Origin of the sequence: Streptomyces huiliensis, assembly GCF_020037025.1 — a bacterium.
In the GTDB taxonomy this organism is placed as follows: Bacteria; Actinomycetota; Actinomycetes; order Streptomycetales; family Streptomycetaceae; genus Streptomyces; species Streptomyces huiliensis.
Genome location: NZ_JAIQLH010000065.1, coordinates 1 through 56,613 on the forward strand (window position 1 = coordinate 1; position 56,613 = coordinate 56,613).

Sequence of the window (56,613 nt, forward strand, 5' to 3'; positions counted from 1 at the left end):
GCCTCGCCGCGCTGCTGCGCGTCGCCGCCCTCGCCGCGGTGCCCTTCGGGGCCGCCGCCGCGGTCGCTGGGGCGGGCGTCCGGCTCGCCGGCGGATTCTGGGGCACCGCCGTGCTCGTGCTCGTCGCGGTCTCCGTCCTCGCGGCGGGCGTCCGGCTCCTGTGCCGCCGGCCGGGAGGCCGGTGAGGACGGCGGTCGACGCTCCGGCGGGAGCCGAGGTGCCCAAGGGCCCCCGAAACATCATGGGCATATCAATGTTTGATCGCTTACAGTGCCCTGAATGATCAACTCCCGCATGGAAACAGGGTGTTTCATGGCGATCACACGGAGATCCGTCATCAAGGGCTCGTCGGCGGCGGCCGCCGTCCCCTTCGTGGCCGGCGCCGCCGGTGAAGGGGAAGCGGCGGCCTCCCCGGCACCGGCGGCACCGGCCACCGGACCGCTGCTCCAGAGCCGGCCGCACCGGCTGGGCGCGCCCGGAGTGCTCGGCGTGCACCTGCAGTTCGGCTCGGACCCGTCCTCCGAGATGACCGTCTCCTGGATCACCCCGCAGTCGGTCCGCCGCCCCCAGGTGCGGCTCGGAACGCCCGCGGGCGGACACGGCGGCCGGACCGTCGAGGCCGAGACCCGCACCTACCGGGACGGGCTGTCGAAGGAGGAGGTGTACGTCCACCACGCGCACGTCACCGGCCTGCGCCCCTCGACCACGTACCTGTACACCGCCGGACACGACGGCGCGACGCCCGAGAGCGGCTCGTTCACCACGGCACCGCGCGGCCGCGCCGCCTTCACCTTCACCAGCTTCGGCGACCAGGCCACCCCCAACCTGCGCCGGATCATCCACCTTCCGGACGGCGTCCCCTCCCCGGTCAACCGCTTCCCCCTGCACACCAGCAGCCAGGTCGGCTCGCCCGCCTCCGCCGACATCGTCGCCGCCGTCGAACGGGTCGCCCCGCTGTTCAACCTCGTCAACGGCGACCTCTGCTACGCCGCGATAGCCGGAGCCTGGGGCACGAGCCGCGTCGCGACCTGGGCGGACTGGTTCATCAACAACAGCCGCTCCACCCGGCTGCGCCCGTGGATGCCCTGCGCGGGCAACCACGAGAACGAGAAGGACAACGGCCCCATCGGCGCCGCCGGTTACCAGACCTACTTCTCCCTGCCCGCGTCGTCCGCCTCCTCCGACGAGGAGACGCGGGGCATGTGGTACGCGTTCACCGTCGGCGCCGTCCGCTTCGTCAGCCTCGCCAATGACGACGTGGCGCTCCAGGACGGCGGCGACACCTACATCAGCGGCTACTCCGGCGGCGCCCAGCGGCGCTGGCTGGAGCGGGAGTTGAAGGCGGCGCGGGCGGACCGGGACATCGACTGGATCGTGGTCTGCATGCACCAGCCGATGATCTCCAGCCATCGCGGTGCCGGCAGCGACCTGGGCGTACGCCGGGCCTGGGGCCCGCTGTTCGACGCGTACGGCGTCGACCTGGTGCTCAGCGGCCACGAACACCACTACGAACGCTCGCACCCGGTCCGCGGCACCCTGCCCGACGAGACCCGCACCCCCGTTCCGACGGCCACCCGCACCGACCTCGTCGACACGGGCAAGGGCACCGTCCACATGGTCATCGGGGCGGGCGGCAACATCGCCACCAGCCAGGACGACCTCTTCGACACGCCCCAGGCCCGGGTCCTGGTCGCCCTCAAGGGCGACAAGACCGCCTCCGGCCACCGCGAACCGATATGGGTGGCCGAGGAGGCCCCCTGGGCGGCCGTCCAGGACCGCAAGTACAACCGCGGCTTCGCCGCGTTCGACGTCGACCCCGGCGACCGCCGTGAGGGCCTGACACGGATGCGCGTCACCTACTACACCTTCGACGGCCCCCACGGCGACCTGACCCCCGTCGACACCTTCACCCTCCGACGCCCTCGCTCGGACGCCCGCCACTGACCGACCCGGACGATCCACGGTCGCGCCGAACGCGGCCGGCCGCCTCCGCGCGCACCGTCAGGAAGGTGACCAACGCCACCACCGCGGTCGCCGCGGCCCCCGTGTACAACGCGGCGTGCAACCCGTCCACGAACGCCTGCCGGAACCAGCGGGTGAAGGCGGCGTCTCCCCGTCATCCCCGGTACCGCAGGCACGGCCGACCAGGTCCGAGCCCCCGCGTGGCCTGGTGCCCGGGCCGAGCCACACCAGGACGGGCGTGACAGACTTCCTGCTGCTGGTCGACGTCTCCCGATCCACCTGGAAAGAGCTCCGTGAACAGGTACACCTACCCCTGCCCGCTGCGCTGGTCCGACGCCGACGCCAACGGGCACATCAACAACGCGGTCTTCCTCCGGTACATGGAGGAAGCACGCACGCGCATGTTCCGGGAAGTGCTCGCCACGGACGAAGAGGGCCGTCGCCGGAACGCGTTCGTCGTGGCCCGCGCGACCATCGACTACAAAGCCCCTCTCACCTACCGGGACGAACCCGTCGACGTACACGTCCGGACCGTCAAGAGCGCCGGAGCCTCCTTCGAGCTCGCCTACGAGATCCGCGACGCCGACCGCCTGTACGCCGAGGCGGTGACCGTGATCGCCGCATACAACCTCGACACGGGCCGCCTCCGCCGGCTCTCCGCCGACGAACGTGCCTTCCTGGCGCGGTACAGCAGCCCCTGAGCGATCCGCCGGAACAGGTCCGGCGCCGCTCCGTGCAGCCGTGGAGTCCGAACTGCCGGAGGTACTGGGGCCGGACCCCGCGCGGGTAGGGGATCGGCTGCCGGGAGAGCGAGGTACGCCCCGTTCCGCAGGGCGGCGAAGTCGCCGTGACGCGGGGCGCGGTGGTGGCGGCGTCAACCGGCCTCGCCGCGTGGACCCGCCATGCACGCTGACCCGGCCTTGCCGTCCCACGACCGGGTGCCCGTCGGCGGGGAGCGGCAGAGAGGGCGGCGTTGACTCGTCGTGAGTCGCGTCTCCTTCAAGGACTGCGTGCGGGCGGGTGGATCCGTGGCGGCGGACGCGGGACTACCGGCGGGATCTTCCGGCGTCGGTGGAGCAGAAGGACAGCCGGCAGCCGGCCGAGTACGTGGGCGTGCCCGGCGGGCTTCCAGCAGCTGCTCAACGGCGCGACCGTGTAGGCGACGCCGCCTTCGTTTCCGCGACCGCCGCAGACCATAAGGCCCGGTCAGCGTGGGAAAACTGCATGCGAGACGTCGAGCTGAGGGGGAGGGGACCAATGCCTGTCGCCGTCACGGGGGCTACCGGTTTCGTCGGGCTGCGGCTGGTTCGGGAGTTGCTGCGGTGCCACCCTTCCCTGCTGCTGCTCACCCGGGCCGGTGGACAGGCCGCGGTGCCGCGGATCGCCCGGTTCCTGGAGAGCGCCGGGGCGCCGGAGCACGTGGTCCGGCAGGTGAGCGGCCGGCTGACGGAGGTCGCGGTCGACCTCCGCCGCCCGGACCTCGGGCTGCCCCCCGACGCCTTCCGGCGCCTCGCCGACGAGGTCGAACTGCTCTGGCACTGCGCGGCCGACACGTCGCTCACCCGGCCGCGGGAGGAGGCGCGGGCCACCAACACGGACGGCACCCGGCATCTTCTCGGACTGCTGGCCCAGGGGGAACGGCGACCTCCGCTGTGCCACCTCAGCACGATCGCGGTGGCGGGCGCCCAGCGTTCGGGGGTGGTTCCGGAACGGGAGCTGGCGGGCGCCCACGGCTTCCACACGGCGTACGAGCGGACGAAGTTCGAGGCTGAGGCGGCGGTCAGGGCCTGGTCTCGGGAGCACGGCCGGCCGGTGGTGATCTTCCGTCTGTGTGGGGTGGTGTCGGACGGTCCGGTCTACCCCGGAGCGCCACCGCACCCGCTGCTCACGGCCGTACGGGCGGTGCGGTCCCACCAGGCGGCCTACGGCCTGGTCACGGCGGACGACGGCAGCATCGTCCTCTACCGGGACGGGCCCCGGACCGGCACGGTGAACCTCCTGCCGGTCGAGCACGCCGTCCCGGCCATGGTGGAAGCGGCCCGGCGGACGGCATGGGACGGTACGCGCACGTACCACATCGTCAACCCGCGGAACGTGCCCTGCACCGTGGTCCTCAGGGCGCTGAGCGCCCACTGCGCGGTGTCCTTCCGGGTCCTCCCGGCGAGCCGGGACGGTGACGGCGAGCCCTACCGGCTGCAAGGGGCGTTCCGGGGACTGCTGTCGGTCGACCGCCGCTACGAGAACGCCGGCCTCGCGCGCCTGGGCGTCACCTATCCGCCGGAGCCGTACGTCGACCACCCCTACCTGCTCCGCACCCTGCGCGACTCCGACTGACGTCAACCACCCGGCGGGGGGCGGGAGAAGGCGAGCCGGACGTCCGCGGCGAGGTCCCGGGCCACGTCCTCCCAGTGCTCCCGCAGGTACATGTGGCCGCCCAGGTAGGTGTGTTCGGCGATGACGCCCGCCGTGGTGTGGTCGTACCAGGAGCGGATGTCCCCGGTGCCGACGAGGGCGTCGTGGGCGCCGAGGAAGAGGGAGATGGGACAGACCACGCGGGGTCCCTCCCGGTAGCGGTAGGTCAAGAGGAGGTTGGCGTCCTCGAGTACGGCGTTGAGGGCCAGGCGCGGGAAGTCGGCCGTCTGCCGCCACTCGTGCCGGACCGTCCGCACCAGTTCCGATGGGTACCGCATCTCGCGGAACCGCCTCCAGACGGACCGGGGTTCGACGATTGCCGAGACGCCGATCAGCCGGGGACTCGGCAGGTTCCGGGCCACGAGCGCCCTGGCCGCCTCGTACGCCATGACGCCCCCCGAGCTGTGGCCGAAGAACACCGCGGGGAGCCGGTGGTCCAGCGCCACGAACGCCTCCGTGAGGCTGTCCAGCAGGCGGGAGACGCTGGACAGGCGCCGCTCGTCCGACCGCCGGCCGCGGCCGGGCAGTTCGATCCCGACGGGCGCGAGCGTCTCCGGCAGTGCGGCGGCGAGGGGCGCCCAGAACGACGCCCCCATACCGGGTACGGGGAAGAGGAACACCGTGGCCTGGGCGTAGGGCCGGCCGGCCAGCGGGACGAACCACCGGTCCGGCCGCGATCCGCCCTCGCGGCGCCCTGCGGAAGGGCTCACCCCGGGTCCCGCTCGGGCTCGTCGGGCGTGTCGGGTGGCCGGTGTCCCAGGCGGGTGACGACGCGCCGGGCGAGTGCGGAGAGGCTGGGGGCGGCGGCCAGTTCCAGGACGGGCACCTCTGGTCCCAGGCTCCGGTGCAGGAGGCCGCCGAGTTCCGCGGCCATGAGGGAGTCGACGCCGAGCCGGTCCAGGCGGCGGTCGCGGTGGATGCGGTCGGGGGTGGTGTGCAGTACCCGGGCCAGCAGCTCGGCGAGGCTGTCTTCGATCAGGGCGAGGGCTTCCTCGGCGGTCGCGCCGGCCAGCCGGGACCGGAGGTCGGCGTGGTCACCGCTCCCCCCGTCGGCCGGCAACAGGTACCGGGTGCGGGGCGTGTCCAGAGCGGGCAGGAAGTGGCGCAGCGTCCCCCAGTCGACGCTCGCCGCGCCCACCACGTCGGCGCCCGGGTCGCCGAGCAGCGGCCGGAGGAGGGCGAGGGCGTCGTCGGCGGGCACGGAGCGCAGGCCGACGGCGGCCAGGCGCTCGGTCATCCCCGTGCGTTCGACGTAGCCGGCGCCCGAGACCGCACCCCACTGCACCGACGTCGCCGGGAGTCCGGCGCGCCGCCGGTCGCGGACCAGGGCGTCCAGCGCCAGGTTGCCCGCGCAGTACGGAGCCTGGAGGCGGTTGCCGACGGCGGCGGCGACGGAGCTGAGGACGAGGAAGTAGTCGAGGTCCCGGCCGCGGGTGAGCCGGTCCAGGACGTGGCCGACGGCGATCTTCGGGTGGAGGACGGCCCGCAGCCGCTCGTCGTCGAGTTCGGTGAGCGGGGCGTCGTCCTGGACCATGGCGGCGTGCACCACGCCGGCCAGCCGCCGTCCGGAGGCGTCGACGTCCGCCAGGACGCGGCCCATCGCCTCCGGGTCGCCCGCGTCGGCGGCGAAGACGGCGACCGCGGCGCCGAGGCCGTGGAGGGCGTCCAGCACGGCTTCCGCCTCCGGTCCGTCCGCGCCGCGCCGGCCGACGAGGACCAGCCGGCGCGCGCCGTGTGCGGCCAGGTCACGGGCGATGGCCGCGCCGAACCCGGACAGTCCTCCGACGATCAGGTGGACGCCGTCCGGGTCCGGCGCGGGGGCCGCCGGGGGACGGGGGACGGGGGCGGGGTCGTCGAAGGTGATGACCAGTTTGCCGATGTGGCGGGAGTGCTGGAGGCGGGTGAACGCCTCCGCGACCCGGGCGGCCGGGAACGGGCTGTACGGCAGGGGCCGGTGGATCCCCGCGTCCAGGGCCTCCTGGAGCTCCCGGACGGTGGCGCGGACCAGGGCCGGCGCCGCGTCCGTCCAGAGGGAGCCGAGGTCGACGCAGAAGAAGGCGACGTTGTCCTCGAACGGCGCCAGCGGCAGGGCCCGGTCGGCGAGGACGTCCCGCTTGCCCAGTTCCACGAACCGCCCACCGGGCGCGAGGAGTTCGAGGCTGCGGCGCATGGCCTCGCCGGTGAGGGAGTTGAGCACGACGTCCACGCCCCGGCCGCCGGTCCGGTCCCTGACCTCGTCGGCGAAGTGCGGGGTGCGGGAGTCCAGGGCGTGCTCCGCGCCGAGGATCCGCAGCAGGTCGCGCTTGGCGGGGGTCCCGGCGGTGGCGATGACTCGGGCCCCGAGGTGCCGGGCGAGGCGCAGGGCCGCCAGCCCGACGCCCCCCGCGCCGCCGTGCACCAGCAGGGTCTCACCGGCCCGGAGACCGGCGAGGCGGACCAGGGAGTGGTGCACCGTGGCCAGCACGACGGGCAGGGTGGCCGCCTCGGCGAACGACATGTCCGCCGGGACGCGCAGCAGGCCGTCGGCCCGGCACAGGGCGTGGGAGCCCAGGCAGCCCCGGCCCATCCCGGCGACCCGGTCCCCGACGGAGAAGTCCGTCACGTCCGGTCCGACCGCGGCGACGACTCCCGCGCACTCCAGGCCGCCGACCGGCCGGTCCGGCCACGCCCCCGGCACCAGGCCGGCCGCCGCGGCCACGTCGCGATAGTTCAGCCCGGCGGCCCGGGTGGACACGACGACCTGTCCCGGCGCCGGTGTCGGTACGGCGGCCGGCCGCCACGCCAGGCGGTAGCGCAGGCCGATGTCGTCGACGGCCAGCCGGTACGCGTCGTCCGACGAGCCGCCGGACAGCCGTACGGGGTCGGAGTGCGGGGTCAGCCGGGGGACGAACCGGCCGTGACCGGTGAGCACGACCTCGTCCTCGTCCGACGGACCGGACAACTCCCGGACCAGCTGCCCGGCCAGTCGCCGCGCGTGCTCCTCCGTACCGTCGTGGAGGAGGGCCACCCGGCGCACGGTGAGCCGCGGCTGTTCGTTGGCCAGCGTGCGGGCCGCTCCCCAGGCGGCGCTGTGGGCGGGTTCCGGCGCCGGGGAGCCCTCCCGGCGGAAGCCCTGGACGAGCCACACGTGGAGGTCCGGTCCCTCGGGGGCGTGGGCGCACGCCGTGGCGAGGGCGCGCAGCAGGCCGCAGTGCCGTACGGCCTGTTCGGTGGCAGCGTGGGCGTCGGGTGGCGGGGTGCCGTCGAGGTACAGGACGAGGTGGGCGGTGCCGGCGGCGGGCAGGGCCCGCTGCCACGCCGCCGGGTCCCCCGGGTTCCCGACGTGGGCCGTGGCGCCGGCCGCCGCGTGCCGCAGGCGGCCCGTCACCCTGGCGGCGAGCGGCGAGGGGGCGGCGGTCTCCTCGATGGCCGTGATCCACCGGGCGTCCGTCAGCCGGGGGCCGGGCGGCCCGGACATCCGGGGCGGCCTGGGGGCGCGGGCCGCGAAGAGGACGGAGGGCTCCTGGACCGAGCGCGCGTCGCCGAGGCGGACCGGCTCGGGGAAGCCGTTGGCGACCAGCAGGTCGAGCCAGGCGTCCGGGGAGATGGTCAGCGAGCCGCGGGGCCGGAGCCGGGTGTCGTCGACGTCACCGTAACCGCCCAGCAGACCGGCGACGGAAAGCAGGAGGTGGTCGTCGTGGAACTCGGAGGCCAGCAGATGGCCGCCGTCGGCCAGCAGCGTGGCGGTACGGCCCAGCGCGCGGCTGATGTCGCGGGCGGTGTGCAGGGAGTTGGCGGCCACGACGACGTCGAACGACCCCTCGGCGTAGCCCTGTTCCACGGGATCGGCGTTCAGGTCGAGGGTGCGGTAGGTGACGAAGTCGTAGGCGGCGAAGCGGGCTTGGGCGCGGGGCAGGAAGGCGGGCGAGACGTCGGTGAAGGTGTAGTGCGTCCGGTCGGCGGGGAGCACCGGCAGCAGGTCCGCGGTGGTGCCGCCCGTGCCGGCCCCGATTTCCAGGACGCGCAGGGGGCGGTCGGCCGGCTGGCGGGCCGACAGTTCGCGCAGCAGCCGGGCCGTGATCCGGTTCTGGTACCGCGGCCCCGGTGTCTCGTAGATGCGCGCGGCGAGGTGGTCGTTCTCGGAGAACAGCAGCTCCAGCGGGTCTTCCAGGCCGCGGATCACCTGGGTGAAGTGGCGGCCGCACACCCCGGCGACGAACCACACCATCGCCCACGGGGGGAGGGCTTCCATCGCCTCCCTCAGCAGCGCTTCCGGATCGGGGGGGTCGGCGGCCAGGCGCCAGGTGCCGTCACCCACGAGGTCGACGGCCCCGGCCCGCGCCGCCAGGTCGAGCATGCGGCGCAGCTGCGGGAGGTGGCGGTCGGTCACTCCGGCAGCGGCGAGGTCGTCCTCGGTGACGAGGGTCCGGCCGGGGAGGAGCTCCCGGACGGTGGCCGCAGCACGGGCCGCCGTGTAGTGGGTGTGCACGCGGTGGAACCGGGGGTAGTCCATCGTCCGCCAGTCGTCGGCGAGGGCGGCCAGGTCGCCGGCGCACGCCCGCACGATGTCACGGACCGCGAGCGGGGGTGAGCCGGCCGTGGTGGGCCCGGGCCGGGGTGCCGCGCGCAGGACCTCGCGGAGGAGCGGCGGCTTCGCCGGCCGGGCGGCGTCGAACCGGCGCAGCCGGCAGCCGTGCATCCGCACGGCGACGTGGCCCGCCTCGTCGGCGACATCAACGTCCCACACGGCTTCCAGCGAGGTGAGGGTGCGCAGCCGCCCGTACACCACCCCGGCCGGGGGCGGGGTACGCCAGCAGCGGATGGTGGCGATGGCGGTGGGCAGGAAGGGGGCCGGCTCGTCGAGGTTCCGGGCGATCAGCCGGCCGCAGGCCTGGAGGGCTCCGTCGAGCACGGTGGGATGGGCGGTGTGACCGGGGTCGGCGCCGTCCGCGAGGCGGTAGTCGGCCAGTGCCTCCCGTTCCCCGCAGGCCAGGGAGGTGAGGACGCGGAACGCCGGGCCGTAGGAGAGCCCGCTGCGCTCCGTCTCCCGGTAGAGGCCGTCGGTCGCGCACCGGTCGGTCAGCCGTCGATGGAGGTCCTTGAGGTCGAGGGCGGGCGGTTCGGGTGCGAGGAGGGGACGGACGTGGCCGCGGGTGTGCCCGGTCCAGTCGCCCGCCGCCCCGTCCGCCGATCCCTCACGGCTGTGCACGGTCACCACGCCGTCCGTGACGGCGGTGCGCAGGCGCAGGTGGAGGGCGGGGTCGTCCAGGTCGAGCGGCAGGGCGTGCGTGACGGCCAGGCGGACGACCTCGGCGGGCACCTCCAGGGCGGTCCGCCCGGCGCTCAGTGCCATGTCGACGAAGGTGGCCGCGGGCAGTACGGCGCCGCCGCCCACCCGGTGGTCGGCCAGCCACGGCAGGTGGGCCGGTTCGAGTGTGTGCCGCCAGGACGGGGCGGGGCCGGACCGGCGGACACCCAGCAGCGGATGGTCCGGTGCCGCCGCCGCGTCCTCGGCGGGCTCGGTGTCCCACCAGTGAGGCTCGCCCGACCAGTGGCGCTCCCTTTGCCACGGGTAGGCCGGCAGGTCCACGACGCGGCCGGGCCGCGGGAAGCAGCGGTCCCAGGCGAGGCGCGCGCCGGCGGCGGCCAGCCGCGCGACGGCCGTGTCCAGCGCACCGGGATCACCGTCGGAGCGGGAGAGGGTGGGGACGACCTCCGCCCGGCGGGCGCGGCCGGCGGCCGTCCGGCGGAGGTAGCCGGCCAGGACGGGGTGCGGCCCGATCTCGACGAGCGCGTCGCAGCCGTGGTCCAGGAGAGTGCCTGCGGAGTCCGCGAACCGGACCGGTTCGCGGACATTGCGCCACCAGTAGTCCGCGCCGGCCGCCGTTCCCGGCAGGACGCGGCCGGTGACCGAGGACACCAAGGGCAGGTTTCCCGGCCTGGGAGCCACGCCGGCCAAGGCCGCCTCCAGGGCGGGACTCAGGCCGTCCATCGCCGGGCTGTGGAACGCGTAGTCGAGGCCGAGGTCCCGGAAGAACACCTGCCGCTCGGCCAGTTCGCGGCCGAGCGCCGCCAGCGCCTCCGCGTCGCCCGCCACCGTCACGTCCCGGTCGCTGTTCACCCCCGCGATCACCAGGCGGCCGTGGGCCCGGGCGAGCCGCTCGGCGGCTGCCGCCTCGTCCAGGCCCACGGCGGCCATCCGTCCGGACCCCGCCGTGGCGGCCTGGCAGCGGCTGCGGGCCGCGATGACCGCGCAGGCGCCTTCCCGGTCCAGCACCCCCGCGCAGTAGGCGGCGGCGACCTCGCCCACGCTGTGCCCGGTCACGGCATGCGGCCGCACGCCCCGGGCGGCGAGGGCGGCCACCAGCCCGGCCTGCACCGCGAACAGCAGGGGCTGGGCGAACTCCGTACGGGCGAGCGGCCTCGACCCGGCGGGAGCGTCCAGTTCCTCCAGGACCGACCAGCCCAGCAGCGGCCGCAGCACCTCGTCGAGGGCGGCGACCTCGTCCCGGAAGGCCGGCTCTCCGTGCAGCAGGGCCGCGCCCGCGCCGTCCCACAGGGCGCCGTTGCCGCAGAAGGCGAACCCGATCCGGCCGTCCGCCACGGCCTCCGCCACCGCGGTGCCCGGCAGCGGCCGTCCGTCGGCGGCGGCCCGCAGCCCGGCCACCGCCTCGTCCGCGTTCGCGGCGAGCACCGCGATACGGTGCTCCCGCAGGCCCCGGCGCCGGGCGGAGGTGTAGGCCACGTCGTAGAAGCGGGGCGGCCGCGGGGCCTCCAGCAGGTCGGCCCAGTCGGCCGCTGCTCGCGCGACCGCTTCCGCGGTGCGGGCCGAGACGAGGAGGGGCACCCGGTCCCCGGACGGCGGCCCGTCCCGTTCGGGTTCCGGTTCGGGTCCGGCGGCGAGCACCACATGGGCGTTGGCCCCGCCGAACCCGAACGAGTTGACGCCCACCACCGCGCGGCCGGTCGCCCGCAACGGCCGTTCCGTGGTGGCCGGTTCGAGGTTGAGGCCCGCGAAGTCGACGGCCTCGCTGAGGGGCTCCGCGTGCAGGGTCGCCGGAATCCGCCCGTGGCGCAGGACCAGCACCGCCTTCGCCAACCCGGCGATGCCCGCCGCCGCCTCGGCATGGCCGAGCTGCGACTTCACCCCGCCGACGGGCAGCGGCCGCTCCCGGCCCGCGAACGCCTCAGCCAGCGCCTCGCACTCGACTGGGTCCCCCACCGGGGTGCCCGTCCCGTGCGTCTCCACGTAGGCCACGTCCCGGGGGGCGATGCCGCACGCGGCGTACACGTCCTTCAGCAGCCCCGCCTGGCCCTCACGGCCGGGGAAGGCCAGGCCGATGGTCCTGCCGTCGGAGTTCACCGCGCTGCCGGCCACCACCGCGTGGACCCGGTCCCCGTCCGCCAGCGCGTCCCGCAGCGGTTTGAGCACCAGCACCCCGGCGCCCTCGGCCCGTACGAAACCGTCCGCGTCGGCCGCGAACGGACGGCACCGCCCGGTGGGCGAGAGCATGGCGGCCTTCGAGAAGCCGACGTATCCGCCCGGGCCCACGATGACGTTCACCCCACCGGCCAGCGCCACCGGGCTGCGTCCACCGCGCAGGGTCTCGCACGCCTGGTGGACGGCGGTCAGCGACGAGGAGCACGCGGTGTCCACGGTGAACGACGGGCCGTGCCAGTCGAAGTGGTAGGAGACGCGGTTGGCCGCGTTGCAGCCGACCCCTCCGGTCAGGTCGTAGGGCGAGGCGGTCCGGGGCCGCATGCACCGCAGGTTCAGATACTCGTGGGAGGACAGGCCCACAACGACAGCCGCCTGCCCGCCGGCCAGCGCCGCCGGGTCGATCGCCGCGTCGTCCAGGGCCTCCACGGCACACTCCAGCACCAACCGGTGCTGCGGGTCGATCCGTGCCGCCTCCTTCGGGGAGATCCCGAAGTAGTCGGCGTCGAAGCCCGCGACGTCGTCCAGGAACCCGCCGGCGGCAGTGTATGCCTTGCCCGGCCGCCGTGGATCCGGCGCCGTGAAGCGCGCCGCGTCGAAACGGTCCTGCGGCACTTCCCCCACCGCGTCCCGCCGCTCCGTGAGGAACTCCCAGAACGAAGCCAACGAGGACACCCCGCCCGGCAGCCGCAACCCCACCCCCACCACGGCCACGGCGGCCGAGGGCGCGCCCCTGCCGAAAGTGCCGGCGAACGAGCCGACTGAGCCGGTAGTGGACGAAGGCATAGGACGCCCTCCGGACGGGACGGGAGCAATGCAGGGTCTCCTCGACGTCTTCCACTCCGGTGATGCGGCTAGCGCCGGATCCGGCTAAACCCCCTATATCAGTTACCTCTTGGAGAAGTGGGGGGCAGGGGAGACAGGGGAAGCACCCTTGCCCCCGTGCCGCCCCACGGGCACGGGCCACCCGGGCCGGGCCCCGGCACGGGCTCGAGGGGGTCCGGGGCTCCGGAATCGTCGGCGGCGGGACAGCGGCCGGCTTCCGGCGATGCCTCCGCGCGACGGGAGCGATACCGGGAAGAGTTGGGACGGGCATGAGGACGATCGCCACGGCGATGCTGGGCGCAAGAGGTCGGACAGGGTCGCGGACGGCGACAAGGAGCCGGCCGGCAAGTGGACGGCGGTCGTCGACAACTGCTTCTGCTCCGTCCGGATCGCGAAGGAGCAGAGGGACGGTCCGCCGAAGACCTGACGGGACCTGCTGGACGGCCGGTTCAAGGGCAGACTCCGGTACTCCATCCCCGGGGTCGCGGGCGACGGCACAGCCGTCCTGGAGGGCCACGGCCGGGGCGAGCAGCCTGGCCCTCACGCGTTTGCCCGGCTCAGCGCACCCTTCCCCGCGGTTTGAGCGCCACCGGCGGCAGTTCGGGCGCGGGCAGGCGGGCGCCGGCGTAGCCGTGGACCGTGCCGAAGCGGGTGCCGGTCGTCCAGTCCGTGCGGGCCTGGGCGATCTCCTCGTGCGAACGGCCCACGAAATTCCACCACATCACCAGATGCTCCTCGAACGGCTCGCCGCCCAGCAGCATGAACGCGCTGTCCGTGTCCGCCCGCAACGGCAGTTCGCGGCGTCCGCAGCCCAGGTAGAGCAGGGAACCGGGGGCGAGCCGGACGCCGTCCACCTCGGCTTCGCCCGACATCGTCAGTGCCGCGTACTCGAAGTCGGGCTCGACCGGGAGGCGTGCCGAGGCGCCGGCGGCGAGGGTGACGTCGGCACCGACGATCGGGGTGAAGGCGGTGCCGGGGGAGCGGGCGCCGTCGAGTTCGCCGAGGATGACGGTGGCGTCGAGACCGCCGCCGTGGACCCGGGGCAGCTCCGTGTGGTGCTCCCACGTGGGCGCCGTTTGCCGGTGGGCGTCTGGCAGGGCCACCCACAGCTGCGCGCCGTGCAGCAGGCGGGCGTGTTCGCGCGGCGACTCCTCCGAGTGGGCGATGGCCCGTCCGGACGTCATCAGCCCCAGTTCGCGCGGCCGCACCGTCTGCAGACTGCCGAGGCTGTCGCGGTGCAGCACCTCGCCGTCGTGCAGCCAGCTGACGGTCTGCAGCCCCATGTGCGGGTGCGGCGCCACCTGCATGCCGGGCCGGTCCGCGATGTCGTCCGGCCCGTAGTGGTCGACGAAGCACCAGGCGCCGATCATGCGCCGCCCCATGCTGGGCAGCAGCCGCCGGACCACGGTGCTCTCACCCAGCGGGACGCTCTTCGCCCGTAGCAGCTCGTGCACGGGACGCGCGGTGACGTCCTCCCGGCCGCCGCACGGAGTCGGGGCCGGCTTGAGATCGAGGTTGCTCATGTCCGCACTGTTTCATGATCTTCATGAAGAGTGGTGTGGGGAAACAGAGAGACAGTGGAGACAGTAAGGACAGGAGAACCCTTGCCATGAGCCGATCCACGCCCCACCTCCGTGTACGACGCGTCTACGACCCTCCCGAGCCCGCCGACGGCACCCGCGTCCTCGTCGACCGCCTCTGGCCGCGCGGCCTCGCCAAGGCCGACGCCCGCGTCGACCAGTGGCCCAAGGAGCTCACGCCCTCCACCGAGCTGCGCCGCTGGTACCACGGCTCCGACGGCGCTTCGTTCGACGAGTTCCGCCGCCGCTACGAAGCCGAACTCGCCGCACCCGAGGCGGCCGAGGCCCTCGACCGCCTCCGCCGGCTCGCGGCCGACGGCCCCGTCACCCTCCTGACCGCGGCCAAGGACCCGGCCCGCAGCCATACGGAGGTGCTGCGCGGGCACCTTGGCGGGTGAAGGGCGGTCAGGCGGGAGCCGCCCAGGCCGGGTGGCCCTGGAGGGAGGACCCCGACGGCCTGCTGCGGCCATCAGGACTACTCGAGCCACTTCCGGTCGAGTGCCATGTCCCGCAGCCGGTCCAGGCCGAGCGGTGGCTCGGGGCGGGTGACCGGACCGCTCTCCGCGAAGGAGTTGATCTCCCGGACCAGGACGCGGCGGCCGTCCTCGCGGAGGGTGTCGGCGGTCCAGACGACGGCGTCGCCTCCCTTCTCCGACGGAGTGCGGGTGACCTTGACCTTGGTCCCGTCCGGCAGGGTCCGGGCACGGCAGTCGTCGCCGGCGTCGGACGGGCAGGTCATGTGGCCGCCCAGCGCCTCCGTCATACCGTTCTGCACATCCGCTTCGATCATCGACTTGCCGTGACCGTCGTCGTACACGAGTTGGACGAGGGCGTCGTCGGAGTGCAGATCGGTGATCCGGCCGCCGGTCGGCAGCAGGGCGAGCAGCACCCGGGCCAGGCGCCCATCCGAGGCGGCGCGCCCCCCGGACGGGGAGGGCGTGCCGGCCGCCGGCAGGGCGTCGACGGCCTTGCGCCAGGCCGGGCTTCGCACGATCGCACCCAACTGGTCGGGGGTGAGAGCCGGGTCGGCGGCGCTCTCCGTGGCCTTCTCCTCGCCACCCCCGAACTCCTGGAGCAGCAGGGACGCGCCGTCCTTGGTGACGAGCTCGGCGTACCAGCGCCGCTGGCCAGTGTCGCCGGTGGGGTGGGTGAAGGACCGGGTGGTGTACAGCGTTCCCCCGCCGGGGAGTTCGCGTGCCTCGCACCGGTCGTACGGGCGGACCTGAACGGGCAGGCAGCCGGCCGGCCGGTCGCCCGGGTCCGGCCGCCGGATCGCGATGTCGAGAGCGGTGGCCCCGTGCGCGCCTGTGTAGGTGAGCCTGGCGGTCAGGGCCCGTCCGGCGTCGGCGTCCGCCGAGCCGGTCCCACTCGCCTCCGAGACGCTGCCGCCCTTCGGCAGCAGACTCGTGAGGGTCGCCACCATCTCCTGCCCGCTGACGCGCGTGGGGGACGGCCGCACGGTGCGAGGGGTCGCGGGACGCACGTCCTCGGCCGGCGTGACACCACCGGTCCCGCCAGTGTTCAGCAGCAGAGTGCCGCCGAGCGCGACGAGCGTCAGCGCGGCGGCCCCGGCACCGGCCTGGAGGAAGCGGGCCCGGCGCAGCCGGCGGCCCCGGGCGGTGGCGCGGTCGATCAGGTCGGGGGAGGGCGGCGGGCAGGCGTCGGCCGCGTTCTTCAGGACGGCGGTCAGTCGCCGCTCCAACGCGTCGTCGTGGTCGTCGAGGGGCATGAACAGCTCCGTTCGTACGGCTCGAACAGCGGTGACCGGGCAGCAGGCGGTGCCGGGCACCTCGGTGGATCCGCGGTGGGAAAGGGAGTGGGGGAGGGTCAGCGGGCGGCCGGCTCGGACAGCTCGTCCCCGAGCAGCTCGCGCAGCCGCCGCAGGGCCCGCAGGCTCCGCACCCGCACCGCTCCCTGCGACATCTTCATCGCCGCGGCGGTTTCCGCCACGTCGCGGTCCTCCCAGTAACGCAGCACCAGCACGGCGCGGTCCTTGGCCGGCAGCCGCGCCAGACCGTCCAGCAGCGTCAGCCGCAGCTCCACGTCGTCGGCGCGGCCGGCGGAGTCCGGGAACCAGTCGCTGGGACGCTCCCGGGAACCGCGCAGCCGCCGGTGCGAGAGGAACGTGCGCACCAGCACGGTGTGCGCGTAGGCGACGGGCGACCGCCGGCGGTCGATCCGGCGCCACGACCGGAACATCTTGGCGAGGGTCTCCTGGACGAGGTCCTCCGCGAGGTGCCAGTCACCGCCGGTCAGCAGGCATGCCGTGCGGAACAGATAGCCGCTGCGCGCGGCCGCGAACTCCAGGTAGTCGCCGGGTGCTTCCCCCACCGTGTTTCCTTCCGTGATCCGATCTCTCCCCCTGTACGCGGTGGGGGACGTCCGGCGTTACACGGAATCCCCATCGGGGCGCGGGTGACTTCCGCCGGGCGGTGAAGTCGCCTCCGCGTGCGTCCGTTCCGGCCGTGGCCGGGCGCCCGTCGGTGTCGTCAGCGGGAGTGGTCAGCGGCGGCCGGCGCCAGCAGCCGGTCCAGGGCGCGGCGGGTACGGGCCGGGGCCTCGGGGTCGGCGAGGAGCTGGAGCTCCTGGTTGAGCGCCAGGTAGCAGCCGACGAGCTCGTACGTCACCTGCTCCGGATCGGTGTCGGCGGGCAGCTCGCCGGCCGCGACGGCCTGGCGGAGCTCGGCCGCGAGGCGGCGGCGCCAGACGCGGCTGAGGCGGGCCACCGCGTCGCGCACCCGGCCGCCCCGGGCGTCGAACTCGACGGAGGCGGTGGTGAAGAGGCAGCCGCCGGGGAAGACGGCGCGCTCGTGCTCCAGGTAGCCGATCCACGCCTCGCACAGGGCGCGCAGCCGCGGCAGGCCCGGCGCGGCGTCCTCCGCCGGGTGCCAGACGGCGCGGACGAAGACCGCGGACGCGCCCTCCAGGACGGCGAGCTGGAGGGTCTCCTTGGTGCCGAAGTGGCCGAGGACGCCGGCCTTGCTCATGCCCAGGTCGGTGGCGAGACGGCCGATCGTCAGCCCCTCCAGGCCCTCCACCGAGGCGATCGCGATGCCGCGGTCGATGATGCGTCCGCGGGTGGCGCGGGCTTCGGCGGCGGACTTGCGAGGGCTCATCCGGTCATCCTAGCCATCCGGCCGGCTTTTAGCTTCCGATCGGTCGGTTGCTATATTCCGGCGTGGCGACGGCGCTCCACCCGGCCGGACCGGGGGGCGCCGCCCTTCCTGCCGACCCTTCCTGCCGATCCTTCCGACCGATCCTTCCGAGTCGTACCGAAGCAAGGAGAACCGACCGTGCCGGGATCCCGCATCACCGCCCTGGGCCGCTACCAGCCGTCCCGCGTCCTGACCAACGACGACCTGGCGGGCATGGTCGACACCAGCGACGAGTGGATCCGCCGCAGGACCGGCATCGCCACCCGGCGGATCGCCGCCGAGACGGAGTCCGTCGCCGACATGGCGGCCGCCGCCGCGGCCGACGCCCTCGCCTCGGCCGGCCTGGACCCCTCCGACATCGGCCTGGTCACGGTGGCGACCTGCTCCGCCGTCGACCGCTGCCCCTCGACCGCCGCCCAGGTCGCCGGACGGCTCGGCATCCCCGCGGCCGTCGCGTACGACCTCAACAACGGCTGCGCCGGCTTCTGCACCGCCCTCGCCACCGCCGACCACGCCGTCCGCGCCGGCGCGGCCCGCCACGCCCTGGTCAACGGCGCGGAGAAGATGTCCGACGTCACCGACTGGACGGACCGCAGCAGCTGCGTCCTGCTCGGCGACGGCGCGGGGGCGGCCGTCGTCAGCGCCGCCGAGCCGGAGGGGATAGGCCCGGTCGTCTGGGGTTCGGACCCGACGCGCGCCGACGCCGTCCGGCTCCTCGGCGACTGGCACCCGCGCTTCGCCCAGAAGGGCCAGACCGTCTTCCGCTGGGTCACCGCCGAACTCCCGGCCATCGCCCGCGAAGCGTGCCGCCGCGCCGGCCTCACCCCGTCCGACCTCGCGGGCGTGGTGACCCACCAGGCCAACCTGCGCATCATCGAGAACGTCGTCCGCCGACTCGACCTGCCCGACCACGTGGTGGTCGCCCAGGACGTCGTCGACTCCGGCAACACCTCCGCCGCGTCCGTCCCCCTCGCCCTGGCCAAGCTGGTCGAGCGCGGCGAACTCCCCGCCGGCGGGCCGGTCCTGCTGCTGGCCTTCGGCGGTGGGATGTCCTGGGCGGGCCAGGTCGTCACCTGTCCTTAGATCCGGTGTCCTCGGATCCGGCGCCGCGCGCGCCCGGCGCGGCCCGGAAACGGCGGGGACGCCGGCGGCGCCCGTACCGTAGGGTGCGGGCGCAGGCATCCCCGCTCTCACCAGGAGACCTCGATGGCCGTCCGCCGCATCGTGCCCGTCATCCGAACGGCGGCCACGCGTGAAAGCCACGACTTCTACGGCCTGTTGGGCTTCGAGGAGGTCATGGACCACGGCTGGATCTCCACCCTCGCCTCCCCGTCCGTCCCGGCGGCTCAGCTCAGCTTCACGACCGGCGACAGGACCGCTCCGGTCACCCCCGACCTGAGCGTCGAGGTGGACGACGTGGACGCCGTCCACGCGGCCCTGCGGGACAGCGGCGCGGAGATCGTCCATCCCCTCCAGGACGAGGAGTGGGGTGTACGCCGCTTCTTCGTCCGCGACCCCAACGGCCGCGTCGTCAACGTGCTGAGCCACCTGAAGCGCGGCGGCTGACGCCTGAAGCGCGGCCGACGGCCGGAGCGCGACCGACGGCGCCCGCCGCCCCTGCGGGTGCGGCGGGCGCGGGCCGGTCAGGTCACGGCCAGCCCTGCGTCACCTTGGCGGGGGCGGTGTTCCAGCTCTTGGGGATGAACGTGATCGCGTACGTCCCGCGGTCGAAGTCCGAGTACCCGGCGGACCAGTTCGGGAACTTGCTCTCGTACACGTGCATGGGACCCAGGTCGCTGTTGGGCGCGTGGTAGTGGTCGCCGTGGGTCCAGACGGTCTTGTCGGCGTCCGCTTCCGTCTGGGCGCCGAACCAGCCGTAGTCGAAGTTGACCCAGCGTTCGCCGGGGCTGGTGGGACTGCGCGGGACGTTCCTGTCCCGCGACATGTCGACCAGGCCCGTACGCGGGTCGGGACGGAAGGCCTCCGGGTCGCCGTACTTCCTCTTGTCGGCGGAGCCCCGCTGGTCCTGCCCGCTCCAGAAGTGCTTCGAGTAGATGACCGCCTTCATTTTGGACGGGTCGTGGTTGCCCCCGTTCCTTTCCTTGAAGGACGGTGTGTTCCGCAGCGCCGAGAAGAAGTTCGATCGGCTGTCCTCGTCGGCCAGAGCGTCGTTGCCGTTCCGCAGTTCCTTCTTGAGGTTGTCGAGGTAGGCCCCCTCGTCGTGCGCGTTTTCCAGGGCCTTGTTCACCACGGACGCGACGTCGCGCGCCCGCTGGAAACCCTTCGTCTCGTCGAAGCTGTCCTTCGCGATACGCCCCTCGAACTCCGCCCGCGTCTCACCGGGACGGGGGCCGGAGTTCCGCAGGGCGTTCCGGTACCTGTTCTCGTCGAAGAACGCGAACGCCACGTCGTTCGTCGGGTACGGGCCCGTGTTGGCCCAGGTGACACCGACGCAGCCGTAGGACAGCTTGTCCCGCTGCTCCTCGGTCATCTGCTGTTTCCGGCCGTCGCGGTGGCTGTAGACCTGCTGCCACTTGCGGATGTAGTTGTTGACGACGGTGGAGGCCCTGCCTCCGTAGGCCTGGTACGCGTCGGGCATCCGGTCGAGCGGCTCGGCGGGGGGTATTTCCCTGCCGCCGGAGAAGAGGGGGGCGCGTAAAGAGGGGCCGGCGCCCGGGGACGGTGCGGCCGAGGACCTGCCGGCGGCGAGAGCCCTTTCGTTCAGCGCGTTGATGTTGCCGACGTCCTCCGCCGTCAGACCGTGCGTCGCGGCGTAGGAACCCTTTTTCTCCCCGTCACCTCTGCCGGCGGCCTGGCTGACCGACGGCAGGAATCCGGTGGTACAGACGACCGCCCCCACGGCGGTCAAGGCGAGAAGTTTCGGGCGTTTGCGCATGAACGTGACACTCCCTTGTGGTGAATTCCGTGAAGCGAGGGCATGTGAGCGCGCGGCGCGACGGAGAACGGAGAATTCCGCGGCGAGCCGCCGCCGTGAAGCGGAAGGAATCGCTTCGGGCAGTGATCATGTCGCCGCGTCGACGTCCCAGCAACAACACGGTTTAGGAACCGGCCAACCTGTCCCGCAGGACACAATTCGGCCAGGTGTCCGACGCGCCCGGGCACGGCACGCACGGTGCGGCAGCGCTTCCGCGCCCTCGCGGTACGGCTCGCCGCGAAGGCGACACCGGTGTATGCCAAGGGCAAGGGGGGACCTGACACGTCGGAGCGTCCGACGACAGCGTGTTTCCGGCCCGTGTCGGACCGTGGCCGGGTCGCCTCGGCGGCGGTGGCCGCGGTACTGCCGGCAGGCGGGCGGCGATATCGGCATTACCGCTGGTCAGATGAGGTGATGGCACGCCGACGGCCTCCGCCGGTGCGGAGGCCGTGGCGGTGGCGTGCGACGAAGGGGCGTCGGCCGGCGTCCCGTGGGCCGCGAGGGTCGACCTGATCTCGCGGCTACGGGGTCATCCCCGGAAGATCCGGTGACGGTTCGTCAGGAAGCGTCCTCGGACGACGCCCCGCCCGGGCCGGAGGCGGTCGTCCGCGCGTAGTGGTCGGCGATCTCGTCGCTCGTGGTCAGCCAGACCCCGGGGTGGTCGGCGACGTACTCCAGCGCCTGGTCGAGGTACTTGGCACGGAACGGCTGGCCGGTGACGAACGGGTGCAGGGCCAGGGCCATCACCCGGCCGCTGTCCGCCGAGTCCTCGTACAGCCGGTCTAGCTGGTCCTTGACGATCCGGACGAAGTCGGGGCCGGTGAGGCCCTTGCTCACGAACAGGCCGATGTCGTTGAGCTCGACCGAGTACGGCACGCTCAGCATGCCCGGGACGTTGAGCCGGTACGGCTGGTCGTCGCTGGTCCAGTCCAGTACGTAGTCCAGGCCGAGTTCGGCGAGCAGCCGCGGGGTCTCGAACGTCTCGGTGAGCGCCGGACCCATCCAGCCGCGGGGCCGCTGCCCGGTGGTCTTCTCGATGCTGCCGATCACCTCCGTCAGGTAGGCGCGCTCCTCCTCGACGCTCATGTCGGCCTGGAAGGTGGAGTTGTTCTTGCCGTGGGCCAGCCACGCCCAGTTCCTGGCCCGCCCCGCTTCGACGATCTCGGGGTACCGCTCGCCCGCGTCGGAGTTGAGCAGGACGCTCGCGCGCATCCCGTGCCGGTCGAGGCTCTCGATCTGCCGCCAGACGCCCACCCGGGGCCCGTAGTCGCGCCAGCCGTAGTTCAGCGGGTCCGGCGCCAGGTCCCTCGTCCCCTCGAACGTGCTCGTCGACGGGCGGTCGATCCGGTAGTGCTCGATGTTGAGCCCCACGTAGAAGGCGACGCGGGCGCCGCCCGGCCAGCGGATCGGCTCGCGGCCGACGATGGGGCTGTAGTCGTAGAGCCGGTTGTCCATCAGTGCTCACCTCATGTCTGGAAGGCTGTGGTTTCGCCTGGCCCTACGCTCGAACATTCACATTGATGTGAAGGTCAACAGAGCACGTGACGTGAGGGTGGTCACAAGCGTCCGGCATCCGCCCGGGGCGCCGGGTTCAGCCGCCGGGGAAGGTGCGCATCGCGAGGTCGACGGCGCGGCCGAGGTCCTCGGAGCCGGCGCCGGAGCACGCCTGGACGGCGATGCCGTACCAGACGAGGCAGACGTAGCGGGCCAGGTCGCCGGCGTCGACGTCGGCGGGCAGGTCGCCCTCGCGGCGGGCCCGTTCGAAGCGCTCGCGCAGGGCGTCCTCGGCGGCGTGCCGCCGGGCCGCCGCCTCGGCGCGGACGGCGCCCGACTGCCCGCCGGTGGCCAGGGCGCCGTGCACCATGAGGCAGCCGGGGCCGTCCTCCCCGGTGGTGGCCGCGATGGTGCCGCGCAGCAGGGTCTCGGCGGTGGAGCGGGCGGTGGGCTGCCGGAAGGCCTCCCGTACGTGGACGGCCGTCTCCATGTAGCGGTCGAGCACCTTGCCGAAGAGCGCCTCCTTGTTGCCGTAGGCGGCGTACAGGCTGGGCCGGCTGATGCCCATCGCCTCGGTGAGGTCGGACAGCGCGGTGCCCTCGTACCCCTGCCGCCAGAACACGCGCAGGGCGCGGTCGAGCCGTTCGTCGAGGTCGAAAGCGCGTGGGCGTCCGGTCGTCATGGGCTGCCTCCTCCGAAGTTCTGTACTGATCGGTATGGTAGCGTCCTCGTTCAGTACCGATCGGTACAGAACTAGGGAGGGTCTTCCATGTCCACCACGAACACGGCGTCCGCCACGCAGGCCGGGAACACCACGCTGGCCGGGAACGCCACGCATGCGGGGAACACCGGGCATGCCGAGAACACCGCCGGCCCCGCCGACGGGCAGCGGCTGACCGGCAAGGTCGCGCTGGTCACCGGCGGCTCGCGAGGCATCGGAGCGACCACCGCGCGCATGCTCGCCGAGGCGGGCGCGGACGTCGCGATCTCCTACGCCGCGTCGGCCGACCGGGCCGAGGCGCTGGCCGCCCGACTGACCGCCCTCGGCGTCCGGGCCGCCGCCTACCGCGCCGACCAGGCGGACCCCGCCCAGGTCGCGCGCCTGGTCGCCACGGTCGCCGAGGACTTCGGCCGGCTGGACATCCTGGTCAACAACGCCGGGGTGATCGCCTCGGGAACGGTCGGCGACCCGGCCGCGGACACCGCCGCGCTGGACCGGCAGTACGACGTCAACGTCGGCGGCGTCGTGGCCGGCATCCGCTCCGCCGCCGCCGTGCTCGCCGACGACGGCCGCATCATCACCATCGGCTCCAACCTCGCCGCCCGCACCGCCTCCCCGGGCGTCGCCGACTACGCGGCGGGCAAGGCCGCCGTCGTCGGGTACAGCAAGGGCGCCGCACGGGACCTCGCGCCGCGCGGCATCACCGTCAACGTGGTCGCGGCCGGCTCCACGGCCACCGACATGAACCCGGAGGACGGGCCGAACTCGGACTTCCAGCGCTCCATCAACGCGCTGGGCCGCTACGCCCGCCCCGAGGAGATCGCGGCCGGCGTCCTCTTCCTCGCGAGCCCCGGCGCCTCCTTCGTCACCGGCACGGTCCTCACCATCGACGGCGGCAGCCTGGCGTGAGGCCGCGGACGGCGTGAGGCCGCGGACGGCCTGGCGGGCGCCGCCGCCGACCGCCCGCGCTCAGCGGCCGGCGGCCCCGCTCCCCTCGGCGGGGAGGAGCGGGAACAGCTGGGCCACCGCGGCCACAACAACGGCCTCGCCGGAGCCCGCCGCCGGGCCATGGCCCCGGTCGCGGTAGCGGGCGATCAACTCACGGATCGAAGCGGCGAGTTCGGACGCCTCCGCCGGGGTGAGGCGGAGCACGGCGCCGACGGACAGGTCCTGCCGCCACGCGTCCGGCGCCTGGCCCCGAGAGGCCGGCCGGCGCGGGCGGCCCTCGTCCGCGGGCTCGTCGGCGAGGGCGGCGCACTCCACGGGCTCCGCACGGCCGGGCTGTTCGGGCGTGCCCCAGCGCAGCCGCCACGGCCGCGCCCGGCCGCCCTGGTCCGGGACCTCCTCGATGAGGCCGTGCCGGGCGAGTTGCCGCAGGTGGAAGGAGCACAGACCGGAGCTGTGGCCGAGGCGGGCGGCGGCCTCGGTGGAGGTGAGGGTGCCGGTCTCGGCGAGCAGGTCCAGCAGGGCGATCCGCACGGGATGCTCGGGCAGGGACCGCGGGGCACGGCCCGGTCGGGACTCCGCGGCCGCGGTTCGACGGTTCTGATCACTCACTTTGCAAAGAGTGCTACTTTGCCAACCACTTGGCAACCCGTCAGCGGACCCGGACCGGCACCCCCGTCCCCGCGGCTGACACTCACGGAAGGCGCTGATCGTTCATGGCTCTTGGTCTCGGAGATGACACGCAGGACCGCCGGGTGCGCGTGCAGGGCGAACCCGTCGAGTCCTACCCGCGCCTCGCGCCGGAGGTGGAGCGCGGCGCGGTGCGCCGGATCACCGTGGTCGGCGAGGAGATCCTGCACCGCCCGTGCCGGGAGGTGACCGAGTTCGGCACGCCCGAGCTGGCGCGGCTGATCGACGACATGTTCGCCACCAACGAGGCGGCGAGCGGGGCGGGGATCGCGGCCAACCAAGTAGGCGTCGACCTGCGGCTGTTCGTCTGGGACATCATGGACGAGTGGGGCGTCCGGCACGTCGGGCACATAGCCAACCCGGTCCTGGACGAGGTGCCCGCCGCCGAACGGCGCCTGGTGGAGGAGTCCGAGGGCTGCCTGTCCGTCCCCGGCCCCTACCGGGTGGTGCCGCGCCCCGACCGTGCCGTCGTCCGGGGCCGCGACAAGGACGGCAATCCGCTGGTGATCGAGGGCAGGGGCTACTTCGCCCGTTGCCTCCAGCACGAGACCGACCACCTGCACGGTCACCTCTACCTGGACCGGCTGGCGCAGCGGGAACGGAAGTCGGCCCTCCGCGAGATGCGGGATTCCCAGGACGAGGTCTTCGCCCGGCGTGCCGCCGCGGCGAAGAAGCTCGGCAAGTGACGCGCCGCCCCTGACGGCTCCGACTCCGCGACGGCCCGACTCCGCCATGACGGGGCGCCGGACGCGGCCGGAACGTCACCGGCCGCGTCCGGCGCTCTCCCGTTCGGGTGACGCGTCAGCGAGAACCCGCCTGTGCTCACCGCCGACAATCACACTGTTCCGCAGCGGGATCGAAGAGACGGTCCAAATCATCCGAACGGTCCGAACGGTCCGGGACGGTCGACGAGCACGGGAGGCCCACTCGCCATGTACGGCATCGCCAAGAAGCTGTTCTCCGGGATCGGAGCCGCGGCCGCGGCGCTGGGCTGCGTCGTGGTCACGGCCCCGCCCGCGGCGGCGGCCGGCAAGTGGTGCAACCACTCCGTCTGCATCGAGACCTACGACACCGGCACCTACCTGGGCCGGGTCGAGGTGTCGGTCACCAACACCAACCAGCCGCACCGCATCAGCGCCCGCGTGTGGACGACCAACGGCTGGAGCGCCAACACCAAGGTCGAGGACGTCGAGAAGTTCCGGACCTACCGCGACCAGGCGTACCCCCAGCGCCACTTCCCGGCGGGCACCCGGCTCTGCGCGGAGGGCTTCCGCGGCGGCGACAGCGTGGGGCTGCCCTGCGTGACCCTCACCAACTGAGACCGCCGCCCCCTGCGTCACTTCCGTCAGCAGGTCACGGTCTTCTGGTAGTGGCCCGTGATGAAGTAGTGGACCATCGTCCTGCCGTTGGCGAGCGACTTGCACCCGCTGTCGTCGCCTCCCTTGATGATGATTTTGATGCGCATGGTCTTGCCGCACTTGTTCGTGGCGCTGGCCCAGGGGTCCCCCGGGATGTTGCGGCCGCGCTCGACACAGGCGGGCGCGGTGCCGCCGCGGACGCTCGCGGCGGCCCGGGAGCCGCCGTCGGCGGAGGGCGCCGCCTGGGCCGCACCCGTGACCCCGAGGGCGGTGCCCACGGCGAGGACGGCTCCGGCGCTGCCGACGGCGAGACGGCGAGAAGTGAACATGGTCGCGGATTCCTCTCGTTGGCGCCGGCCGGAGCCGGCGCGGTGTCGTCGTGACCACGCTGCACGGCGGCCGGCCGCCCCCGCCAGCCGCCGTGGGCGATTGACGTACGAGTGGGACGTCCAACCCTCCGACCTGCGAAGACGCGCCCGAGCGGGCGAGTTCGCGAGACGCCCGCCGGACCGTCGGGTCAGCCGCCGGCCGTTCCCGCCGCGACTCGTCCCCGTCAGGGGTGTACCCGCCTGATCCCGACGCAGGAGGATGTCGGTTGTTCGCGCTCATTCAATGACCTCATTCAATGACCGGGAGAACCGATGACGGGAAACACGGGCAAGCGGAGACTGACGGCCCTGCTCGGCGCCGCGGTCGGGACCGCGCTGATACTGCCGTCCTCCGCGCAGGCCGCGCCGGAGGACGAACACCCCGCCACCCGGGCGGCACTCCAGGCGTTCCAGGCGGTCGGCGGCCCGGGGGCCGGACTCCACGCCGGGGACCGGACCGGCTCCTGGAGTCTCAGCGTCGGCACCGGCACCAACGGCGCCGACCGGCCCGTCCAGCCCACCGATCACCACCGCGTGGGCAGCCAGACCAAGACCTTCACGGCCGTCGCGGTGCTGCAACTGGTGGACGAGGGCAAGGTGGCCCTCGACACGGCGATCGAGCGCTACCTGCCCGGGGTCGTCGACGGCAACGGTTACGACGGCGACACCATCACCGTCCGTCACCTCCTCCAGCACACCAGCGGGATCCCGACCAACGTCCCCAACCCCAAGGCCGAACCGGACGGCACCTACACCCTGGCCGCGCTGGTGCGCGACGGGCTCGGCCACCCCCCGGCCTTCCCGCCGGGCACTTCCTTCCAGTACAGCAACACCAACTACGCGATCCTCGGCATGCTTATCGAGAAGATCACCGGCACCCCGGTGGGCGAGGTGATCACGAAACGGATCGTCGAACCGCTCGGCCTGACCGGGACCCGCTACCCCAAGCCGGGCGACCGCTCCCTCGCCGACCCCGCGGTCCGCGGCTACCGGGGCGTCCGGGTCGGTCCGTTCTTCTCCTGGACGGACGTCACCACGACGCTGGAGCCGTCCGTCTTCCACAGCGCGGGGGCGATGACCTCCACCGAGCGGGACATGGCCGCGTTCTTCCAGGCGCTCGTCGACGGCAGGCTCCTCTCCCGGGCGAGCCTGGACGCGATGGAGGCGCCGGGCGCCCACGCCCCGTACGGCCTGGGCCTGGACCGGCTGCCCCTGCCCTGCGGCGGCGTGGCGTTCGGGCACACCGGAGGCGTGCCCGGTTACCTGTCCTTCTCCGCGGCGACCGCCGACGGCCGGCGCGTGTCGCTGATGACCAACTCCATGGCGTCGCTCAACTCCGAGACGGCGATCGCCAGGATGACCGCCGCGGCGTCCACCGCCCTGTGCGAGAACCGCTGACGCGGAGGCCGGCGGGCTTCCGGGCCGACGCGCACCGCGTCGCCCGCGGACGTCACGCGCCCCGGCCGGTGTGAGCGCCCCGGCCGGGGCCCGCGAACGTCCCGGCGGCGTTCCGGTCAGTCCCTCGCCGCCGGCGGCCTGCGCGCGAAGTGGCGGGCTGTCGGGACCAGCGCGGCGGCGGCCGGGACGAGGAAGCAGGCGGCGGCGCACGCCGCGAGGACGGGCGTGACCCCGAACGCGCCGATGGCCGGGGCGATCAGGGCGAGGCCGGCCGGCGCCAGGCCGTAGGAGACGAGGAAGTCCAGCGAGGAGACCCGTGCGAGCTTGTCCGGCGCCACCTCGCGCTGCGTCGCCGTGAACCAGGGCACGTTGAACAGCTCGATCCCGACCCCCGCGACGGCGTACGCGGCGACGACCGCGAGCGGATGCACGGGCAGCATCAGGCTCAGCGGAGCGACACCGTACGCGGCCAGGCCCGCGAACGCCGCCCAGCCCTGGGACCGCGGCCGCCACCGCGCGACGAGCAGGGCGCCGCCGAGCGCGCCGACGGTGTACGCGGTCGTGGCCGCGGCCAGCACCCACTCGCTGCCGTACCGGTCCCGGCTGATGAGGGGCAGCGCGACGCTGGTGGCGGAGTAGCCGAGCGCGATGACCGCGACGAGCGCGGCCAGCCCGGCGAGGAACCACGGGTGGCGGCGCGCCTCGCGTATCCCGTCGGCGAACTCCGTACGGAAGCCGGGACGCCCGGCCGGCACGACGGGGACGCCGCCGGCACCGGCGGCCCGGGCCGGGACCAGCGCGGCCACCAGCCACAGCAGGCCGATGCCGAGCAGCAGCGTCCGGGTGTCCAGGAACGCCGCGAGCAGCGAGGCCAGGGCCGGGCCGGCGAGCGTGGAGCTCCGTACCGCCAGGGTCATGGCGGCGTTGGCCCGTTGCCGGCCCTCGGGGGCGACGGTCTCGGCGGTCAGCGCCTGGAACGCCGGGCGGCAGGCGCCCTGTCCGGCGCCGGCGAGGACGGCGGCGGCCGTCATCAGCACGAGCGAGCGGCCGAGTCCGGCGGCGAGGAGGGGCGCGGCGGCCGCCGCCGCGAGGGCCGACCAGAGGACGACCGCGCGGCGCGAGTGCCGGTCGGCCAGGACGCCGCCGACGGCGACGGCGACGAGGAACCCGGCGGTGCGGGCGGCGAGGACCAGGCCGAGTCCGGCGGCGCCGAGGTCGCGGTGGAGGACGGCGAGTCCGAGGACGAAGGGCAGGGCCCAGGTCGCGAGGCCCGAGGCGGTGGTGCCCGCCCACAGACGCAGGAACGCGGCGTCCCGGAGGATCGAACGCGGGGGAGGGGAGGCGGGCTTGGCCTCCGTCGGCAGGGGTGTGGTCACCACGGTGTGGTCGCTCCTCGGGGGTGGGGGTGGCGGTTCCGAGAACCGCCCCGGTCTCGTTAATGAAAATGAATACCATTACAGTATGCTGCACCATACGGCGCTCCTGTCCCGTGCATGACAGCGCCGCCCCCCTTCCCTCTCCTCTCGCATCGGAGCCCCCATGCGTCATCCCGTCCGACTCGGCGCGGCCCTCGCCGGAACCCTGACCCTCGCCCTCGCCGCCACCGGCTGCGGCGCGAAAGGCACCGAAGCCGCCGCCGGGACTCCCGCCGCCGAGACGACCGTCACGAGCTGCGGCCGTCAACTCTCCTTCGCCGCACCGCCGAAACGGGCCGTCACCCTGGACCAGACCTCCACCGAGATCCTGCTGGAACTCGGCCTACAGGACCGGATGGCGGGCACGGCCAACATCAAGACCAAGATCCCCGCCCGGTACGCGGCCGCGTACGCCAAGGTCCCCGTCATCGCCCCCAAGATCGCCACCGGTGAGCAACTCCGTGCCGCCACCCCGGACTTCGTCGTCGCCGGTTCCGCGGACCTCCTCACCAAAGACCGGGCCGGCACCCGCGAGGAACTGGCCGCTCTCAAGGTCCCCGCCTTCGTCAGCGCCGTCGGCTGCCCGCGGCGGGAACGGGCCGGCGCGTCCCCCTTCGAGCTGCTCTTCTCCGACTACGAGAACCTGGGCAAGGTCTTCGGCGCCGCACCGCGCGCGGGCCGGCTCGCCGCAGACCAGCGGGCCGCGGTCGCCAAGGCGCGGAAGACCGCGGCCGAGACCGCCTGCGGCGGGGGCCGGCCCACCGTCGTCTACCTCTACTCCGTCTTCAACGGCATGCCGTACGTCGCGGGCGGGACCGGACTGCCCAGCGAGATGAGCCGGATCGTCGGTGCGAAGAACGCCTTCGACGACGTGAAGGAGGACTGGCCGGAGGTCTCCTGGGAGGAGGTCGCCAAGCGGAACCCGGACTACATCGTCATCGGCGACCTGTCCGAACGCGGCCGTCCCGGCGACAGCGCCGCCGAGAAGCGGGCCGCGCTGACCGAACACCCCGTGGTCTCCAAGCTCGCGGCGGTCCGCGACGGCAGGATCCTCGAAGTGCCCGGCATCGAACTCGACCCGTCCGTACGGTCGGTGCACGCCCTGGGGCTGCTGGCCGAGGGGCTGAAGGGCGCCGGACATGGCCGCTGACCCGGCCGCCCACCGGGCGCCGGTGGACCTGCCGCTCCCGGCGGACTTGCCGCTCCCGGTGGACCTCCTCCTCCCGGCGGCCCGCGGACACGTCGCGGCCGGGGAACCCGTCGTCGCCGGCGAGCGGTCCGCGCCCGCCCGCGCGGCCCTCTTCCTCCTCGCCGCCGCCGTCCTCGCCGGGTCGCTCGCCGCCGCCGTGCGCATCGGCACCGCCGACGTCGGCTGGGCCGGTCTCGCCCGGGTCCTCGGCGCCCGCCTCGGCCTGGACGTCACACCGCCGCCCCCGCTCGTCGACTCCCTCGTCTGGGACCTGCGGCTGCCGCGCGTCCTGATGGCCGCCCTCGTCGGCGCCTCGCTCGCCGTGTGCGGCGCGGTGCTCCAGGCCGTCACCCGCAACGCGCTCGCCGACCCCTACCTCCTCGGCGTCTCCTCGGGCGCCTCCGCCGGAGCCGTCACCGTCGTCGTCCTCGGCGTCGGCGCGAGCGCGCTCGGCGTCACCGGCGGCGCGCTCGCCGGGGCGCTGCTCGCCTTCGGACTGCTCCTGCTGCTGCTCCGGCGCACCGGGCTGGACTCCACCCGCATCGTCCTCACCGGCGTGGTCGTCGGCCAGCTGTTCACCGCGCTGACCTCGCTCGTCCTGATGGCCTCGGCGGACGCGGACACCACCCGCGCCGTCACCCACTGGCTCCTCGGCTCGATGGCGCCCGCGCGCTGGGACACCGTCGCGGCCTGCGCCGTCGTCACCCCGCTCGGACTCCTCGTCGCCTGGCTCTGCTCGAACGCCCTCGACGGGCTCGCGTTCGGCACCGACACCGCCGCGTCCCTCGGGATCGGCGTACGGCGCACACGGCTGCTGCTGCTCGTGGTCACCGCCGTGCTGACCGCGGTGGCGGTGGCCACCGTCGGCGCCATCGGCTTCGTCGGGCTGATTGTCCCGCACGGCGTCCGGTTCCTCGTCGGACCGTCGCACCGGGTGCTGCTGCCGTACGCGGCGCTCGCCGGCGCGGTGTTCCTCGTGTGGACGGACGCGGTGGCGCGCGTCGCCTTCGCGCCCCGCGAGATCCCGGTGGGCGTGATCACCGCCCTGCTGGGCGTGCCGCTCTTCCTCCTCGTCCTGCGCCGGAGGGGTGAGCTGTGAGGATCACCGCCGAAGGGCTGAGCTGGTCGGTCGCGGGTACGCCCGTCGTCCGCGGCGTCAGCCTGGACATCGCCCCCGGCGAGACCGTCGGACTGCTCGGCCCCAACGGCTCGGGCAAGTCCTCGCTGCTGCGCTGCCTGGCCGGGCTGCGCACGCCCGACGCGGGCACCGTCCGCTACGACGGCGCGTGCGTACGGGACTGGAGCGCGCGCCGGATCGCCCGGCACGTCGCCTTCGCCGAACAGGACGCGGGCGCGGACAGCGACCTCCGGGTCGCCGACGTCGTCGGCCTGGGCCGGACGCCGTTCCGGGACCGCTGGCGCGGGCCGGACGCCACCGACCGCGCGGTGGTCGCCGCCGCGCTGGAACGCGTCGGACTCACCGCACTCGCCGGCCGCTCCTGGAAGGCGCTGTCCGGCGGCGAGCGGCAACGCGCCCACCTCGCCCGCGCGCTGGCCCAGCAGCCCTACGCGCTGCTGCTCGACGAACCCACCAACCACCTCGACGTCCGGCACCAGCTGGAACTCATGGAACTGCTGACGGACACCGGGCAGACGGTCCTCGTCGCCCTGCACGACCTGTCCCTGGCTGCCCGGTACTGCGACCGGCTGCTCCTCCTGCACCACGGCCGCCTCGTCGCCGCGGGGCCGCCGGCCGCCGTCCTGACGCGCGAACGGCTCGCCGAGGTCTTCGAGGTGGACGCCGACCTCGCGACGGACGCCCTCGGGCGGCCGGCGGTCACGTACCGCGGGCCGCTGGGCGGGAGCCCCCCTCGGCACGCGGCCCTGACGGCCTTCACACCACGCCTCATCCACCACTCCACCCCTCACGAAGGAACCCCATGAACCGCACAAGCCCCACTTCCACCCCCACCCCCGCCGTCGACGCGCTCGCTGCGGCCGTCCTCGCCGGCGACCACGGACCGCTGCCCGCCGCCTCCACCGCGACCAGCGTGTTCTGGGTCCACCACGGCACCCGGCTGGCGGGCGGCGACACCACGTACCTCAACCAGTACGTCCTCGTCCGGCTCGGCGACTCCTTCGGCGGGTGCGCCTTCGAGGCGGGCGAGATCGAGCCGTCCGTCTGCCGCGACGCCTCCGGCGCGCCGCTCGACGTCCTGCTGCGCGAGGCCCCGCGCCCGCTGCGGATCGCCGCGCTCGACGCCTACCTCTCGCGGGCCCGCCCGCACCGCGCGGCGGCCGGGGCGGGGGAGGCCGAGGCCGTCGTCCTCCCCGCGGGCACCCCGGAAGTCCGTGCGAAGGCACGGGACGCGGCCGTCGCCGGGCTGCTGGACATCGCGGAAGGCGCCGAGGTCGGCCTCATCGGCGTCGTCAACCCGCTGGTCGCCGCGATACGCGCACGCGGCGGCCGACCGCTGCCCTGTGACCTCAACCTCACGACCACCCAGTGGGGCGACCCCGTCACCGACGACATGCACGAGGTGCTCGACCGCGCGGACGCCGTCGTCGCCACCGGAATGACGCTGAGCAACGGCTCGTTCGACGTCATCCTGGAACGGTGCCGCTCCCGAGGCGTCCCGCTCGTCGTCTACGCGCAGACCGGCAGCGCCGTCGCCCGCGCCTTCCTCGGCTCGGGCGTGACCGCGCTGTCCGCGGAACCGTTCCCGTACTCGCAGTTCAGCGCCGAGGAAACGGTCCTGTACCGCTACCGGACGGCGGACGGCGCGTGAGCCCCACCGGCACCGGGCACGCCCCCTGCCACCACGGCGAACTCCTCCAGGGCGTCTTCCTCGACGCCGACGGACGCCGGTGCGCCGGACTGGTCACCCTGCCCATGGCCGGCCCCGGCAGCACCGCCGAGTTCCGCCGCCGGCCCGGCACGCCGCCCGAGGCGCTCACCGTCGTCCCCGCCGGCCGCACGAAGGCCGCCGGGGCGGCCGCCCTCGCGGTCGCCGAGTGCGCGCGCCGGACCGGACGGCCGCCCGACGGCGGCGTGTTGCGGCTCACCGGCGACGTACCGGTGGGCCTGGGCATGGGCAGCTCCACCAGCGACGTCATCGCGGCCGTCCGCGCGGTCGCCGGCTCCTACGGCCTGCGGCTGCCGCCCGCGACGGTCGCCCGGCTGGCCGTCCGCGCCGAACGCGCCTGCGACCCGCTGATGCTCGACGGCCGCCCGGTCCTCTTCGCCCAGCGCGAGGGCCGGGTCCTGGAGGTCCTCGGCCCCGCCCTGCCGCCGCTGGTCGTGGTCGGCTGCGCGCTCGGCGGGGGAGCGCCCGTCGACACCCTCTCCCTGCCCGCCCCCGAGGCCGACGAACACGACGTCCGCGCCTGCGAACGGCTGCGCGCGCTGCTCCGCCGGGCGGTGGCCACCGGCGACGCCCGCCTGCTCGGCGAGGTCGCCACCGCGAGCGCGGAGCGCGGCCAACGGGTGCTCCGGCACCCCGAGTTCGACGCGCTGACGGGCGTCGCCCGGCGGTCCGGGGCGGTGGGCGTGCAGATCGCGCACAGCGGTTCCGTGGCGGGCGTGCTGTTCGACCCGGCCGCGCCGGGCGTACGCCACCGCGTACGCGCCTGCCTGCGCGCCCTGAACGCCCACCGGATCCCCGCCACCCGCACGTTCACCACTCACCCCTTCCCCACGGAGGAGATCCCGCATGGACCAGCACATCGCGGAGGCGATCGGCCGGCCCGACCTCGTACGCCTCGACGACCGGCTCGTCTGCCTGCGCTTTGAGACCATGAAGGTGGTCTCCGCCCTCGCGGCCGTCCGCCACCTGCTCGACACCGGAGCCGTACGCCGCGGCGACACCCTGCTCGACAGCTCCAGCGGCATCTACGCGTACGCCCTCGCCCTGGCCTGTCACCGGCACGGCATGCGGTGCCACATCGTCGGCTCGACGACGGTGGACCGCACGCTCCGTGTCCAACTCGCGGTCCTCGGCGCGACGCTGGAGCAGATGGAGCCGTGCAGCGACCTCAAGCTCGACCAGAAGCGCCGCGTGGAACGGATCCACGAGATCCTCGCCGAACACCCCGAGTACCACTGGATGCGCCAGTACCACGACGACATCCACTACCTCGGCTACCGCGCGGTCGCCGACCGGATCCGGGAGGCGGTCGGCGCGGACGGCCTGACCGTCGTCGGAGGCGTCGGCTCGGGCGCCTCCACCGGCGCCCTCGCCCGCCACCTCCGCGACGGACCCGACGGACCGGCCGACGTCGAACTCGTCGGCGTCCAGCCGTACGGCAGCGTCACCTTCGGCGCCGAACACGTCGCCGACCCCGAGATCATCATCGCCGGGATCGGCAGCTCCATCCCCTTCGGGAACGTCGCGCACGAGTTGTACGACACCCTGCACTGGATCTCCTTCGACGCGGCCCTGGCCGGCAGCGTCGACCTGCTGCGGCGGCACGCCGTCTTCGCCGGCCTGTCCACCGGCGCCGGCTACCTCGCCGCCCGCCACGAACGCGAGCGCTCGCCCGGCCGGACGGTCCTGTTCATCGCCGCCGACACCGGCCACCGCTACGTCGACACCGTCCACGCCCGCCACCGCGAGGCCGCCCCGATCGCCGACCTCGCCCCGCGCGAGGTCGCCGACCGGAGCGCACTGGCGCTCCCGTGGTCCCGCATGCGCTGGAACCGCGCCCCGGCGCCCGGTCATGAGGAGGCACTGGCCTGAAGGTGACGCGTGCGCCGGGCGGGGCCCGAATAATGAAGCGTGAGTGATCACCTCGGTCCCCGGACCCGGACTCGCAGTTCGCCGAGTGGACCGCGCCGTCGCGCCGCCCACACCCGACACGCGCGGGAGGACCACCGCGCCCCGTAAGCCCGTCACTCGGCGGACGCGGCCCTGCCCAGCAGGGCCGCCGTGGCCGGATGGGCGGGGCGGGCGAACAGACGTGCGGTGGGGCCGTGTTCGGCGGCGTGGCCGTCCGACAGGACGAGGAGCGTGTCCGTCCGGTCGGCGATCAGCCGGAGGTCGTGGCTCACGAGGACGAGGGCGAGGTTCCGCCGGGCGCGGAGCCCGGCGAGGAGGTCCATGACGGCTTCGGCGGTCTCCGCGTCGAGGGCGGAGGTCACCTCGTCGCACACGAGGACGTCGGGGTCGGCCGCGAGGGCGCGGGCGACGGAGGCCCGCTGCCGCTGGCCGCCGGACAGCTGGTGGGGATAGCGGGCCGCGAACTCCGCGGGCAGGCCGACCTGTTCGAGGAGATCCCGGACGCGCCCGTCCCGCCGCGCGCGCGGGACGCGGCCGTGGAGGACGAGCGGGCGGCGGAGCGCCGAGCCGACGGTGCGGCTGGGGTTGAGCGTGCCCAGCGGGTTCTGCGGGATGAGCTGGACGCGGCGGCGCTGCTCACGGGTGCGGCGGGCGGCGGTGGCGGGCAAGGGGATGCCGTCGAGCGTGACGGTGCCGCCGGTCGCGCGGTGGAGGCCGACGACGGCGCGCATCAGGGTGGTCTTGCCGGACCCGGACGCGCCGACCACGCCGAGGCTGCCGCCCGCCGGAACGGCCAGACCGACGCCGTGCAGGACCGGAATCCGGTGCCCGCGCCGGACGAAGGACGCCGTGAGCCCGTCGGCGGCCAGCAGCGGCGGCCCGTCGGCGGCCCGCGCCGGGACGGAACGAGGCTGGGGGAAAGGCCGGGGGACGTGCCGAGGACCCGCGCCGGTCCGGGGGCGCAGCTCGACGACGTCGTCGGCCAGCCGGGCGACGAGGTCCGCGTCGTGGCAGGACAGGGCGACCGCGATGCGGTGGCGTTCGGCCAGCCGGCGCAGCAGCTCGCCGATCTCGTCGCGCAGGCGCGGGTCCAGGCCGGCGGTGGGCTCGTCGAGGAGGAGGACGGCCGGGCGGCGGGCCAGCGCGCGGGCGAGGGCGACGCGCCGCTGCTGGCCGCCGGAGAGGGCACCGGGCCGCCGGCCGGCCAGGTCCCCGCCGGCGGGGAGGCGCACCTCGTCGAGGAGCGCGACGACGGCCTCAGGACCGCGCTCGACGGCCACTTCGGTGAGCAGCCGGCGTACCGTCATCCGGGGGTTGAGGCCGGAGCCGGGGTCCTGGCCGACGTAGGCGAGCCGGTGGCGCCGCAGCGCCCGCAACTCCGCGTCGGCCAGGGCGAACGGGTCGCGGCCGCAGACGTCGACCGTGCCCGCCGTCCGGCGCGCGCCCGGCGGCAGGACGCCGACGACGGCCCGCAGCAGCGTCGTCTTCCCGGAGCCGGACGGGCCGGTGAGGGCGGAGACCCGGCCCGCGCGGAGGTCGAGACGGCCGTTCTCCAGGAGCGGGCGGCCGTCCGGCGCGGCGACGGTGAGGCCGTCGACGCGCACGACGGTCCCGTCCGCCCGGACCGGCGGGTCGGCGTTCACCGCGTCATCGCCGCCTCGCGGCCGGCCGGCGGGACTGGGGGGTGTCTGATGGATCTCCGTGGGGAAGGAGCGGCGTCCGGTGCGTGCTCTCGGCGCACCGGCCGAAAGCCTACGTACGCCCAGTACGTGGGCTTTCGGCTGGCACGCCGAGAGCACGTGCCGGGCGTCGCGACGCCGCGGAGATCCATCAGACACCCCCCAGCGCCGCGGCGGCCAGGTTGACGCTCATGGCCAGCAGGCCGATGGCGAGGCTCGGGGCCAGGACGGCCCAGGGGTTGAGCAGGATGCCGCCGGCGTTCTCACGGATCATCAGGGCCCAGTCGGCCGCGGGCGGCCGCGGCCCCACCTGGAGGAACCCGGCCGTGGCGACGACGTACACGGCGGCGACGAACCGCAGCCCGAACAGGGCGAGGACGGTGGCGCGCAGATTGGGCAGCACCTCCCGCACCACGAGGTGGCCGAGGCGCTCGCCGCCGGTCACCGCCGCCTCGACGTAGCCGGACGCCACGACCGGCGCGGCGGCCGCCGCCACCAGCCGCACCGCGTACGGCACGCCCAGCACGTACGCGGCGAGGGCCGGTGCGAGGCGTCCGCCGGCCGGCCAGGACAGCGCGACCAGCAGCAGGCCGAGCACGGGCGGCAGCAGCATGAGGACGTCGGCTGCCCGGTCGACGACGCGGCCGGCCCGCGGGCGGAGGGCCGCGACCGTGCCGAGGACGGCGGCCGTCGCGGTGACGAGCGCGGCCACGGCGAGGGAGGAGGCGACGAGTTCACGGCCCCCGGCCAGCAGCCGGGACAGCACGTCGCGGCCGAGCTGGTCGCCGCCGAGCGGCGCACCGCCGCCGGCCCCCGCGTACGGGGCGGTGACCGGGACGTCGACGGGGTGCGGGGACAGCCACGGCCCGGCCGCGGCCAGGAGGACCAGGAACAGCGCCGGCAGGGCGCTCCGGAGGCGAGCCGCGGTCGGTGGCGTCACAGACGTCGGTGGCGTCACGGGCGTCCTCCCGAGGCCCGGGCCCGTACGAGGTCGGCGAGCAGGAGGACGCCGGTGACGACGGCGCCCGCGACGGCGACGACTCCGGCGATGACGGGGCCGTCGCGGTCGCTGACGGCTCCCGCCAGGACGGTGCCGAGCCCGGGGTGGTTGAAGACGGTCTCCACCACGACCGCGCCGCCCAGCAGCATGCCGGTCGAGGTGGCGAGGCCGGCGGCGATGGCGGGCAGCGCGCCGGGCAGGACGTGCCGCAGGAGGACGCGGTGGCCCGGCAGTCCGTCGAGGACGGCGGCCTCCACGTGCGGCGCCCGGGCCTCGTCGGCGAGGGCCGCCCGGACGATCCGGGTGTTCCAGCCGATCTGCGGGACCGCCAGCGCCACGACCGGCAGGACGAGCATCCGCCAGGACTCGGGCCCGCCGTCGCCACCGGCCAGGGTCACCGCCGGCAGCCACTCCAGCCACTGGGCGAACACCAGCACCAGGGCGACGGCGACGACGAACTCCGGCAGCGCGAGGACGGCCGTCGCGCCGCCGGACACCGCCCGGTCCGTCCGGCCACCCGGCCGGAGGGCCGCCCAGCCCCCCAGCGCCAGCGAGGCGAGGAACGTGACCAGCAGCGCCAGACCGCCCAGCAGGAGCGTGTCGGGGAAGGGGCGGGCCAGCAGGCCGGCGACCGGCTCGCCGCGCGCCGACGTCCCCAGGTCCCCGGTGGGCAGGCCGGCCATCCAGTCCGCGAACCGCTCGGCCACCGGCCGGTCGAGGCCCAGCAGCGCACGGCGCCCGGCGATGCCGGCGGCGCTCTCGCCGCGCTCGGCCGTCGCCGTCGCCGCGTCCCCGGGCAGCAGCTCGACGGCGGCGAAGACGACGGCCAGGAGGACGGCGAGCAGCAGGGCGCGATGGACGAGGACGGTGAGGACGGTGACGACACGGCGACCGACGGACCGCCGGAGCCGGAAAGCCGGCCCGCCGGCCGCCCCGGCGGTGTCCGTCAGCGGTTCAGCCATGCCCGCTCCAACTGCACCCGGCCGTAACCGGGCAGCGTGGGCAGGCCCCGGACGGCCGCGGCGGCGAGGTCGATGCCGTCGGCCATGCCCCACAGCAGGTAGCCCGAGGCGTCGTGCTGGATCCGCTGCACCCGGCGCAGCGACTCGGCGCGCTTGGCGGGGTCCTTGGTGGCCAGGGCCGTGCGGTAGGCGGCGTCGAAGCCGGGGTCCTTCCAGCCGCTCTCGTTCGTGGCGCTCTCGGAGACGAGGACCTTGCCGGCGAAGAAGACGACGGAGTCGTTGGTTCCCCAGTACGAGGTGTAGAGGTCGCCCTTGAGCCACGTCCTGGCCCAGAAGGCGGCGGACTCCTGCTTGGTCACCTTGATCCGCACACCCGCCTCGCGCACCTGGGTGGCGAAGAGCGTGGCCGTCTCGGCGAGGCCGGGGACGTCCTCGGTCGTGACGAGCTCGTACGTCCTCGACAGGTCGAACCCCGCCTCCTTCAGCAGCGATCCGGCCCTGGCGAGGTCGCGGACGCGCTGCGGGACGTCCTTGGCGTAGCCGGGGTCGCCGGTGCCGAGGATGTCGTTGGCGACGGAGCCGTAGCCGGACAGCACCTGCCGGACCATGGCCTCGCGGTCCACGGCCAGCCGCAGGGCCTCGCGCACCCGCGGGTCGGCGAAGGGGGAGCCGGGGGCGGTGCGCATGACGACGGGCAGCGCCAGGTCGTTGGGGCGGCGGACCACCCGGACGTCCTTGCGCTTCCCGGCGGTCCGGGCCGCGACGGCGCCGACGTTGGAGGCGAGGTCGATCTGCCCGCCGAGCAGGGCGTTCGCCATGGCCTGCGGGGACTCGAAGATCTTGACCTCGACGGCGTCGAGGGGGACCTCCCCGCCGTACCAGCCGTCGTTGCGGACGAGACGGGCGTTGCCGCCGCGGAACCACTCCAGCCGGAACGGGCCGGTCCCGGGGGCCTTGCCGATGTCTCCGTCCTTGGTTCCGTTCCTGACGACGAACGTCGTCAGGCGCAGCAGCAGCGGGAGTTCGGCGTTGGCGTAGTCGGAGACGAGGACGACGGTGCCACGGCCGTCGGCCTTGATGTTCCCGGCCCTGATGCCGGGCAGACGGGAGGCGCCGGAGGGGGTGCCGCGCAGCCGGCGCAGCGAGAAGGCGACGTCCTCGGCGGTGACGGGGGTGCCGTCGTGGAACCTCGCGCCCTCGGCGAGGGTGAGCCGCCAGGTCCTCAGGTCGTCCGAGGGCGTCCAGGAGGCGGCGAGGCGGGGGAGGGTGTTCGGTTTGGCGCCGGGGACGGTGAGGGTGTCGTAGACCAGCGAGAGGATGAGGTAGTCGCTCTCGTTGGCCTGGGTGCCGTGCGGGTCGCGGGTGATGGCGCTCGCCCGGCCGAGGGCGCCGACGCGCAGCGTGCCGCCGCGCTTCGGCCGGGCCGGGGAGCCCTCGGCGGCGCCGGGGGACGGTGTGTCGCCGGCTCCGCAGGCGGTCAGCAGCGCCGCCGCGCCGATGCCGCCACCCGTGCACAGCAGTTGCCGTCGGTTCAGTTCCACGTGTCCGTCCTTTGGTCGTCCAGGCCGAAAACTGACGGTACTTAGGTTTGCCTACCCTAAGATCCGCGCCTGCGGCAAGAGGACGTTCAGCTACCGCGCGCAATGTCCGATACATTCCGCGCGACGATCTTGACCAGGCGCTTCAATCGCGAACGGGTCGCCCACGGTGGCTACTTGGTACCTTGAGGTAAGGCTTGCCTTACCTAACCCGCACTGCTACGGTCCCGTTCGGCTGCCGCCATCACCGCGCGATTCCGGCCTCCGGTTCCCTCCGGACGGCCCGCCTCGCGTGCCCTCCCTCCGCCCCCGCCCCGGTTTCCTCCCGCACGTCCCGCAACGGACACGTCCCGCAACGGAAACGGAGCAACCCCAGCCATGACACCGGCACCCGTACCCGCCCCCGTCCGCACCCTCGACCCCGCCGCCGCCGACGAACTGACCCGGGCCGCACGGCACGTCCTCGCCGGGACCGGAACCCCGGCCGCCCGGCCGGAACCCTTGGAGCGCGTCGCCGTGACGGCGGCCCGCCTGGGCGCGACGGTCCGTCACCACTGCCGTCCGGTCGACACCCCCGACGGCCTGTACGTCCTGCGCGGCCTCCGCGTCGACGACACCGAGCTCGGACCCACGCCGCCGGACTGGGCCGCCGCGCGCGACGGCGGCGCGGTGTGGAACGTCCTGCTCCTCCTGCTCGCCACCGTGATGGGCGACCCCCTCGCCTGGACCGGCCAGCAGGACGGCCGCTTCGTCCACGACATCGTCCCCAGCCCCGGGCACGAGCGGGAGCAGACGGGCGCCGGCAGCACCGCCCTGCTCAGCCCGCACACCGAGGACGCCTTCCACCCCGGCCGCGCGCACCTGCTGATGCTCGGCTGCCTGCGCAACCCCGACCGCGTCGCCACCACCGCCGCCAGCATCCGCAAGGCACGGCTCAGCCACGAGGACGTGGCGCTGCTCTCCCGGCCGGAGTTGCCGATCCGGCCCGACGACACCTACCACGAGGCGCATGCCTTCGACGGACCACCGCCGAAGGTCCCCACCCTCTGGCGGTCCGCCGACGGCCTCACCCTCCGCTTCGACCCCGCCTACACGCCCCTCGACGACGCCGCGCCCGCCTACCGCGCCGCCTACGGCCGGCTGGCGGACGAACTCGCCCGCGTGTCCGTGGTGGTGTGCCTGGAACCCGGCGACGTGCTCGTCGTCGACAACGACCTCGTCGTCCACGGCCGGGTGCCCTTCCGGGCCCGCTACGACGGCACCGACCGCTGGCTGAAGCGGACCTCCGTCCGCGTCCCCGGCCGCCGCACGAGGCCCGCCACCGAGGCACACGAGCACGGCTACGGCCAGACCGTGATCCGGGCGCACTCCTGACCGACCCGACGGACGGAGAGACTCTCATGACCATGACCACCGGCTTCGAACTCGTGGACGACAGGTGTCTGTGCGTACTCAGCGCCGGCGACCTCGCGGGCCTCGACATCCCTCCGGCGGACGTCGTCGAGGTCGTCGAGCAGGCCTACCGCACCCTCGCCGACGGGCGGTCCGACAACCCCCGCAAACTCACCGTCAAGCCCGCCGACGGCCACTCCGTCGCGTACGCGATGCTCGGCCGCGACGGCGTACGCGACGTCGTCGCCGTCAAGACCTCCTACAAGCACGGCCTGCGCGAGGAGCGCGACCGGCAGCACTACTACACCGCGCTCACGCTCTACGACGACGCGACCGGGCTGCCCGTCGCGATGATGGACTGCGGCCGCGTCGGCGCCCTGCGCACCCCGGCCGTCTCCGCCCTGCTCGCCCGCGAACTCGCCGCGCCCGGCAGCCGCACGGCCCTCGTCATCGGCACCGGGACGCAGGGCCGGCTCGCCCTCCCGTTCCTCCTCACCACCCTGCCCGGGCTCGACCGGCTGCTGCTCTTCGGCACCCACCAGGACGGCATACGCGCCGTACACGAGCGGCTCCACACGTACTTCCCCGACCGCGAGGCCGAGACCGTCGACGACCTCCGCGCCGCCGCGGCGGCCGCCGACGTGGTCGTCGCCACCGCCGGGCCGAACACCCCGGCGCGCGTCGAGGCCGACTGGCTCCGACCGGCGGCCCTGACCGTCCTCGTCGGCCACGGCATCGCACCCTCCACCCTCCACCGGGCCGACCGGGTCATCGCCACCAGCGCCGCGCAGATGCGGGTCACCGGCACCGACATGGCCGACGGCGACGGCGTACTCCGCACCGCGGACGCCGAGTTCCCCGACGTCCTGGCCGGCCGCGCGCCCGGCCGCACCGACGCCGGCCAGAGCCTCTTCGCCTACAACAGCGGACTCGTCGTCACCGACATCGCGCTCGGACACCGCTTCGCGCAACTCGCCCTCGCCCAGGGCCGCGGAACTCGGGTGCCGCTGTGGCGGTGACACCCGGGGCACCCCCGCCGAGCCTGCCCGCCCACCCCGATCCGCGTCTCGACGCGGTCCTGCGCGGCGGCCTGCCGCACCGGCTGGCGCACGCCTTCGGCGGCCCCTTCCACCTGCTGCTGCCGGACCGCTTCGACGCCAACGCCGCCGCGTTCCACACCGCGCTGGCGGACAGCGGTGTCGAAGGCCGCGTCCACTACGCCAAGAAGGCCAACAAGGCGGCCGTCTGGATCGAACGCTGCGCGATCAACGGCACCGGCGTCGACGTGGCGTCCCTCGGCGAGCTCCGCGAGGCGCTCGGCCACGGCGTACGCGGCGAGGACATCGTCGTCACCGGCCCCGCCAAGGCCGACGACCTGCTCAGGACCGCCGTCCTGCACGGCTGCCTGCTCACCGTCGACGCCCTCGACGAACTGGACCGGGTCACCGCCCTCGCCGCGGCCACCCGCCCGGCCCGGCTGCTGCTCCGCCGGCGGCCCCCGGCCGCGCGGTACAGCCGCTTCGGCCTCGACGACACCGAACTGGCCTTCGCCCTGCGGACGTGTGCGGCCGCCGCCGGCACCGTACGGACGGAAGGCTTCTCCTTCCACCTCACCGGCTACGCCACCCGGCCCCGCGCCGACCTCGCCGGTGAACTCGTCGACCTCTGCCTCACCGCCCGGACGATGGGCCTGCCGGCCGACCGGATCGGCATCGGCGGCGGCTTCGCCGTCGACTACGCGGCGGCCGCCGACTGGGAACGCTTCCTCGCGCGACAGGGCCCGGACGACTACCACGCCGGCAAGTCCTTCCCGGCCGCCGCCTTCTACCCGTACCACTCGCCCGTCGCCGGCGCCGACGCGCTGCGGGAGATCCTCGCCACCCGGCCGGGCGGCCGCGGCGCCCCCCTCGCGGACCGGCTCCGCGCGGCAGGGATCACGCTCCTGACGGAACCCGGCCGGGCGCTGCTCGACCGCGCCGGATGCACCGTCTTCCGCGTCCAGGGCGTCAAGGACCGCTCCGGATACGCGATCCTCACCGTGGACGGCACCAGCCTCAGCCTGTCCGAGCAGTGGTTCGGCAGCGAGTACCTCCCCGACCCCGTCCTCCTCCCCGCCGGCGACCGGCCTGTCGGCGGCCGACCTGCCGGCGACCGCCCCGCCGGCCGGCCCGTGCGCGCCTGCGTGGGCGGGGCCACCTGCCTGGAGACGGACCTGCTCACCTGGCGCAAGGTCGCCTTCCCCGCCCGGCCGGAACCCGGCGACCTCCTGGTCTACCCCAACACCGCCGGATACCAGATGGACTCCAACGAGTCGCCGTTCCACGACCTCCCCCTCCCGCCGAAGGTCGTCGTCGACACGGCGGACGGACGCGTCCGGTGGCGGCTCGACCGCCGCCCGGCCCGCTGACTGCCCCTCACCCTCGGGAGCCCCCATGCACCCAGCCCCGGCGCGCCCCGCCATCGTCAGCCGAGTCTCCGACCTCATCGGCCACACCCCGCTCTTCGAGCTGTGCCGCACCGAGAACGACAGCCGCCTCCTTCTCAAACTGGAGCAGTTCAACCCCACCGGCACCGCGAAGATCCGCATGGCCCGCGCCATGGTCGACGCCGCCGAGACGGCCGGCCGGCTCCGCCCCGGCGGCCGCATCATCGAGTCGACCTCCGGCAACACCGGCCTCGGCCTCGCCGTCATCGCCGCCGAACGCGGCTACGCCTTCACCGCCGTCGTCGACACCCACGCCGCCGCCGACAAACTGCGCTGCATGGCGGCCCTGGGCACCGAACTCGTCCACGTCACCGGCGGCGGCACCGGCGAACTCGCCACCGCCGCCCGCGAGGAACTCGCCGAGCGGATGGCCGGCGAGGACGCCGCCGCCGTCTTCACCGAACAGCACAACAACCCCGCCAACGCCGCCGGCTACCACCCCGTCGGCCGCGAACTCGACGCCGCCCTCGACGGCCGCGTCGGCGTCCTCATCGGCGCCGTCGGCACCGGCGGCGGCCTGTGCGGCACCGGCAGGGAACTCCGCCGCACCGTCCCCGGCGTACGCGTCGTCGGCGTCGAACCGAAGGGCTCCATCGCCTTCGGCGGCCCGGCCCACGCCTACCACCAGTCCGGCACCGGCACCCCCGAAGGCGCGCCCGTCGGCGCCCTGGTCGACTTCGACCTCATCGACGAGGGCGTCAAGGTCGGCGACGTCGAGGCCTTCGCCACCGCCCGCGTCGTCGCCCGCAGGACCGGCCTCCTCATCGGCGGCTCCGCCGGCGGCGTCGTGTACGAGGCCCTGACCCGCATGGCGGACCTCCCGCCGCGCACCACCATGGTCGCGCTCGTCAACGACGGCGGCGAGAAGTACCTGGACACCGTCTTCGACGACGACTGGATGCGCGCGCGCCACCTCGCCGACCCCACCGTCGAGCGCGAGATCGACGAACTGCTCACCAAGCTGCGCGGGAACTGACGGCCATGCCGATACCGATATCCCTCCGCACCCTGCCCGCCGACGGCCGCGCCCTCGCGACGCTGGCCGTACCGCTGGCCCTCACCCAGCTCGCCCAGGTCGCCCTCACGACCACCGACACGGTCGTCATGGGCCTCATGGGCGCCGAGGCGCTCGCCGCCGGCGGACTCGCCCTCGTCGTCTTCAACCAGCTGCGCACCATGGGCGTCGGCATGGTGACCGCCGTCGGCAACCAGGTCGCCGCCGCGGCCGCCCGCGCCGAGGCCGCCGCCACCGACACGGCACGCACCGAGGCCGACGAGGAGGTACGCGGCCTCGTCCGGGCCGCCCTCACCCTCGCCACCCTCGCCGGCCTCGCCGGTGCCGCCCTGATGGTCCTCGCCGGCCACGCGCTCGCCTGGCTCGGACAGGACGCCTCCGTCGCCGACGCCGCCCGGCCCGTCCTCCACGCCCTGGCCCCCGGCCTCGTCCCCTGCCTGTGGTTCCAGGCCATCCGGCAGGTCACCGTCGGCATGCGCCGCCCCCAGGCACTGCTGCGCATCACCCTCGCCTCCCTCGCCGTCAACGCCGCCCTCGACTGGGCCCTCGTCCACGGCACCTGGATCCTCCCCGAACTGGGCCTGCCCGGCATCGGCGTCGCCACCTCCCTCGTGTACCTCCTGTCCTGCCTGGCCCTCCACGCGTCCACCCGCCGCGACCCGCGGCTTGCCCCGCTCGTCGACCTCCGCCTGCGGAAGACCCACCGGGGCACCCTGCGCCGCCTTACCGGCCTGGGGACGCCCATCGCCGCCACCTACGGCTCGGAGGCCGGCTTCTTCTCCGTCGTCGCCCTCGTCGCCGGCACCTTCGGCAGCGCCGCCCTCGCCGCCCACACCGCCGTCAACCAGCTCGTGTACACCGTCTTCCAGATCGCCGTCGGCCTCTCCCACGCCGCGTCCGTCAACGTCAGCCGCGAGCTGGCCCTCGGCCGCGCCGACGCCGCCCGCCGGCTGAAGAACACCGCACTGGCCTGCGGCGCGGCCGTGACGACCGTCGTCGGCGCGGTCTACGTCCTCGCCCCCGACCTCGTCCTGCGCCCCTTCCTCGCCCCGGACGAGACCCAGGCCCGCGCGATCGCCACCGACCTCCTCCTCATCGCCGCCGTCCTACAGCTCTTCGACTGCGCCCAGAACATCGGCGTCGGCCTGCTGCGCGGCCTCGACGACACCAAGGGCGGCTTCCGCGTCACCCTCGTCGGCTACTGGGCCGTCGGCCTGCCCGCCGCCTGGCTCCTCGGCCGCCTCGCCGGCCTCCACACCGCCGGCGTCTGGCTCGGCCTCCTCACCGGCCTCGCCACCACCGCACTCCTCCTCCTGCGCCGCTACCACCGCCGCCTCACGGCCCGGACCGCCGCGGCGGGTGACGCGGCCGTCCACGCCACCTGACGCCTTCCCTGGATCTGCTGCCAGACCTGCCCGGCTGAGCCGATGCAGGCGACCTGCCGGACGGCATGCCCCCGTCGTCGAGACACAGGCCGGTGGCCACGGTCCTGACGGTGAAGCTCTGGTTGCCGAGCTCGACCAACTCCCAGCGCCGCGCCCAGGAGTTGGTGCAGCCCCGCTGGACGACGAGGCCGCCGGGCAGGCTGTCGACCGGCTCGACGCCCTCGCCGGAGTGCACGGCCCGGACGTCCGACGACGTCTCGCCGACCGCGGACCGGGTCGAGAAGTCCTGCTGGCCGCCGCTCTTGCAGGCGAACTGCTGGAGCACCGCGCCGTCGTCTCCGGACGCGGCACGGATGTCCAGGCACTTGCCGGTGGCGGCGTTCCGGTAGCTGTACGTGCCGATGGGCGTCGCGTCCGCCGGTACGGTCAGCAGGGCCGCGGCCGCCACGCTCGACGCCGGCCTCGACCACACCTGGTCCCTGCCACGCCGTCAGTGGACGGCGGACCTGCGGGCCGCCGAGCGGTCCTGGACCCGCCTCCCGCGCTGGGGCCACGAACTTCACCTGGGGGAACCGAAGTGGAGGAAACTCCTCCACCACGCGCTCCACGACTTCCACGCCGTGGCCGTCGCCCCCTACTGGGCGCAGATCCTGGCGGCGACGCACACCGACCGCACCCGGCGGGCCCTGGACACGGCGGACGCCGGCGTCGAGGGGATGCTCGCGCGGCTGCATCCGCGGATCGCCTGGTCCTCGCCCGTCCTGTCCGTCGACTGCCACGTCACCGTGGACCTGCACCTGGAGGGCCGCGGACTCCTGCTCGCCCCGACGTTCTTCTGGCCCGAACCCCTCGCGTTCCCCGACAACGCGGACTCCACGCGGCCCGTCGTGCTGCGCTACCCCATCGCCCACGACCTCGCCGCCTACCGGTCGGTCTGGGCGGCGGCGGCCGTGTCGGGCCCGGACGACGCTCTCGCCGCGCTGCTCGGCACCACGCGCGCCCGTGCGCTCCGGGCGATGGCGACCCCGGCCGGGACGGCCGAACTCGCCCGCAGGACCCGCACGTCCGCCGCCACGGCCGGCCACCACGCCACCGTCCTGCGCGGCGCGGGCCTCATCACCACCGAGCGGGACGGCACCGGCGTCCGGCACGCGCTCACACCGATGGGACGTGCACTGCTGCACGGAGCGGACCCGCCCTGACGCCGCGGATCCTGACGCCGCCGGTCCGGACGCCGCGGGCCCGCCGGTCCGCTCACGGCGGCTCGACCTCCAGCCACCGGACGCCCCGTGCCCCGCGGTACTCCAGCGCCTGCCAGCCCAGTTCCCGGAGCGCCTCCGCGCACTGCCGGAGGGCGTCCTGCTGCCGGTACCGGGCGCGGCTGCCGGGCGGGCCGGCCCACTCGACACGCACGGCCCCCTCGTGCTCGCGCACCCGGTAGCCCGCCGCCGCACGCCGGCCGTCGGAGCCGACGGCGGAGGGCGGGACGCCCGCGGCCTCCAGCGCCAGCGCGACGGCGGGCACGGGCCGGCGGCGCTCCCACTCGGCGGGCACGGACAACGGCCTGCCGGCCGGCGGGTTCATCAGCTTCCGGATGTGCCACAGCCCGTCCATCGCCGCCCGGACGGCGGCCGCGCGGTCCCCGGGACTCCGCCCGGGCCCGGGCGGGCCCTCGTCACCGGTGGCGGCGCGGAAGCCGCTCGCGTCGTCCGGCATGAGCACCCGGCCCTCCCTTTCGTACAAGTCCGCGACCGGGGACGGGACATGCCGCCCGGCGCGTCCCGGCCCGCTTCCATGATGCGGGCGGGGTCCGACACTCGGCCGGGGGGCGGTCCCGAACAGGTGCGCAGCACCAGGCACACTTTCCTCAGCAGCAACCCATCACACATGAGGACAGAGCACATGATCACGCTCACGAAGGAAGACGGCCCGGCGGACCTCGACGGGGTCACCCACCTGTCCATCGGCGTCTCTTGGGACCCCACCGCCGGCACCGCCGGCGGCCTGATGGGGAAGTTCAAGCGGAAGCAGGGCACCGACCTCGACCTCATCGCCGTCGCGATGCAGGGCTCGGACCCGGTGCGCCTCGCGGGCCTCGACTCGCTCGACCCGATGGGCAACGGCTCGCTGGTCCACAGCGGCGACAACCAGACCGGGCACGGCGAGGGTGACGACGAGACGGTGACCGTCGAGTTCGGGCGGATACCGGTGCAGATCACCTCCATCGTCTTCGTCGCCGCGGCGTTCAAGAAGAACAGCTCCTTCCAGAGCGCCCGGAACATCAGCTTCAAGGTGTACGACGCGACGGGCGGCAGCAGCCAGCAGGTGGCCGACATCTGGCCGAGCCTGCTCAGCAACGACAACGGCTGCGCGGTCGCCAAGGCGATCCGGGTCGGCACCGCCTGGAAGCTCCAGGTCATCAACGAGACCGGGAAGATCAAGCAGGGCGACGAGCACGCCCTCATGCGCTTCGCCATCAGCAAGTGACGGACACGCCGTCAGGCCGGGGCGCCGCCGCGAGGCGACGGGTTCTCGTCTCACCCGCGCCGGTGCCCTACCACGCCCAGTGGGCCTCGGCACACCTCGTCGAGGACATCGTGACCGGCCGGATCCGGGCGAGCGAGGATCCGGCCTGGGCCGACTACGGAGCGGCCGACCCCGAGGAGTACGAGTGGTGGTCCTGGCGGCTCTGCGGCATCGCCTGCCTCCGCATGGCCCTCGAACACTTCGGCCGGACCGCGCCCAAGGCCATGCGACTGGCCGAGGAGTGCACCGCCGCCGGCGGATACGTCAGGCATGAGGACGGGCTGCACGGGCTGGTCCACGCGCCGTTCGCCGCCTGGGTACGCGACCGGTTCGGCCTGTGGGCCGAGGCGCGCGCCGACCTGCCCGCCGCCGAGATCCCGGGCATCCTCGCCGGCGGCGGGCTCGCGGTCCTGTCGGTGCACCCGTCGATCCGCCGGCCCGACGGCGACCCACCGGCCAAGGGCGGACACCTGGTGCTCGCGGTCGGAGCCACCGAACACTGCCTGCTGATCCACAACCCCTCCGGCTTCCCGGGCTCCTCCCAGCGGGACTTCCCCGTGCCGTGGGAGAGGCTGGACCGCTTCTACGCCGGCCGCGGCATCGTCCTCGGCGCCGCATAGCGCAGCGCACGCCGGACGCCGCGTAGCGCGGCATGCCCCGGCCTCGGTGCTCCCGCACCGCGGCCGTCCGCCGGACGTCCGGTACGCGGCGTCCGGCGAACGGCTCCCGTTCGGTTCCGGCGTCTCAGTCCCCGTCGTCGTCGGAAGCGCTGTCGGGGGTGCGGCCGGCCGGTCCACCCGCGGCGCGGTTGGTGACGTCGATGGCGCCGCCGCCCCCGTCGTGATCGCTGCCCGCGGTGCCCTTGCTGCCGACGAGGGCGTCGGCCGTGCGGTCGACCTCCAGCCATGAATCGGCGCGGGAGTTGTCGACCACCAGCACCCCGAACGTGGAGCGTCCGGCGTTGCCGCCGCCGCAGGCCCGGTCCTGCTCCGGCGGCGCGGTGCCGCCGGCCTGAGCCATCGCCTTCCCGCCCAGCAGAGCGCTCACCAGCACCACGCCGGCGGCACCGGCGGTGAGGAGACCGGCACCGCGGATCGCGCGGGGAATCACGCGGGGACCTCGTGCGGGGCCGGCCGGTGCCCGCCGAGGTTCCGCTCCAGCAGCCGGGTGGAGACCTCGACGCCGACGCCGCCGGCCGTCGCGATACTCGGCAGCCGACCGTCCTCCGCCTTCAGCTCGGCCAGCGCCCGGTCGATCGCCTGATGTGCCGCGAACAGGCACGGGGTGCTGTAAATGGCGACGTCCACGCCGAGTCCGGTGAGTTCGCCGAGCGAAAGGCGCGGGGATTTCCCGCCGGCGATCTGGTTGAAGAGCAGCGGCTTGTTTCCGAGGACCGCTCGTACTTCGCGGATGAGCCCGGTACTGCGGACGCCGTCGACGAGGACGACGTCCGCCGCCGTTTCCGCCAGGGCCTCCGCACGGCGCAGGATCTCCTTTTCCTCGGTGGCGTCCGTGCGCGCCACGACGACGAGGTCGTCGCGAGCGTTCAGCACGAGTTCGAGTTTGGTCAGGTACTCGTCCAGCGGCAGGACCGCCTTGCCATCCGCGTGCCCGCAGCGGCGCGGACGCTTCTGGTCCTCCAGGATCACCCCGGAGGCGCCCGCGTGCTCCAGGCGGCGTACCACGTGGCACGCCACTTCGTGGTCGACGTAGCCGTCGTCGATGTCGACCAGCAGGTGGTGGTCGGGGAAGGCCGGGCGCAGCCGTTCCAGGAAGCCGACCATGTCCGGCCAGGCGACGAAGCCGATATCGGGCAGGCCGTAGTATGACGCGGCGAATCCGAACCCGGATACGAAGAAGCCGTTGTAGTGCCGGGCCGCGAGGGATGCCGAATACATGTCGTAGATGCCGATGAGCGGTGTCGTGCCGGGCAGTGCGATCTCGTCTCGCAGCGCCGTTCCGTATCGCATGTTTCCCTCCCGAGTCCGTGCCGCCGGAATTCGGCCGACGGGGCGCACACGCTGGCAGAGATGCTCCGCACTGTAAATGGCGGACCACGGGACAGTCATGACTCGGAATGGTGCGACGGGTACGGCCATATGATTGACGCTCGCTTTACAGCGCCAGGTCAAGGCGCGGGGCCGGCAGCGGGCGGACGACTGGGCACGCATCCCGGGTCGTCACCACGGCCGCGCCGCGGGCCCCGAGTACGTGCCACGCGGTCCGGCCGGGCATCGGACCGACGTAGGGCGTCCGGTCGGGAAGCGGTAGAGGCATGAGGGACCCCTGCCGTACCGCAGCGTCGGCCCCGCTGCCCCGGACGGCTGCCTCCGTATCGCCGCCCCGCCGGTCCCGGTGTGGGATGAGAGGACGGCAACCGGAGCGGAGGCGCGCATGCGAGACGGCCGAGTGTTCGAGGCGGGCAAGGGGAGGCGGCGCGCCGCGTGGCGGTCCCTGGTGACGGGGCTCGCCCTGCTGTCCCTGCTGTCCGCGGCCGGGGTCGCCCACCCCGACGGCCACCACTCGACGCGCCGGATCCAGCCGTCGGTCACCCGGGAGTCCGACTGGCACGACGTGGCGACCGCGCTCGGCCACCGGGGCGTGCTCGTCGACCACCGGGCCTACGGGATCGGGTTCCCCCGGGCCGACCTCGACGTGATCAGCAGGGGGTATCACGTCAAGGCCATCGGGTCGTTCGTCTCGTTCATCCGCTACCCCGACCGGCAGACCATGATGATGGGCGAGCTGGCGGTGACCGAGCAGGAAGTACGGAAGGTGCTCGACGTCCTGAACGCCCACGGCATCTCGCAGACGTCCCTCCACAAGCACCTGCCCACCCACCGCCCCGCCCTCTGGTGGGTCCACTTCCACGCCATGGGCACCAGCCCGTTGACCATGGCCCGCGGGCTCAGGGCCGCGCTGAACGCCACCGGTACCCCCGCCGTCTCGGGCACCCCCAAGAAGGTCGCGCTGGCGCTGAACGGCCCGGCCGTGGACAAGGCCCTCGGAGCCAGAGGACGTGCCCAGGGCAGGGTCTACAAGGTCACCTTCGCCCGCAACGAGAGCGTCGCCGACCACGGCCGCGTGCTGCCCCGGATGACCGGTGCCACCTCGGCGTTCATCTTCCAGCCCGTCAGCGGGGGCAAGGCGTTGCTGAACGGGGACATCGCCGTCGTCGCGAAGGAGGCCCCCGCCACCATGAAGGCGCTCCGGCGGGCCGGCGTGGACATCATCTCCTTCCACAGTCACATGCTCACCGACGAGCCCAGACTGTTCTTCCTGCACCTCTGGGCCGTGGGCGACCCGGTCACCCTCGCCAAGAACCTCCGCACCGTCATCCGCCACACCAACGCCAGGGCCACGGCCACGACACCCTGACGCCGGGGGAGCGGTGCCGCCTCAGAGCATCAGCAGCAGCCGGGTGTTCGGCACGAGCTTCCGATTCACGCTGGTGCTCTGCACGAAGATCGTGAAGTCGTCGTTGTGGTCGGGCCGGACTCGGACCTCCACGTCCGGCAGTCCGAGCAGAGCGCGGGCCTCCGGCCCGGTGTAGACCTGATCCGTCTTCTTCTCCAGCACCGCGATCCGCTTGCGCGCCTGGACCTTCTCCGACTTGCTCAACTGGTAGAATGCGCAGCCGGTGCGGTAGGTGTGACCGTTCTCGGTGACCCACTCCCTTATCCCCGCCTCACGAGCCACCGGCAGCAGCCGGTACTCCGCCGGATCCACCGGCGTGAGACCGGCCGCCTTGATGGTGTCCTGGTTGACCGCGTCCGCCCCCGTCGAGAACACGGCCCGCGAGCCCCGGATGCCCTTCGTGCGGCCCACCATGAACTTCTCGGTGGCCTCCCGGATGACCTCCCCGGCCTCCTCCAGGCCGTGCGTGCTCGTGGCGTCCCAGACGGCGATGTTGTCCTTCGGGAACCCGCACTGCATGGCCTCGCGCTTGCCCATCTGGTCCGGCACCAGCACGGCCAGCGTCCAGTTGTCCTCCTGCGTCTCGATCATCGAGGCCACGGCTCGCGCCAGCTCCCGCGGATCCCTCGACGGCGCGTCCGCGCAGTGCCCGCTCGCGTTCTCCTGCCCGTCGGTCAGGACGAACGTCAGGAAGCTGTGGTCACCGTACAGTTGCGCCGTCCGCGCCAGCTCGCGCTGCGACTTCAACGTGGCCGCCAGCAGCGCCGTCATCCCGCCGACCCGGTACAGCTGCTTCAGCGACGGCATCCGCAGCACGTCCTTGTCGTAGATGACGCACTCGACCTGGTCCGCGAAGACGTACACCGTCACGCGGGTCTCCTGGTCCAACTCCTGCGACCGGCGCGCCAGATAGGCGATCTGCCGGTCGGCGACGTCGACGACCTTCCCGCTCAGGTGCGACATGGACGAACTGGCGTCCAGCACCAAGGCGACGTGATTGATGTAGTTCTGGCTTCCGGACATGGTCGTCTCCCCCTCGTTCCGACTCGGTGGCCTCACCTTCTCACCCCCCACTGACAATCGCCCTGACCTGCACCTTTGCCCTCCCGGCCAGCCGGCAGCCACCAGTCACCAGCCACCCGCCGCCGCGACCGTCAGCGCACGCGGTCCCTGACCACCCGGCGGGCCAGCTCGGCCTCCGCCGGGGCCAGTTCCGCGGCCGTCGCCGCCGACAGGGCGTCGCCGTACACGATCCCCGCCGGCGACGGGCCGCCCGCGAGCAGGCACCGGCGGCGCAGATGGGTCGGCGGGTGGGTGCTGTCCACGCTGTGACCCCGGCGGGCGCCGGCCCGGCGCAGCCGCTCCACCTCCCGTTCGGGCACGGCGCCGACGTGACCGGCCAGACCGTCCCACAGCCCCCGCTCCGCCTCCTGCCGCGCCTCGTGCCCGCCCCGGCCGCCGCGCATCGAGGCGGCCGCCGCGACGCGCCGCAGCTCCGAGTGGACCGTGCCGACGAGGAGCAGCCGGTCCATCAGACCGACGGCCGCTTCCGTGGACCCGGCCCTGGCGGCATCCGCGTCGGCCAGGTACTCGGCCCGCTGCGACGCCCGCAGGGAGAGGTGGTCGAGGAGCAGCAGCAGCCCCTGGACGGCCCGGCGGGGCAGAAACGTCATGCCGTTCACGAACAGGTCCACCGGACCGTTCACGGGCCCCGGTGCCAGCGTGTAGTGCCAGACGGACAGCGTGCGCAGCGCCTCGCCGGTGACGGCGCCGTACCGGATGTCCCCGTGGGCGAAGTGCCCGAGCTCGTGGCCCAGGAGCGCCACGCGCTCCTGCGGCGACAGGACGCGCCAGAGGGGCAGCCCAAGCGTCAGGACCCGCCGCCGGCGGAACCCGTACACCGTCACCGACGCGTTGAACTCCGCGGTGACGAGCACCGCGTGCACCCCGGCCGTCCCGACGCGGCCCCCGACCTCGTCGATCAGCCCGAACAGGCGCGGCGCGTCGGCCCGGTACAGCACCGGCGTGTTCCCGGGCAGCCGCGCCGGGCGCGGGAAGACGACCACGGCGACGGCCAGCAGGACGACCCCGAGCAGCGGCTGCACCACGGTGCTCCACCCCAGCACGACCAGCAGCACCCCGGCGACCGCCACGGCCGCCGTCACCCCGTGCACCAGCAGCGCCAGAGCGAACGCCGCGACCGTCGGCGCGTCCCGCTTCGGCGGGGCGAGGCCGTCCCGCCGGCCCATCTCGTCCGCCAACTGCTCGCCGTACCGCCGCGCGAGCGCCCGCCGCACGGCGGTGATCCGCCCGGGCGGCGGTTCGGTACGCGCGGAGTCGACGTTCCAGTCACACGCGTCGCACCAGTCGACGTACCGCTCGTCGACGGGGACCGTGCCGCCGCACTCCCGGGCACGCACGGGCGGCGGCCGAGCCCCCCGCGGTCGCCGAACTCGCTTCTCTCGTCTGGTCCATGAGCCCCTCCCCAGCGCGGCCGACCGGCTCGCGCCCGGGGAAGGATAGACGCCCACCGTGCCGCGGCGGGCGCGAACTCGCACACAAGTGCGGCACGCGCCACAGGTACGCGCCACAGGCGCGCACCACAGGGCCGCGCCCCGCGCGGTCAACGCTCCACGAGGAGCCCCGCGGGAATCATGAGGTTGATGCTGCTCTCGTACTCGATCACCTGGTCCGGAACCAGCCGCAGCCCCGGATGACGCTCCATCAGCAGCTCGATCCCCACCCTCGCGACGGTCCGCGCGAGGTACGAGCCCAGGCAGTAGTGCAACCCCTGGGAGAAGTGCAGACTGGCCGCGAGATTCTTGCGGTGGGGATCGAAGACCTCCGAATCGGGAAAGCGGCTCTCGTCGTAATCCGCGGACGACACCATCGTCCAGATCATCGATCCCTCAGGGATGCGGACACCGGCCACCTCCACATCCGTGGTGGTCCTGCGGAAGACGCCCAGCCCGATTCCGGAGCGCCGCAGCGCCTCGTTGAAGTAGTCGTCGAACAGTGACGGGTCGGCGCGGAGACCGTCCCAGTGCCGCGGGTCCCGCAGCAGTTCCCGGCACATGTTGACGACGACGAATCCGGCCGGCCGGATCCCCGCCGCGAGGATGTCGAAACTGATCAGGCTGATGAGTTCCGCTTCGCTGTAGTCGGCCTCTCCCTTCGCCACGAGATCCAGGAGGTATCCGATCAACCCGTCCCGCGGATTCTCGCGGCACCACTCGATGACGTCGGCCAGGTACGCCTCCAGCTCCCGCACGTCCCGGGCATAGCCCACCTGCTTCTCGGCGGGCGGAATCCCGAAGAAGAACCCGTTGACCGCCTCGTGATAACGCATGATCCTGTCGTGGTCCGCCACCGGAAGCCCCGCCAGATCGATGAGCACGCGACTCGCCGCCGGCCGGGCGAACGACGCCACGAGATCGAAGGGGGAACCCTCGGGTATCTCCTTGAAGCAGCGGGTCATGATCTCCCGTATACGGCCTTCACGCCGGAGCATGGCCTTGGCCGAGAAGTACTTCGCCACCGGGCCGCGCAGCCGGTCGTGCGCCGGCCGGCCGTCGAAGGCCAGGTTGGGAGCCGCGAAGGTGTGCGTCTCCTCCAGGAGGCCCCGGACCTCGTCGGAGAAGTTCGACAGGATGATCGGCCTGGTGGAGGAGGAGAAACTCTCCGCGTCCTTGAGGATCTCCAGGACGTCGTCGTACCGGGAGACGATCCACATGCGGTAGCGCTCGCTGTAGAAGACGGGAGCCTTCTCGCGGGCCGTCTTCAACTGCTGGTACAGGTCCGCGAAGCCGGGGGTCCCGAAAGGATCGAATCCGGCGCCGTTCGGCCCGAAGGGGCAGCCCCCGGCCGGCGGCGCGAGGCCGTTCCCCGAGGCGGGGGCGCTTGTCTCGGACATGTGCTTCCCTTTCTGCGATGTCTGTGACCTCTGAGCTGTCTGCGATGGGGGATTCCGGCGGGCGCCGGAGGGCTTTCCCCGGCGCCGGCACCCGAAGATCTCGTCAGCCGAACACGTCCGCGAACCTCTTCCGCCACTCCTCCTCGTGTTCCGCCTTGACGCTCTCCGGAATGTGGAGGACGCCGCGGAAGTCGTCGGCATGCGCCGGCAGATCGGACCGCCGCAGCATCGTGGGCGTACGAGCCTCCGGGTGCACGGGCATGACTCCCAGCCGTTGGCACCAGTCCTGCTGGACGTCCGGCCGCAGCGCGAACGCGATGTACCGGCGCGCGACGTCGCTCACGGAATCCGGCACTCCGCGCGGAATCCACAGAGCGTCGGCGGTATCCGACGTCCCCTCGTCCGGAACGCTCCACCCGACGGGCAATTCCGCCTGGAATTCCAATACGTTGGGAAGGGCCCGGAAACACAGATCGAGACGCCGGGAACGCAGCCGCTCCTCCATGCCGACGCTGTACTCGAGTTCGGCGACCTGCGGCCGCAGGCGGCCCAGGAAATCCCAGCACGCCTCCATGTCGGCGGGAATGCCGTCGAGCCCGCCGCCCCGCATCGTCTGCGCGATCGCGTGCAGGCCGTTCCCGTGCGGATAGAGGGCGACC

General features: G+C 74.0%; 50 protein-coding genes (1 of these 50 only partly in view). 26 read left to right on the forward strand and 24 right to left on the reverse strand.

From position 1 onward, the window contains the following. From JNW98_RS13905 to JNW98_RS13920, 4 genes are all read left to right on the forward strand, one after another. Positions 1–185: hypothetical protein (locus JNW98_RS13905; RefSeq protein WP_223768500.1), on the forward strand; the 185-nt coding region annotated here is incomplete at its 5' end. A 127-nt stretch (positions 186–312) separates the two neighbouring features. Then, on the forward strand, positions 313–1,944 hold the full coding sequence (locus JNW98_RS13910) for a purple acid phosphatase family protein (protein WP_223768501.1): 1,632 nt from the start codon (positions 313–315) through the stop codon (positions 1,942–1,944). Between the two features lie 311 nt (positions 1,945–2,255). After that, positions 2,256–2,663, forward strand: coding sequence for an acyl-CoA thioesterase (locus JNW98_RS13915; protein WP_223768502.1), 408 nt, complete (start codon positions 2,256–2,258; stop codon positions 2,661–2,663). A gap of 556 nt (positions 2,664–3,219) precedes the next feature. Beyond that, positions 3,220–4,296 carry an SDR family oxidoreductase gene (locus tag JNW98_RS13920; RefSeq protein WP_223768503.1) on the forward strand — a complete coding sequence of 359 codons (1,077 nt, stop codon included), beginning with the start codon at positions 3,220–3,222 and terminating at the stop codon, positions 4,294–4,296. A gap of 2 nt (positions 4,297–4,298) precedes the next feature. On the opposite strand, the gene JNW98_RS13925 is transcribed toward JNW98_RS13920, so the two are convergent. The 3 genes from JNW98_RS13925 to JNW98_RS13935 form a co-directional block, all read right to left on the reverse strand. Continuing rightward, a complete protein-coding gene (locus JNW98_RS13925) occupies positions 4,299–5,084 on the reverse strand; it encodes a thioesterase II family protein (RefSeq protein WP_223768504.1) in 786 nt (261 codons plus the stop codon). Beyond that, positions 5,081–12,577, reverse strand: a complete 7,497-nt coding sequence (locus JNW98_RS13930; RefSeq protein ID WP_223768505.1) for a type I polyketide synthase — start codon at positions 12,575–12,577, stop codon at positions 5,081–5,083. Before JNW98_RS13930 ends, JNW98_RS13925 begins: the two co-directional genes overlap by 4 nt. Positions 12,578–13,173: 596 nt before the next feature. Continuing rightward, positions 13,174–14,139 carry a pirin family protein gene (locus JNW98_RS13935; protein WP_223768506.1) on the reverse strand — a complete coding sequence of 322 codons (966 nt, stop codon included), beginning with the start codon at positions 14,137–14,139 and terminating at the stop codon, positions 13,174–13,176. Between the two features lie 86 nt (positions 14,140–14,225). Between JNW98_RS13935 and JNW98_RS13940 the strand changes: the two genes are divergently transcribed. Then, positions 14,226–14,594 (forward strand): DUF488 domain-containing protein, encoded by a 369-nt coding sequence (locus tag JNW98_RS13940; protein ID WP_223768507.1) that lies wholly within the window; start codon positions 14,226–14,228, stop codon positions 14,592–14,594. Between the two features lie 77 nt (positions 14,595–14,671). On the opposite strand, the gene JNW98_RS13945 is transcribed toward JNW98_RS13940, so the two are convergent. The 3 genes from JNW98_RS13945 to JNW98_RS13955 form a co-directional block, all read right to left on the reverse strand. Continuing rightward, positions 14,672–15,925: a hypothetical protein gene (locus tag JNW98_RS13945; protein ID WP_223768508.1), complete on the reverse strand. Its 1,254-nt coding sequence runs from the start codon at positions 15,923–15,925 to the stop codon at positions 14,672–14,674. 98 nt (positions 15,926–16,023) lie between these two features. After that, on the reverse strand, positions 16,024–16,527 hold the full coding sequence (locus JNW98_RS13950) for a SigE family RNA polymerase sigma factor (protein ID WP_223768509.1): 504 nt from the start codon (positions 16,525–16,527) through the stop codon (positions 16,024–16,026). A 158-nt stretch (positions 16,528–16,685) separates the two neighbouring features. Then, complete coding sequence (locus JNW98_RS13955; protein ID WP_223768510.1) at positions 16,686–17,312, reverse strand: TetR/AcrR family transcriptional regulator; 627 nt, start codon at positions 17,310–17,312, stop codon at positions 16,686–16,688. Positions 17,313–17,489: 177 nt separating this feature from the next. Between JNW98_RS13955 and JNW98_RS13960 the strand changes: the two genes are divergently transcribed. Together JNW98_RS13960 and JNW98_RS13965 are read left to right on the forward strand one after the other, a co-directional pair. Next, positions 17,490–18,434 (forward strand): beta-ketoacyl-ACP synthase III, encoded by a 945-nt coding sequence (locus JNW98_RS13960; protein WP_223768511.1) that lies wholly within the window; start codon positions 17,490–17,492, stop codon positions 18,432–18,434. A 123-nt stretch (positions 18,435–18,557) separates the two neighbouring features. Next, positions 18,558–18,917 carry a VOC family protein gene (locus tag JNW98_RS13965; protein WP_223768512.1) on the forward strand — a complete coding sequence of 120 codons (360 nt, stop codon included), beginning with the start codon at positions 18,558–18,560 and terminating at the stop codon, positions 18,915–18,917. A gap of 82 nt (positions 18,918–18,999) precedes the next feature. Here JNW98_RS13965 and JNW98_RS13970 read toward each other — a convergent pair whose 3' ends face one another. The 3 genes from JNW98_RS13970 to JNW98_RS13980 form a co-directional block, all read right to left on the reverse strand. Beyond that, the gene (locus tag JNW98_RS13970; RefSeq protein WP_223768513.1) at positions 19,000–20,247 is read right to left on the reverse strand and encodes a protein-glutamine gamma-glutamyltransferase; all 1,248 of its coding nucleotides are present in this window, start codon (positions 20,245–20,247) and stop codon (positions 19,000–19,002) included. A 597-nt stretch (positions 20,248–20,844) separates the two neighbouring features. Then, a complete protein-coding gene (locus JNW98_RS13975; RefSeq protein ID WP_223768514.1) occupies positions 20,845–21,741 on the reverse strand; it encodes a polysaccharide deacetylase family protein in 897 nt (298 codons plus the stop codon). Positions 21,742–21,877: 136 nt separating this feature from the next. Continuing rightward, a complete protein-coding gene (locus JNW98_RS13980) occupies positions 21,878–22,462 on the reverse strand; it encodes a TetR/AcrR family transcriptional regulator (protein WP_223768515.1) in 585 nt (194 codons plus the stop codon). Positions 22,463–22,549: 87 nt separating this feature from the next. Between JNW98_RS13980 and JNW98_RS13985 the strand changes: the two genes are divergently transcribed. Beyond that, entirely contained in the window at positions 22,550–23,410 is an 861-nt protein-coding gene (locus tag JNW98_RS13985; protein ID WP_223768516.1) for an SDR family NAD(P)-dependent oxidoreductase, read from the forward strand. A 60-nt stretch (positions 23,411–23,470) separates the two neighbouring features. Here JNW98_RS13985 and JNW98_RS13990 read toward each other — a convergent pair whose 3' ends face one another. Beyond that, entirely contained in the window at positions 23,471–24,058 is a 588-nt protein-coding gene (locus JNW98_RS13990; protein WP_223768517.1) for an ArsR/SmtB family transcription factor, read from the reverse strand. Positions 24,059–24,162: 104 nt separating this feature from the next. Here JNW98_RS13990 and def point away from each other — a divergent pair, with 104 nt between their 5' ends. After that, positions 24,163–24,822, forward strand: coding sequence for a peptide deformylase (gene def / locus JNW98_RS13995; protein ID WP_223768518.1), 660 nt, complete (start codon positions 24,163–24,165; stop codon positions 24,820–24,822). Positions 24,823–25,068: 246 nt separating this feature from the next. After that, positions 25,069–25,455: a hypothetical protein gene (locus tag JNW98_RS14000; RefSeq protein WP_223768519.1), complete on the forward strand. Its 387-nt coding sequence runs from the start codon at positions 25,069–25,071 to the stop codon at positions 25,453–25,455. A 26-nt stretch (positions 25,456–25,481) separates the two neighbouring features. Here JNW98_RS14000 and JNW98_RS14005 read toward each other — a convergent pair whose 3' ends face one another. Further along, positions 25,482–25,823, reverse strand: a complete 342-nt coding sequence (locus JNW98_RS14005; RefSeq protein WP_223768520.1) for an alpha-amylase inhibitor — start codon at positions 25,821–25,823, stop codon at positions 25,482–25,484. Between the two features lie 312 nt (positions 25,824–26,135). Here JNW98_RS14005 and JNW98_RS14010 point away from each other — a divergent pair, with 312 nt between their 5' ends. After that, positions 26,136–27,260, forward strand: coding sequence for a serine hydrolase domain-containing protein (locus JNW98_RS14010; RefSeq protein ID WP_223768521.1), 1,125 nt, complete (start codon positions 26,136–26,138; stop codon positions 27,258–27,260). A gap of 116 nt (positions 27,261–27,376) precedes the next feature. Here the strand turns inward: JNW98_RS14010 and JNW98_RS14015 are convergent, their stop codons facing one another. After that, positions 27,377–28,639, reverse strand: a complete 1,263-nt coding sequence (locus JNW98_RS14015) for an MFS transporter (protein WP_223768522.1) — start codon at positions 28,637–28,639, stop codon at positions 27,377–27,379. 160 nt (positions 28,640–28,799) lie between these two features. On the opposite strand from JNW98_RS14015, the gene JNW98_RS14020 reads away from it, so the two are divergent. The 6 genes from JNW98_RS14020 to JNW98_RS14045 are packed head-to-tail and all read left to right on the forward strand — an operon-like array spanning position 28,800 to position 34,603. Next, on the forward strand, positions 28,800–29,825 hold the full coding sequence (locus JNW98_RS14020; protein ID WP_223768523.1) for an ABC transporter substrate-binding protein: 1,026 nt from the start codon (positions 28,800–28,802) through the stop codon (positions 29,823–29,825). Further along, a complete protein-coding gene (locus JNW98_RS14025) occupies positions 29,815–30,963 on the forward strand; it encodes a FecCD family ABC transporter permease (protein WP_223768524.1) in 1,149 nt (382 codons plus the stop codon). The genes JNW98_RS14020 and JNW98_RS14025 overlap by 11 nt, the downstream gene beginning before the upstream one ends. Further along, the gene (locus JNW98_RS14030) at positions 30,960–31,808 is read left to right on the forward strand and encodes an ABC transporter ATP-binding protein (protein WP_223768525.1); all 849 of its coding nucleotides are present in this window, start codon (positions 30,960–30,962) and stop codon (positions 31,806–31,808) included. The genes JNW98_RS14025 and JNW98_RS14030 overlap by 4 nt, the downstream gene beginning before the upstream one ends. Continuing rightward, entirely contained in the window at positions 31,805–32,653 is an 849-nt protein-coding gene (locus JNW98_RS14035; RefSeq protein ID WP_223768526.1) for a Rossmann-like domain-containing protein, read from the forward strand. Before JNW98_RS14030 ends, JNW98_RS14035 begins: the two co-directional genes overlap by 4 nt. Further along, entirely contained in the window at positions 32,650–33,657 is a 1,008-nt protein-coding gene (locus JNW98_RS14040; RefSeq protein WP_223768527.1) for a GHMP family kinase ATP-binding protein, read from the forward strand. Before JNW98_RS14035 ends, JNW98_RS14040 begins: the two co-directional genes overlap by 4 nt. Continuing rightward, on the forward strand, positions 33,578–34,603 hold the full coding sequence (locus JNW98_RS14045; protein WP_223768528.1) for a pyridoxal-phosphate dependent enzyme: 1,026 nt from the start codon (positions 33,578–33,580) through the stop codon (positions 34,601–34,603). The genes JNW98_RS14040 and JNW98_RS14045 overlap by 80 nt, the downstream gene beginning before the upstream one ends. A 152-nt stretch (positions 34,604–34,755) precedes the next feature. On the opposite strand, the gene JNW98_RS36865 is transcribed toward JNW98_RS14045, so the two are convergent. The 4 genes from JNW98_RS36865 to JNW98_RS14070 all read right to left on the reverse strand — a co-directional run bounded on the left by JNW98_RS36865 (position 34,756) and on the right by JNW98_RS14070 (position 39,824). Continuing rightward, entirely contained in the window at positions 34,756–36,285 is a 1,530-nt protein-coding gene (locus JNW98_RS36865) for an ABC transporter ATP-binding protein (protein WP_372459242.1), read from the reverse strand. Positions 36,286–36,472: 187 nt separating this feature from the next. Beyond that, a complete protein-coding gene (locus JNW98_RS14060; protein ID WP_223768529.1) occupies positions 36,473–37,261 on the reverse strand; it encodes an ABC transporter permease subunit in 789 nt (262 codons plus the stop codon). Positions 37,262–37,275: 14 nt separating this feature from the next. Continuing rightward, positions 37,276–38,283, reverse strand: a complete 1,008-nt coding sequence (locus JNW98_RS14065; RefSeq protein WP_223768530.1) for an ABC transporter permease — start codon at positions 38,281–38,283, stop codon at positions 37,276–37,278. Next, positions 38,268–39,824, reverse strand: coding sequence for an ABC transporter substrate-binding protein (locus tag JNW98_RS14070; protein WP_223768531.1), 1,557 nt, complete (start codon positions 39,822–39,824; stop codon positions 38,268–38,270). The genes JNW98_RS14065 and JNW98_RS14070 overlap by 16 nt, the downstream gene beginning before the upstream one ends. A gap of 375 nt (positions 39,825–40,199) precedes the next feature. Between JNW98_RS14070 and JNW98_RS14075 the strand changes: the two genes are divergently transcribed. Genes JNW98_RS14075 through JNW98_RS14095 form a run of 5 tightly spaced genes read left to right on the forward strand, consistent with a single transcriptional unit; the run spans position 40,200 to position 46,098 of the window. Then, a complete protein-coding gene (locus tag JNW98_RS14075; RefSeq protein ID WP_223768532.1) occupies positions 40,200–41,195 on the forward strand; it encodes a TauD/TfdA family dioxygenase in 996 nt (331 codons plus the stop codon). A gap of 26 nt (positions 41,196–41,221) precedes the next feature. Then, the gene (locus JNW98_RS14080; RefSeq protein WP_372459243.1) at positions 41,222–42,232 is read left to right on the forward strand and encodes an ornithine cyclodeaminase family protein; all 1,011 of its coding nucleotides are present in this window, start codon (positions 41,222–41,224) and stop codon (positions 42,230–42,232) included. Then, positions 42,223–43,620: a type III PLP-dependent enzyme domain-containing protein gene (locus JNW98_RS14085; protein ID WP_223768533.1), complete on the forward strand. Its 1,398-nt coding sequence runs from the start codon at positions 42,223–42,225 to the stop codon at positions 43,618–43,620. Before JNW98_RS14080 ends, JNW98_RS14085 begins: the two co-directional genes overlap by 10 nt. Before the next feature lie 25 nt (positions 43,621–43,645). Next, positions 43,646–44,674, forward strand: coding sequence for a cysteine synthase family protein (locus JNW98_RS14090; RefSeq protein ID WP_223768534.1), 1,029 nt, complete (start codon positions 43,646–43,648; stop codon positions 44,672–44,674). 5 nt (positions 44,675–44,679) lie between these two features. Further along, the gene (locus tag JNW98_RS14095) at positions 44,680–46,098 is read left to right on the forward strand and encodes an MATE family efflux transporter (RefSeq protein ID WP_223768535.1); all 1,419 of its coding nucleotides are present in this window, start codon (positions 44,680–44,682) and stop codon (positions 46,096–46,098) included. Here JNW98_RS14095 and JNW98_RS14100 read toward each other — a convergent pair. After that, the gene (locus JNW98_RS14100; RefSeq protein WP_223768536.1) at positions 46,049–46,546 is read right to left on the reverse strand and encodes an RICIN domain-containing protein; all 498 of its coding nucleotides are present in this window, start codon (positions 46,544–46,546) and stop codon (positions 46,049–46,051) included. The two genes, JNW98_RS14095 and JNW98_RS14100, sit on opposite strands and share 50 nt — an antisense overlap. Here JNW98_RS14100 and JNW98_RS14105 point away from each other — a divergent pair. Then, the gene (locus JNW98_RS14105) at positions 46,500–47,300 is read left to right on the forward strand and encodes an ArsR/SmtB family transcription factor (protein WP_223768537.1); all 801 of its coding nucleotides are present in this window, start codon (positions 46,500–46,502) and stop codon (positions 47,298–47,300) included. The genes JNW98_RS14100 and JNW98_RS14105 overlap by 47 nt on opposite strands. A gap of 52 nt (positions 47,301–47,352) precedes the next feature. Here JNW98_RS14105 and JNW98_RS14110 read toward each other — a convergent pair whose 3' ends face one another. Then, positions 47,353–47,814 (reverse strand): hypothetical protein, encoded by a 462-nt coding sequence (locus tag JNW98_RS14110; RefSeq protein ID WP_223768556.1) that lies wholly within the window; start codon positions 47,812–47,814, stop codon positions 47,353–47,355. Positions 47,815–48,000: 186 nt separating this feature from the next. On the opposite strand from JNW98_RS14110, the gene JNW98_RS14115 reads away from it, so the two are divergent. Beyond that, positions 48,001–48,585 (forward strand): TerD family protein, encoded by a 585-nt coding sequence (locus JNW98_RS14115; protein ID WP_223768538.1) that lies wholly within the window; start codon positions 48,001–48,003, stop codon positions 48,583–48,585. Further along, complete coding sequence (locus JNW98_RS14120; RefSeq protein WP_308015603.1) at positions 48,582–49,244, forward strand: cysteine peptidase family C39 domain-containing protein; 663 nt, start codon at positions 48,582–48,584, stop codon at positions 49,242–49,244. Before JNW98_RS14115 ends, JNW98_RS14120 begins: the two co-directional genes overlap by 4 nt. Positions 49,245–49,368: 124 nt before the next feature. On the opposite strand, the gene JNW98_RS14125 is transcribed toward JNW98_RS14120, so the two are convergent. Then, positions 49,369–49,734, reverse strand: coding sequence for a hypothetical protein (locus JNW98_RS14125; RefSeq protein ID WP_223768539.1), 366 nt, complete (start codon positions 49,732–49,734; stop codon positions 49,369–49,371). Continuing rightward, complete coding sequence (locus JNW98_RS14130) at positions 49,731–50,594, reverse strand: isocitrate lyase/PEP mutase family protein (protein WP_223768540.1); 864 nt, start codon at positions 50,592–50,594, stop codon at positions 49,731–49,733. Before JNW98_RS14130 ends, JNW98_RS14125 begins: the two co-directional genes overlap by 4 nt. 424 nt (positions 50,595–51,018) lie before the next feature. On the opposite strand from JNW98_RS14130, the gene JNW98_RS14135 reads away from it, so the two are divergent. Then, complete coding sequence (locus JNW98_RS14135; protein WP_223768541.1) at positions 51,019–52,002, forward strand: LppY/LpqO family protein; 984 nt, start codon at positions 51,019–51,021, stop codon at positions 52,000–52,002. Positions 52,003–52,023: 21 nt separating this feature from the next. Here JNW98_RS14135 and JNW98_RS14140 read toward each other — a convergent pair whose 3' ends face one another. From JNW98_RS14140 to JNW98_RS14155, 4 genes are all read right to left on the reverse strand, one after another. Further along, positions 52,024–53,064 (reverse strand): vWA domain-containing protein, encoded by a 1,041-nt coding sequence (locus JNW98_RS14140; protein WP_223768542.1) that lies wholly within the window; start codon positions 53,062–53,064, stop codon positions 52,024–52,026. A gap of 131 nt (positions 53,065–53,195) precedes the next feature. Further along, entirely contained in the window at positions 53,196–54,461 is a 1,266-nt protein-coding gene (locus JNW98_RS14145; protein ID WP_223768543.1) for a M48 family metallopeptidase, read from the reverse strand. 203 nt (positions 54,462–54,664) lie between these two features. Then, entirely contained in the window at positions 54,665–55,954 is a 1,290-nt protein-coding gene (locus JNW98_RS14150; protein WP_223768544.1) for a cytochrome P450, read from the reverse strand. A gap of 103 nt (positions 55,955–56,057) precedes the next feature. After that, a protein-coding gene (locus tag JNW98_RS14155) for an extracellular solute-binding protein (RefSeq protein ID WP_223768545.1) crosses the window boundary here: on the reverse strand, positions 56,058–56,613 show its 3' portion. The gene runs 440 nt beyond the window's last position; the window shows 556 of its 996 coding nt (coding positions 441–996); its start codon lies off the right edge, out of view; the stop codon is at positions 56,058–56,060.

Excerpts from the sequence above, each read along its gene's own strand:
- JNW98_RS13910 (WP_223768501.1), top strand. The coding sequence starts at position 313 with ATGGCGATCACACGGAGATCCGTCATCAAGGGCTCGTCGGCGGCGGCC.
- JNW98_RS13920 (WP_223768503.1), top strand. The coding sequence starts at position 3,220 with ATGCCTGTCGCCGTCACGGGGGCTACCGGTTTCGTCGGGCTGCGGCTG.
- JNW98_RS13930 (WP_223768505.1), bottom strand. The coding sequence starts at position 12,577 with ATGCCTTCGTCCACTACCGGCTCAGTCGGCTCGTTCGCCGGCACTTTC.
- JNW98_RS13935 (WP_223768506.1), bottom strand. The coding sequence starts at position 14,139 with ATGAGCAACCTCGATCTCAAGCCGGCCCCGACTCCGTGCGGCGGCCGG.
- JNW98_RS13940 (WP_223768507.1), top strand. The coding sequence starts at position 14,226 with ATGAGCCGATCCACGCCCCACCTCCGTGTACGACGCGTCTACGACCCT.
- JNW98_RS13945 (WP_223768508.1), bottom strand. The coding sequence starts at position 15,925 with ATGCCCCTCGACGACCACGACGACGCGTTGGAGCGGCGACTGACCGCC.
- JNW98_RS13955 (WP_223768510.1), bottom strand. The coding sequence starts at position 17,312 with ATGAGCCCTCGCAAGTCCGCCGCCGAAGCCCGCGCCACCCGCGGACGC.
- JNW98_RS13965 (WP_223768512.1), top strand. The coding sequence starts at position 18,558 with ATGGCCGTCCGCCGCATCGTGCCCGTCATCCGAACGGCGGCCACGCGT.
- JNW98_RS13970 (WP_223768513.1), bottom strand. The coding sequence starts at position 20,247 with ATGCGCAAACGCCCGAAACTTCTCGCCTTGACCGCCGTGGGGGCGGTC.
- JNW98_RS13975 (WP_223768514.1), bottom strand. The coding sequence starts at position 21,741 with ATGGACAACCGGCTCTACGACTACAGCCCCATCGTCGGCCGCGAGCCG.
- JNW98_RS13980 (WP_223768515.1), bottom strand. The coding sequence starts at position 22,462 with ATGACGACCGGACGCCCACGCGCTTTCGACCTCGACGAACGGCTCGAC.
- JNW98_RS13985 (WP_223768516.1), top strand. The coding sequence starts at position 22,550 with ATGTCCACCACGAACACGGCGTCCGCCACGCAGGCCGGGAACACCACG.
- def (WP_223768518.1), top strand. The coding sequence starts at position 24,163 with ATGGCTCTTGGTCTCGGAGATGACACGCAGGACCGCCGGGTGCGCGTG.
- JNW98_RS14000 (WP_223768519.1), top strand. The coding sequence starts at position 25,069 with ATGTACGGCATCGCCAAGAAGCTGTTCTCCGGGATCGGAGCCGCGGCC.
- JNW98_RS14005 (WP_223768520.1), bottom strand. The coding sequence starts at position 25,823 with ATGTTCACTTCTCGCCGTCTCGCCGTCGGCAGCGCCGGAGCCGTCCTC.
- JNW98_RS14010 (WP_223768521.1), top strand. The coding sequence starts at position 26,136 with ATGACGGGAAACACGGGCAAGCGGAGACTGACGGCCCTGCTCGGCGCC.
- JNW98_RS14020 (WP_223768523.1), top strand. The coding sequence starts at position 28,800 with ATGCGTCATCCCGTCCGACTCGGCGCGGCCCTCGCCGGAACCCTGACC.
- JNW98_RS14025 (WP_223768524.1), top strand. The coding sequence starts at position 29,815 with ATGGCCGCTGACCCGGCCGCCCACCGGGCGCCGGTGGACCTGCCGCTC.
- JNW98_RS14035 (WP_223768526.1), top strand. The coding sequence starts at position 31,805 with ATGAACCGCACAAGCCCCACTTCCACCCCCACCCCCGCCGTCGACGCG.
- JNW98_RS14045 (WP_223768528.1), top strand. The coding sequence starts at position 33,578 with ATGGACCAGCACATCGCGGAGGCGATCGGCCGGCCCGACCTCGTACGC.
- JNW98_RS14065 (WP_223768530.1), bottom strand. The coding sequence starts at position 38,283 with ATGGCTGAACCGCTGACGGACACCGCCGGGGCGGCCGGCGGGCCGGCT.
- JNW98_RS14075 (WP_223768532.1), top strand. The coding sequence starts at position 40,200 with ATGACACCGGCACCCGTACCCGCCCCCGTCCGCACCCTCGACCCCGCC.
- JNW98_RS14080 (WP_372459243.1), top strand. The coding sequence starts at position 41,222 with ATGACCATGACCACCGGCTTCGAACTCGTGGACGACAGGTGTCTGTGC.
- JNW98_RS14090 (WP_223768534.1), top strand. The coding sequence starts at position 43,646 with ATGCACCCAGCCCCGGCGCGCCCCGCCATCGTCAGCCGAGTCTCCGAC.
- JNW98_RS14095 (WP_223768535.1), top strand. The coding sequence starts at position 44,680 with ATGCCGATACCGATATCCCTCCGCACCCTGCCCGCCGACGGCCGCGCC.
- JNW98_RS14105 (WP_223768537.1), top strand. The coding sequence starts at position 46,500 with ATGGGCGTCGCGTCCGCCGGTACGGTCAGCAGGGCCGCGGCCGCCACG.
- JNW98_RS14110 (WP_223768556.1), bottom strand. The coding sequence starts at position 47,814 with ATGCCGGACGACGCGAGCGGCTTCCGCGCCGCCACCGGTGACGAGGGC.
- JNW98_RS14115 (WP_223768538.1), top strand. The coding sequence starts at position 48,001 with ATGATCACGCTCACGAAGGAAGACGGCCCGGCGGACCTCGACGGGGTC.
- JNW98_RS14130 (WP_223768540.1), bottom strand. The coding sequence starts at position 50,594 with ATGCGATACGGAACGGCGCTGCGAGACGAGATCGCACTGCCCGGCACG.
- JNW98_RS14135 (WP_223768541.1), top strand. The coding sequence starts at position 51,019 with ATGCGAGACGGCCGAGTGTTCGAGGCGGGCAAGGGGAGGCGGCGCGCC.
- JNW98_RS14140 (WP_223768542.1), bottom strand. The coding sequence starts at position 53,064 with ATGTCCGGAAGCCAGAACTACATCAATCACGTCGCCTTGGTGCTGGAC.
- JNW98_RS14150 (WP_223768544.1), bottom strand. The coding sequence starts at position 55,954 with ATGTCCGAGACAAGCGCCCCCGCCTCGGGGAACGGCCTCGCGCCGCCG.